This is a genomic window from Actinomadura sp. NBRC 104412, assembly GCF_030269515.1.
Classification (GTDB): domain Bacteria; phylum Actinomycetota; class Actinomycetes; order Streptosporangiales; family Streptosporangiaceae; genus Spirillospora.
Map to the genome: position 1 here is coordinate 1 of NZ_BSTM01000023.1, position 56,547 is coordinate 56,547.

At 71.0% G+C, this 56,547-nt stretch carries 50 protein-coding genes (1 of these 50 only partly in view); 24 read left to right on the forward strand and 26 right to left on the reverse strand.

From position 1 onward, the window contains the following. Nucleotides 1–777 precede the first annotated feature (777 nt). Both QSK21_RS25155 and QSK21_RS25160 read right to left on the reverse strand, forming a co-directional pair. Nucleotides 778–1,800 (reverse strand): mechanosensitive ion channel family protein, encoded by a 1,023-nt coding sequence (locus QSK21_RS25155; protein ID WP_285699404.1) that lies wholly within the window; start codon nucleotides 1,798–1,800, stop codon nucleotides 778–780. Between the two features lie 524 nt (nucleotides 1,801–2,324). Continuing rightward, nucleotides 2,325–2,732 (reverse strand): hypothetical protein, encoded by a 408-nt coding sequence (locus QSK21_RS25160; RefSeq protein ID WP_285699405.1) that lies wholly within the window; start codon nucleotides 2,730–2,732, stop codon nucleotides 2,325–2,327. 589 nt (nucleotides 2,733–3,321) lie between these two features. Here QSK21_RS25160 and QSK21_RS25165 point away from each other — a divergent pair. Next, nucleotides 3,322–4,959 (forward strand): NsdA family TPR-like regulatory protein, encoded by a 1,638-nt coding sequence (locus tag QSK21_RS25165; RefSeq protein WP_285699407.1) that lies wholly within the window; start codon nucleotides 3,322–3,324, stop codon nucleotides 4,957–4,959. 5 nt (nucleotides 4,960–4,964) lie between these two features. Continuing rightward, nucleotides 4,965–5,600 carry a GNAT family N-acetyltransferase gene (locus tag QSK21_RS25170; RefSeq protein WP_285699409.1) on the forward strand — a complete coding sequence of 212 codons (636 nt, stop codon included), beginning with the start codon at nucleotides 4,965–4,967 and terminating at the stop codon, nucleotides 5,598–5,600. On the opposite strand, the gene QSK21_RS25175 is transcribed toward QSK21_RS25170, so the two are convergent. Both QSK21_RS25175 and QSK21_RS25180 read right to left on the reverse strand, forming a co-directional pair. After that, a complete protein-coding gene (locus tag QSK21_RS25175; protein ID WP_285699411.1) occupies nucleotides 5,597–6,391 on the reverse strand; it encodes a class I SAM-dependent methyltransferase in 795 nt (264 codons plus the stop codon). The two genes, QSK21_RS25170 and QSK21_RS25175, sit on opposite strands and share 4 nt — an antisense overlap. Beyond that, nucleotides 6,388–8,481: a prolyl oligopeptidase family serine peptidase gene (locus QSK21_RS25180; protein ID WP_285699412.1), complete on the reverse strand. Its 2,094-nt coding sequence runs from the start codon at nucleotides 8,479–8,481 to the stop codon at nucleotides 6,388–6,390. The genes QSK21_RS25175 and QSK21_RS25180 overlap by 4 nt, the downstream gene beginning before the upstream one ends. Before the next feature lie 156 nt (nucleotides 8,482–8,637). Between QSK21_RS25180 and QSK21_RS25185 the strand changes: the two genes are divergently transcribed. Together QSK21_RS25185 and QSK21_RS25190 are read left to right on the forward strand one after the other, a co-directional pair. Next, nucleotides 8,638–9,048 (forward strand): hypothetical protein, encoded by a 411-nt coding sequence (locus QSK21_RS25185; protein WP_285699414.1) that lies wholly within the window; start codon nucleotides 8,638–8,640, stop codon nucleotides 9,046–9,048. A 265-nt stretch (nucleotides 9,049–9,313) separates the two neighbouring features. Continuing rightward, complete coding sequence (locus QSK21_RS25190) at nucleotides 9,314–9,814, forward strand: HNH endonuclease (protein WP_285699416.1); 501 nt, start codon at nucleotides 9,314–9,316, stop codon at nucleotides 9,812–9,814. Between the two features lie 547 nt (nucleotides 9,815–10,361). On the opposite strand, the gene QSK21_RS25195 is transcribed toward QSK21_RS25190, so the two are convergent. From QSK21_RS25195 to QSK21_RS25205, 3 genes are all read right to left on the reverse strand, one after another. Then, complete coding sequence (locus tag QSK21_RS25195; RefSeq protein ID WP_285699418.1) at nucleotides 10,362–10,577, reverse strand: FmdB family zinc ribbon protein; 216 nt, start codon at nucleotides 10,575–10,577, stop codon at nucleotides 10,362–10,364. Nucleotides 10,578–10,967: 390 nt separating this feature from the next. Next, on the reverse strand, nucleotides 10,968–12,815 hold the full coding sequence (gene ilvD, locus QSK21_RS25200; protein ID WP_285699420.1) for a dihydroxy-acid dehydratase: 1,848 nt from the start codon (nucleotides 12,813–12,815) through the stop codon (nucleotides 10,968–10,970). A gap of 359 nt (nucleotides 12,816–13,174) precedes the next feature. Beyond that, complete coding sequence (locus QSK21_RS25205) at nucleotides 13,175–14,032, reverse strand: nuclease-related domain-containing protein (RefSeq protein WP_285699422.1); 858 nt, start codon at nucleotides 14,030–14,032, stop codon at nucleotides 13,175–13,177. Nucleotides 14,033–14,266: 234 nt separating this feature from the next. Here QSK21_RS25205 and QSK21_RS25210 point away from each other — a divergent pair, with 234 nt between their 5' ends. After that, nucleotides 14,267–15,691 (forward strand): amidase, encoded by a 1,425-nt coding sequence (locus tag QSK21_RS25210; protein ID WP_285699423.1) that lies wholly within the window; start codon nucleotides 14,267–14,269, stop codon nucleotides 15,689–15,691. A 108-nt stretch (nucleotides 15,692–15,799) separates the two neighbouring features. Continuing rightward, the gene (malQ, locus tag QSK21_RS25215) at nucleotides 15,800–17,938 is read left to right on the forward strand and encodes a 4-alpha-glucanotransferase (protein ID WP_285699424.1); all 2,139 of its coding nucleotides are present in this window, start codon (nucleotides 15,800–15,802) and stop codon (nucleotides 17,936–17,938) included. On the opposite strand, the gene QSK21_RS25220 is transcribed toward malQ, so the two are convergent. Both QSK21_RS25220 and pepN read right to left on the reverse strand, forming a co-directional pair. Next, complete coding sequence (locus QSK21_RS25220; RefSeq protein WP_285699425.1) at nucleotides 17,930–18,931, reverse strand: hypothetical protein; 1,002 nt, start codon at nucleotides 18,929–18,931, stop codon at nucleotides 17,930–17,932. The two genes, malQ and QSK21_RS25220, sit on opposite strands and share 9 nt — an antisense overlap. Nucleotides 18,932–19,012: 81 nt before the next feature. Next, nucleotides 19,013–21,571, reverse strand: a complete 2,559-nt coding sequence (pepN, locus tag QSK21_RS25225) for an aminopeptidase N (RefSeq protein WP_285699426.1) — start codon at nucleotides 21,569–21,571, stop codon at nucleotides 19,013–19,015. A gap of 180 nt (nucleotides 21,572–21,751) precedes the next feature. Here pepN and QSK21_RS25230 point away from each other — a divergent pair, with 180 nt between their 5' ends. The 7 genes from QSK21_RS25230 to QSK21_RS25260 all read left to right on the forward strand — a co-directional run bounded on the left by QSK21_RS25230 (nucleotide 21,752) and on the right by QSK21_RS25260 (nucleotide 26,725). Further along, the gene (locus tag QSK21_RS25230; protein WP_285699428.1) at nucleotides 21,752–22,369 is read left to right on the forward strand and encodes a mycothiol-dependent nitroreductase Rv2466c family protein; all 618 of its coding nucleotides are present in this window, start codon (nucleotides 21,752–21,754) and stop codon (nucleotides 22,367–22,369) included. 177 nt (nucleotides 22,370–22,546) lie between these two features. Continuing rightward, nucleotides 22,547–23,269: an energy-coupling factor ABC transporter permease gene (locus tag QSK21_RS25235; RefSeq protein ID WP_285699430.1), complete on the forward strand. Its 723-nt coding sequence runs from the start codon at nucleotides 22,547–22,549 to the stop codon at nucleotides 23,267–23,269. After that, nucleotides 23,266–23,610, forward strand: a complete 345-nt coding sequence (locus QSK21_RS25240; protein ID WP_285699432.1) for a PDGLE domain-containing protein — start codon at nucleotides 23,266–23,268, stop codon at nucleotides 23,608–23,610. Before QSK21_RS25235 ends, QSK21_RS25240 begins: the two co-directional genes overlap by 4 nt. Beyond that, on the forward strand, nucleotides 23,611–24,378 hold the full coding sequence (gene cbiQ, locus QSK21_RS25245) for a cobalt ECF transporter T component CbiQ (protein ID WP_285699433.1): 768 nt from the start codon (nucleotides 23,611–23,613) through the stop codon (nucleotides 24,376–24,378). Further along, nucleotides 24,375–25,130, forward strand: coding sequence for an energy-coupling factor ABC transporter ATP-binding protein (locus QSK21_RS25250; protein ID WP_285699434.1), 756 nt, complete (start codon nucleotides 24,375–24,377; stop codon nucleotides 25,128–25,130). The genes cbiQ and QSK21_RS25250 overlap by 4 nt, the downstream gene beginning before the upstream one ends. Before the next feature lie 140 nt (nucleotides 25,131–25,270). Then, nucleotides 25,271–26,224 (forward strand): ATP-binding protein, encoded by a 954-nt coding sequence (locus tag QSK21_RS25255; protein WP_285699435.1) that lies wholly within the window; start codon nucleotides 25,271–25,273, stop codon nucleotides 26,222–26,224. Between the two features lie 33 nt (nucleotides 26,225–26,257). Continuing rightward, entirely contained in the window at nucleotides 26,258–26,725 is a 468-nt protein-coding gene (locus tag QSK21_RS25260) for a ribose-5-phosphate isomerase (protein ID WP_285699436.1), read from the forward strand. Between the two features lie 20 nt (nucleotides 26,726–26,745). On the opposite strand, the gene QSK21_RS25265 is transcribed toward QSK21_RS25260, so the two are convergent. After that, a complete protein-coding gene (locus QSK21_RS25265; protein WP_285699438.1) occupies nucleotides 26,746–26,961 on the reverse strand; it encodes a hypothetical protein in 216 nt (71 codons plus the stop codon). Between the two features lie 185 nt (nucleotides 26,962–27,146). Here QSK21_RS25265 and QSK21_RS25270 point away from each other — a divergent pair, with 185 nt between their 5' ends. Then, nucleotides 27,147–28,262 (forward strand): PP2C family protein-serine/threonine phosphatase, encoded by a 1,116-nt coding sequence (locus QSK21_RS25270; protein WP_285699440.1) that lies wholly within the window; start codon nucleotides 27,147–27,149, stop codon nucleotides 28,260–28,262. Nucleotides 28,263–28,289: 27 nt separating this feature from the next. On the opposite strand, the gene QSK21_RS25275 is transcribed toward QSK21_RS25270, so the two are convergent. Then, nucleotides 28,290–29,480, reverse strand: a complete 1,191-nt coding sequence (locus QSK21_RS25275) for a serine/threonine-protein kinase (RefSeq protein WP_285699442.1) — start codon at nucleotides 29,478–29,480, stop codon at nucleotides 28,290–28,292. Between the two features lie 606 nt (nucleotides 29,481–30,086). On the opposite strand from QSK21_RS25275, the gene QSK21_RS25280 reads away from it, so the two are divergent. Both QSK21_RS25280 and QSK21_RS25285 read left to right on the forward strand, forming a co-directional pair. Then, a complete protein-coding gene (locus QSK21_RS25280) occupies nucleotides 30,087–31,070 on the forward strand; it encodes a sensor histidine kinase (RefSeq protein ID WP_285699444.1) in 984 nt (327 codons plus the stop codon). A 63-nt stretch (nucleotides 31,071–31,133) separates the two neighbouring features. Beyond that, the gene (locus QSK21_RS25285; RefSeq protein ID WP_285699446.1) at nucleotides 31,134–32,621 is read left to right on the forward strand and encodes a carboxyl transferase domain-containing protein; all 1,488 of its coding nucleotides are present in this window, start codon (nucleotides 31,134–31,136) and stop codon (nucleotides 32,619–32,621) included. Here QSK21_RS25285 and QSK21_RS25290 read toward each other — a convergent pair. From QSK21_RS25290 to QSK21_RS25300, 3 genes are read right to left on the reverse strand one after another with little or no spacing between them, the layout of a single operon-like run. Beyond that, a complete protein-coding gene (locus QSK21_RS25290) occupies nucleotides 32,593–33,282 on the reverse strand; it encodes a gamma-glutamyl-gamma-aminobutyrate hydrolase family protein (RefSeq protein ID WP_285699448.1) in 690 nt (229 codons plus the stop codon). The two genes, QSK21_RS25285 and QSK21_RS25290, sit on opposite strands and share 29 nt — an antisense overlap. Then, nucleotides 33,279–34,706: an aldehyde dehydrogenase family protein gene (locus QSK21_RS25295; RefSeq protein ID WP_285699449.1), complete on the reverse strand. Its 1,428-nt coding sequence runs from the start codon at nucleotides 34,704–34,706 to the stop codon at nucleotides 33,279–33,281. Before QSK21_RS25295 ends, QSK21_RS25290 begins: the two co-directional genes overlap by 4 nt. A gap of 4 nt (nucleotides 34,707–34,710) precedes the next feature. Beyond that, complete coding sequence (locus QSK21_RS25300; RefSeq protein ID WP_285699450.1) at nucleotides 34,711–36,255, reverse strand: PucR family transcriptional regulator; 1,545 nt, start codon at nucleotides 36,253–36,255, stop codon at nucleotides 34,711–34,713. Nucleotides 36,256–36,368: 113 nt separating this feature from the next. Between QSK21_RS25300 and gabT the strand changes: the two genes are divergently transcribed. Beyond that, on the forward strand, nucleotides 36,369–37,733 hold the full coding sequence (gabT, locus tag QSK21_RS25305) for a 4-aminobutyrate--2-oxoglutarate transaminase (RefSeq protein ID WP_285699451.1): 1,365 nt from the start codon (nucleotides 36,369–36,371) through the stop codon (nucleotides 37,731–37,733). A 5-nt stretch (nucleotides 37,734–37,738) separates the two neighbouring features. On the opposite strand, the gene QSK21_RS25310 is transcribed toward gabT, so the two are convergent. After that, entirely contained in the window at nucleotides 37,739–38,734 is a 996-nt protein-coding gene (locus QSK21_RS25310; RefSeq protein WP_285699452.1) for an LLM class flavin-dependent oxidoreductase, read from the reverse strand. A gap of 81 nt (nucleotides 38,735–38,815) precedes the next feature. After that, nucleotides 38,816–39,163, reverse strand: coding sequence for a hypothetical protein (locus tag QSK21_RS25315; protein WP_285699453.1), 348 nt, complete (start codon nucleotides 39,161–39,163; stop codon nucleotides 38,816–38,818). A gap of 197 nt (nucleotides 39,164–39,360) precedes the next feature. Between QSK21_RS25315 and QSK21_RS25320 the strand changes: the two genes are divergently transcribed. Beyond that, nucleotides 39,361–40,161 carry an IPT/TIG domain-containing protein gene (locus QSK21_RS25320; RefSeq protein ID WP_285699454.1) on the forward strand — a complete coding sequence of 267 codons (801 nt, stop codon included), beginning with the start codon at nucleotides 39,361–39,363 and terminating at the stop codon, nucleotides 40,159–40,161. Between the two features lie 32 nt (nucleotides 40,162–40,193). Here QSK21_RS25320 and QSK21_RS25325 read toward each other — a convergent pair whose 3' ends face one another. Further along, nucleotides 40,194–41,648 carry a carbon-nitrogen hydrolase family protein gene (locus tag QSK21_RS25325; protein WP_285699455.1) on the reverse strand — a complete coding sequence of 485 codons (1,455 nt, stop codon included), beginning with the start codon at nucleotides 41,646–41,648 and terminating at the stop codon, nucleotides 40,194–40,196. Between the two features lie 275 nt (nucleotides 41,649–41,923). Between QSK21_RS25325 and QSK21_RS25330 the strand changes: the two genes are divergently transcribed. Continuing rightward, entirely contained in the window at nucleotides 41,924–42,697 is a 774-nt protein-coding gene (locus QSK21_RS25330) for a helix-turn-helix domain-containing protein (RefSeq protein ID WP_285699456.1), read from the forward strand. A 4-nt stretch (nucleotides 42,698–42,701) separates the two neighbouring features. On the opposite strand, the gene QSK21_RS25335 is transcribed toward QSK21_RS25330, so the two are convergent. Continuing rightward, nucleotides 42,702–44,561: a tetratricopeptide repeat protein gene (locus tag QSK21_RS25335; RefSeq protein WP_285699457.1), complete on the reverse strand. Its 1,860-nt coding sequence runs from the start codon at nucleotides 44,559–44,561 to the stop codon at nucleotides 42,702–42,704. Nucleotides 44,562–44,850: 289 nt separating this feature from the next. Continuing rightward, nucleotides 44,851–45,273, reverse strand: a complete 423-nt coding sequence (locus tag QSK21_RS25340) for a histone-like nucleoid-structuring protein Lsr2 (RefSeq protein WP_285699458.1) — start codon at nucleotides 45,271–45,273, stop codon at nucleotides 44,851–44,853. Nucleotides 45,274–45,438: 165 nt separating this feature from the next. Between QSK21_RS25340 and QSK21_RS25345 the strand changes: the two genes are divergently transcribed. After that, nucleotides 45,439–46,989, forward strand: a complete 1,551-nt coding sequence (locus QSK21_RS25345) for an FAD-dependent monooxygenase (protein ID WP_285699459.1) — start codon at nucleotides 45,439–45,441, stop codon at nucleotides 46,987–46,989. A 10-nt stretch (nucleotides 46,990–46,999) separates the two neighbouring features. Here the strand turns inward: QSK21_RS25345 and QSK21_RS25350 are convergent, their stop codons facing one another. Both QSK21_RS25350 and QSK21_RS25355 read right to left on the reverse strand, forming a co-directional pair. Next, nucleotides 47,000–47,503 (reverse strand): nitroreductase family protein, encoded by a 504-nt coding sequence (locus tag QSK21_RS25350; protein ID WP_285699461.1) that lies wholly within the window; start codon nucleotides 47,501–47,503, stop codon nucleotides 47,000–47,002. A 47-nt stretch (nucleotides 47,504–47,550) separates the two neighbouring features. After that, nucleotides 47,551–47,970, reverse strand: a complete 420-nt coding sequence (locus QSK21_RS25355) for a CBS domain-containing protein (RefSeq protein ID WP_285699462.1) — start codon at nucleotides 47,968–47,970, stop codon at nucleotides 47,551–47,553. 151 nt (nucleotides 47,971–48,121) lie between these two features. On the opposite strand from QSK21_RS25355, the gene QSK21_RS25360 reads away from it, so the two are divergent. Then, nucleotides 48,122–48,574 carry an ROK family protein gene (locus QSK21_RS25360; RefSeq protein WP_285699463.1) on the forward strand — a complete coding sequence of 151 codons (453 nt, stop codon included), beginning with the start codon at nucleotides 48,122–48,124 and terminating at the stop codon, nucleotides 48,572–48,574. 79 nt (nucleotides 48,575–48,653) lie between these two features. Then, nucleotides 48,654–49,223, forward strand: coding sequence for a hemerythrin domain-containing protein (locus tag QSK21_RS25365; protein WP_285699464.1), 570 nt, complete (start codon nucleotides 48,654–48,656; stop codon nucleotides 49,221–49,223). Nucleotides 49,224–49,251: 28 nt separating this feature from the next. Here the strand turns inward: QSK21_RS25365 and QSK21_RS25370 are convergent, their stop codons facing one another. The 3 genes from QSK21_RS25370 to QSK21_RS25380 form a co-directional block, all read right to left on the reverse strand. Continuing rightward, nucleotides 49,252–49,575, reverse strand: a complete 324-nt coding sequence (locus QSK21_RS25370) for a DUF3040 domain-containing protein (protein WP_285699466.1) — start codon at nucleotides 49,573–49,575, stop codon at nucleotides 49,252–49,254. Between the two features lie 135 nt (nucleotides 49,576–49,710). Then, nucleotides 49,711–50,817: a PP2C family protein-serine/threonine phosphatase gene (locus QSK21_RS25375; protein ID WP_285699467.1), complete on the reverse strand. Its 1,107-nt coding sequence runs from the start codon at nucleotides 50,815–50,817 to the stop codon at nucleotides 49,711–49,713. Between the two features lie 70 nt (nucleotides 50,818–50,887). Beyond that, nucleotides 50,888–51,547, reverse strand: coding sequence for a flavoprotein (locus QSK21_RS25380; RefSeq protein WP_352231319.1), 660 nt, complete (start codon nucleotides 51,545–51,547; stop codon nucleotides 50,888–50,890). A 1,441-nt stretch (nucleotides 51,548–52,988) separates the two neighbouring features. Here QSK21_RS25380 and QSK21_RS25385 point away from each other — a divergent pair. After that, a complete protein-coding gene (locus tag QSK21_RS25385) occupies nucleotides 52,989–53,567 on the forward strand; it encodes a DUF8453 domain-containing protein (RefSeq protein ID WP_285699468.1) in 579 nt (192 codons plus the stop codon). A gap of 106 nt (nucleotides 53,568–53,673) precedes the next feature. Here the strand turns inward: QSK21_RS25385 and QSK21_RS25390 are convergent, their stop codons facing one another. Beyond that, the gene (locus tag QSK21_RS25390; protein WP_285699469.1) at nucleotides 53,674–54,192 is read right to left on the reverse strand and encodes a GNAT family N-acetyltransferase; all 519 of its coding nucleotides are present in this window, start codon (nucleotides 54,190–54,192) and stop codon (nucleotides 53,674–53,676) included. Continuing rightward, nucleotides 54,189–55,583, reverse strand: a complete 1,395-nt coding sequence (locus tag QSK21_RS25395; protein WP_285699470.1) for an NsdA family TPR-like regulatory protein — start codon at nucleotides 55,581–55,583, stop codon at nucleotides 54,189–54,191. Before QSK21_RS25395 ends, QSK21_RS25390 begins: the two co-directional genes overlap by 4 nt. 713 nt (nucleotides 55,584–56,296) lie before the next feature. On the opposite strand from QSK21_RS25395, the gene QSK21_RS25400 reads away from it, so the two are divergent. Continuing rightward, nucleotides 56,297–56,547: the beginning of a DUF397 domain-containing protein gene (locus tag QSK21_RS25400; RefSeq protein WP_285699592.1), read on the forward strand. It continues 433 nt past the right edge of the window; the window shows 251 of its 684 coding nt (coding positions 1–251); the start codon lies at nucleotides 56,297–56,299; its stop codon lies beyond the right edge, outside the window.

The following is a 56,547-nucleotide window of genomic DNA, read 5'->3' on the forward strand; positions in this document are numbered from 1 at the left end:
GCTACCGGCTCAAAGACCGCGACCTCGGCCGCGTCCCCGCGGCCAAGACCGACAACTAAAGATCAACAATCGGGTGGGTCACGGTTCACCCGGAACAACCGGGTCACGATTGGGCCGGGATTGACAACGCCGCAGGCCCCGCCAATAATCACACTCGCACCCACCTCAGCCCCGCAACCCCAGCCCCGAACGGTCGCTCAAGCGTGCGATCGCGTCCGAAGGCAGATTCGAGCGAAGCGAGAATCTGTTCGCGTAGCGAGCCGCCAAGGCGAGTCGGAGCGATGCCAGCGATCGCCGCAGGTGCGACAAGCGACGAGCCGTCAAGGCGAGGAGCGCAGCCCGCACCTGCAAAGAAACACCTCTCGCACCCACCCCAGCCCGTCACCCCAGAGCCCCGCACGGCGGCCAGGCGTTGCGATCGCGTCCGGAGGCAGGTTTCGAGCTTGCGAGGAACCTGATCGCGTAGCGAGCCTCCAGGGCGAGTCGGAGCGATGCCAGCGATCGCCGCAGGTGCGACAAGCGACGAGCCGTCAAGGCGAGGAGCGCAGCTCGCACCTGCAAGTAAACACTGCGCACTCACCTCAGCCCCGCAACCCCAGCCCCGCACGGCGGCCAGGCGTTGCGATCGCGTCCGGAGGCAGGTTCCGAGCTTGCGAGGAACCTGATCGCGTAGCGAGCCCCTGGGCGAGTCGGAGCGATGCAGCGATCGCCGCAGGCGCGACAAGCGACGAGCCGCCAGGCGAGGAGCGCAGCTCGCGGCTGCAAGTAAACACAGCCTCAGCTTCCCGTGGTGGCTACGGTGATGCCGGCTTCGTCGAAGGATTTCTTGACGCGTTCGCGGAGTTCGCGGGAGACGTCGGCTTGTCTGCCGGGGGCGGTCTTGAGGACGACGCGGACGATCAGGGCGTCTCCTGTGAGGGCTTGGACGCCCCACACGGAGGGGTCTTCGAGGATGAGGTTCTGCCATTCTCCGGCGGCGGCCATCTCGTCGGCGGTCTTCTGGAGGATCTCCTTGACCTTTTCGACGTCTTCGTGGATGTCGACGGGGACGTCCAGTACCGCGCGGCCCCAGTTCTGGGATTCGTTGCCGACGTGTTTGATCTCGCCGTTGGGCACGTACCAGACGACGCCGTTGACGTCGCGCATGCGGGTGACGCGGAGGGTGACGGCCTCGACCGTGCCTTTGGCGGTGCCGACGTCGATGACGTCGCCGACGCCGAACTGGTCTTCGAGGAGCATGAACAGGCCGGCGAGGAAGTCCTTGACGATGTTCTGCGCGCCGAAGCCGACGGCCATGCCGATCACCGTGGCGCTGGCGAGGACGGGTGCGAGGTTGAGCCCGAGCTGGCCGAGGATGCTGAAGAACGCCATCCCCATGATCACGATGGAGGCGATGCTGCGCAGCACGGAGCCCATGGTCCTGGCCCGTTGGGCGCGGCGCTGGTTGAGCAGGACGGGGCTGCCGTCGAAGACGGTGCGGCTGCGTTCGCGGACGCGCTCGGACATGGTGCTCTCGGCCATCCGCAGCGTGATCCGGCTGATCATGCGGTGCGCCGCGGCCCGGGCGATCATGGCGATCGCCAGGATCACGATGATCCAGAAGACGGCGGTCAGCGGCCGGTCGAGCCAGTTCCGGAAGAAGCCGGTGAACTCGGCGTTGTGTGAGACGTTCCACACGACCCGGCAGGCCACGCTGGGCTCCCGGGAGCGGCACGCGATCTCTGGCGTGCTGTCCTGCACCCAGGGCAGACCGTTGCCGCCCGCCACGGCGGGCACGACGGACGCGAGGCTGAGTGACATGTGGAAGCCCTCCCCGGCCGGCTGGATGGTCGCGCCGGCTCGTCGTCGAGGTCCGGCGGTACGAGCCGATCGTAGGGGACGGTGCCGAGCGGTTCGTTGCCGGAACGAGCCGGGCCGCCTGGCCGGGGAGGGCTGGTTTTCCTGTCCGCGGGGTCAGCGGAGGGTGTGAGGGGCCGCGGACCCCGCGGACGAGGCGTCACCGGGGCGAGCCCGTGGGCTCTCCTTGTGACCGTGGGGAACGTCGCGGGCGTACGTCAAGCGGGATGGCCTGCCCGTGTCCCGGACCCCGAGCAACCGGCCTCCGGCGGCTCGCCTGGCCTCGGCCTGGATGGGAAGGGGCCGGGACGGGACGAGGTGAGCCGGGGCCGCCCGGGCACACGGGCAGGACATCTCGGGCCGGCTCCCCGGTTCCGCCGGCCGGGAGTGCGGCCCGGCCGGCGGGTTCGGGGTGCCGGCGAACGTGTCCCGCGGGGCCGTCGGCTGCCGCGCCGTTCCGGCCGCGACCCCACGGGACACGTCCGGTTTCAGGGAGGGTGCGGGCCGCTCGCCGACCGCTCCGGCGAGCGGGCCCGCGGCCCCTCGGGTCCGGGACGCGGCCCGTCAGGGCCGCCCATCCCGGCCTCCAGAGGTCGGGTGCCCAGGAGGTCGCCGTGCGCCTCCAGGGGTTGCAGGACGCGGGCCAGTTTCACGGCGGCGCCGCCGGGGTCGTCCACCCGGTGCAGTCGCTCGCCCCAGGACCACCAGTAGTAGTGGACGTGGGTCTCGGGGGCGGGGGCGCAGGTGACGTCCTCGGCGAGGCTGGCCGCCTCTGGGTTGACCACCCGGAGGAACGCGGGCCCCGAGCGCGTCCGCACGACCCGGGCGACCAGTCCCCAGGTGTCGAGCTCGTGCTCGAGTTCTTCCAGGTAGCCGGTACGCCTGTCGGTGACCACCCGTGCACCCCTTCCGTCCGTCGCGCCGCGGCGGGCCGTGCCGCGCGGCGGTGCCGCCGTTCCCTGGCCGGACCGCGGCGGTCGCCGCGGCCGTCCTGGCCGTCGTGTGACGGCCGTGGCCGCCATCGCGGTGGCCGCTCCGGGGGGTCCGCCCGACCGATCTGGCCGTCCGGCGAGATCGAACTTTACGGATCCGCTCCGTTACACGCGGCGAGAATTGCAACTCTCACACGATGGGTCAAGAGGGCCTCTCCGGCGACGGGATACGTTTCTCACGTTCGGGGAGGAGAATCGCTCCACTCTGGAGGAGGAATCTCTACCCGAGGAGCACAGGGTGCTCCCGGAGGCCCCGTGATTCCGGCGAATCGCTTGGCTGGCCACGCGCACGGAGTTACGCTCTGTGCGCATCACGTAATCTGGTCGTGGCCATCCGTAATACCGGTCACCGTGACCGAAGGCGGGGGGCTCCCCCTCCGTTTCCGGACCCCACGGTGAGGGAGGCCGGAAAAAGATGTCGGACACCCCCCGGAAAGAAACGGACATAGCGCGCCAAATACGTGCACGCGGTCTGGCGGAAGGGCGCGGTCCGGTGGAGATCGCGGAAGAAATTCACGATCAATGCGGGCCGCTGTTCGGCACCAGCCGCGTCAAGGCGCACCGGCTTTCCCACGGCGTGGCGCTGTCCGACATCGTCGCGCAGGTGAAGGCCCTGTACAAGGTCGACGGCAAGCCCCAGCCCCGGCTCGGCGAGACGCTGCTGTCGGCGTACGAGAGCGGCTACAAGCGGCCGGGCCCGGAGTACCTGCACTACCTCTGTGTCGTCTACCGGGTGGAGCCCGGCGAGCTCGGCTACCAGAACTCGTGCATCTGTGGCCAGAGCCACCGGACGCGCGCGTCCGACCTGGCGGGGTCCGCCGCGCGGCGCCCGGGCGACCTGGTTCCACGGGCACCCGGATACGTGTCCGAGCCCGCGCCGGACCGCCTGCCGGGACGGCCGGCCATGCCGGTGCACGACCCTCCGCTCGTGGGGATGGTCGTGTCCGGCCCCGGCGACCGGCCCTTGTTTTCCGTCAACAGACCTGGGGGTGCCGACCGCGCCGGGTCCCCCTCCATCGATGTGGGAGAGGAGGACGTCGTGCTCCGCAGAACCCTTCTTCAACTTCTGGCCGGGGCGGGTGTGGCGCTCGACGGCCAGTTCCTTGGGGCCGTGGACAACCTGCGACGCAAGATGGACGACACGCTGGTGCGGGCCACCGTTTCGCCGACCATGCTCGACCAGTGGGAGGAGACCACGCTCGGCTACGGCCGGCAGTACCAGGCGACGCCGTCGCTCCGGATGCTGTGCGACGTGCTGCTGGACTTCAGCGAGGTCCGCCGGATGTGCGACCGCAGGCAGCCGGTGGAGCTACAGGAACGGCTGTGCCGGCTGGCCGCGCAGTTGTCCGGGCTGTCCGGGCTGATCATGATCAATCTGGGGGATCACCGGCTGGCCCGCTCGTTCTTCCGCACCGCGCGTACCGCCGCGGACGAGACCGGCGACCGCCACCTACGGGCCTGGGTGACGGTACGCGAGTCGCTGGTGCCCATGTACTACGGCGACCCGCGCGAGGCGCTGCACCTGGCGCGTAAGGCACAGGACCTGGCCGGTCGCAGCCCTGGCGTCGCGGCCGCCATGGCGCCCGCAGTGGAGGCGCGCGCGCTCGGCATGCTGGCGCTGCGCGGCCGTTCCGACGCCGCCCCCAGCGCCCGCCGCGCTTTGGTACGCGGGCGGGCGGTGTTCGAGCAACTGTCCGCCGAGCAGGCCGGAGACCTGGCGTTCGGGTTCACCGACCGGCAGATGGCCTTCTACGAGGGCGACACCTTCACCAACCTGGGTGACCACAAGCACGGCGACGAGGTGCTGAGCCGCGCCCTGACCCTCTACTCGCCGACCGACCGGGTGGACCGCACCCTGGTCAGGCTGGACCGGGCGACCTGCCAGTTGCACGCGGGCAACCCCGAGGGGGCGTTGCAGGCGGGCCGGGACGCGATCCTCGATCTGCCGCCCGAGCATCGTTCCGACATCCTCGTCCATCGCGCCCGGCAGATCGGTGCGGCCGTCAACGCCAAAGTCGGCCAGATTCCGGAGCTGGCGGAGTTCTATGAGGCGCTGTCCGGTCCCTGGGTGAAGAGCCCCACCAGCGGTCCGGCGTCCGCCCCCGCGGTCGATCCCTCCGAGCAAGTCTGACCGCCATGGAACCGCGTGACGGCGTCCCCACGAACGACGGCGCCGCTGATGGCATGGGCGGTAGGCGTTCCACGGCCGTGGTCCGGCTGCGGGTGGAGCCGCCCGTGTGGACGTACGGTGCCCTGTGGCTGCGCCGCTACCGCGCCGACGACCACGCCACCGTCCTGGAGCTGCATCGCGAGGGCCTGGCCCAGGTGGGGCTGCGTCCCGGCGACGGCGTCTACTACGACCACGACTTCTTCCGGATGGAGGACATCTACCTCCGCAACGACGGCGAGTTCATCGTCGGCGAGCTGGACGGGCGGATCGTCGCCATGGGCGGCCTGCGCCGCGCCGACCTGGTCCCGGCGGGCCGCGACCGCGCCCTGGGCGGCTACGTTCTGGGCGGGCCCGCGCTCGACGCGGTGGAGATGGTCCGCCTGCGCGTCCACCCGGACGTGCAACGCCGCGGCTACGGGTCCGCCGTGGTCAGGGCACTGGAACAGCGTGCCGCCGAGTTCGGCTACCGCGTGCTGCGCGCCGACACCACCGAGTTGCAGCAGTCGGCCCTGCGCCTGTACCGCCGCTTCGGCTGGACGGAGGTGCGCAGGGAGCAGATCGGGGGGATCGTGAACGTCTACCTGGAGAAGCCCCTCGTCTAGGCGTCCGGCTTGCGGGCCCCGACGAGCTGCATGGCCGGGTACCTGCGCTGCCTGATCTGTGTGAGGCCGCGGCCGTCCAGGAAGCGGGTGACCTCGCGATCGCCGAACAGCCGCAGGCCGACAAGACGGTGCAGGGCGCCGCCGGCCGTGCGGTTGAGCGGGACGGACGGGCGACGGCTGGTGAGGATCGCGATCCGCCCGCCGGGCCGCAGCACCCGGATCATCGAGTCGAGGGCGCCCCAGGGGTCGTCGAACAGGTAGAGGGCGCCGAAGCAGGACACCGCGTCGAACGTCCCGTCCCGGAACGGCAGGTCGGTCGCGTCGCCGCGGACGAACCCGACCTGCGGCATCGAGGTGTCGGCGGCGGCGCGCGCGAGCATCCCGGCGGCGACGTCCAGGCCCACCACCAGCCCGCCCTTCTCGTCCACGCCGGACGCCAGCGCGCGGGTGACGTTGCCCGGACCGCACGCCACGTCCAGCACGGCCGCGTCCGGGGGCGGCGACCGGTCCAGGGCGAGCCAGGAACGGGCCAGCGCGTGCTCCTCGCCGGTGTCCGGGCCGACCGGCCAGCCCTTCATGAGGTTGAAGCCGATGGGCCGCCAGATCCGCTCGTAGATCCGCGGGAGGAACGCCGACTCCATCAACCGTTGCGCCGGGGTGCCGGTGGCGGGCCTTTCGGGCGGGAGAAGGTCGAGGTACGGGGACGACCCGTCCTGCTCGGGAGGGGGCTCGGCGAGGAGGCGCAGGATCCTCTCCTGCGCCGTGTCGCCGAGCCGCGGCGCGGGCCTCACAGGTCAAGCCCCGTCTGGGACGCCAGGAACGACAGCGTGTCGGTCATCAACCCCACCGAACGGCTCACCGAACGGGCGTCGTGACCGACCTCCGACTCGTTGCGCAGCAGGATCGGCGCGTCCCCCGACGTCGCGTGCTGCAACATGGCGCACATCTTGCGGGCGTGCATCGGGTCCACCCTCGTGTCACTGTCGAAGATCGTGAACAGTGTCGCCGGGTAGGGGACGCCCTTGCGGACGTGATGGTACGGCGAGTAGGAGAGCAGCCAGCCGAGTTCCTCCGGGTCGTCGGCCGTCCCGTACTCGTCGTTCCAGGTGCGGCCGAGGCCGAACCGCTCGTACCGGACCATGTCCAGCAGCGGCGCCGAGCACACCACCGCTCTGTACAGGTCGGGACGCTGGGTGAGCGCCGCGCCGACCAGCAGCCCGCCGTTGGAGCCGCCCGAGATGGCCAGCCGGTCGGACGTGGTCACCCCGTCGGCGATGAGCTTCTCCGCGGCGGCGTGGAAATCGTCGAAGACGTTCTGCTTGCGGTCGCGCATGCCCGCGCGATGCCACTCCTCGCCCTCCTCCGAACCCCCGCGCAGGTTGGCGATGGCGTAGACGCCGCCCGCCTCCACCCAGGCCAGGATGCTCGCCGAGTACGCGGGGGTGAGCGAGATGTTGAAACCCCCGTACCCGTACAAGATCGTCGGCCTCGGCCCCTCCGCTGCCGCCCCGGGGCGGGAGATGACCAGCATCCGCACCTGCGTCCCGTCCAGCGACGCGTAGGTGACCTGCCGCGACTCGATCTCCGGCAGCTCCACCGTGCCCGGAGCGGACGCCCACACGTCCACCTCACCGGTGCGCGCGTCGTACCGCAGCACCCCCGTGGGCGTGACGTTGTCGGTGTAGGCGAACCACGCCTCGTGGCCGCCCTCGGGCCGCTCGACGATGCCGCCGATCGTTCCGAGCCCCGGCATCGGCACCGTCCCCGTCCGCTCGCCGGTGGCCAGATCGTGCACGGTGATCTCGTTGACCGCGTGCCGCCGCCACGCGGCCAGCAGCACGGGGCGTTGCAGCTCCGGACCGTCCAGGATCGCGTAGTCGGTCAGGACCGCCGTGTCGTCCTGCGGGATCAGCTCCCGCCAGTTCTCGTACGCGGGATCGGCGGGGTCGGTCACGCACAGCCGGGAACGCGGCGCGTCCCGGTCGGTGAAGACGTACGCGCGGCCGTCCCTCCCGACATGCAGGCCGGTCTCGGCGTCCACCCCCTCCTGGACGGGACGCAGCGCCGGACGTTCCAGCCCACCCGGAGCGGTCAGGTCGGCGATCCACAGGTCGTTGCGCGGCGCCGTCCCCTCGGACGCCGAGATGGTCAGCCAGCGGCCGTCCCGGCTGACCCCCGCACCGTAGTAGGTGGTCTTGTCCCGGCCCTCGCCGAAGATCAGGACGTCGTCGGTCTCCGGGTCGGTGCCCACCCGGTGGAGGTAGACGCGGCGATGGTACTGCTCCTCGCCGTCCGGCACCGCCTCCGGCGGCAGCCGCCGCACGTAGTAGAACGCCTCCCCGCCCGGCAGCCACGCCACCGACCCGTACCGGCACCGGTCGATCGGGCCCTCCACCCGCTCGCCGGTCGCCACGTCCAGCACGTACAGGACGGACTCCTCGTCCCCGCCCTTGGAGATCTTGTACGCCAGCAGCCGCCCCTCCTTGTCCGGCTGCCACAGATCGAGGGTGGTGGTGCCGTCCGGGTCCAGCTCCATCGGGTCGATCAGGACGCGTTCCGCGCCGTCGCCCGGCTCCACCGTGTAGAGCACCGGATGCTCCTGGCCGGCGGTGCGCCGCGTGAAGAAGCGCCGCCCGCCGCGCCACACCGGCGAGCCGACGCTGCCCGCGCCGAGCAACTCCGTCAGCCGTTCCCGGAGCCCGTCACGGCCGGGCAGCCCGTCGACGACTGAATGGAACAGCTCGTCCTGCGCGGCCAGCCACTCCTCGGTGGCGGCGTCCCCACGGTCCTCCAGCCACCGGTACGGGTCGGCGACCCGATGTCCGTGGATGTCCTCGACGATGTCCTGGCGCTGCGCGGGCGGGTACAACGGTCGGCTCATGACCCGCACCTTATGCGGCCGGGGCGCTCCATGCGGATCCGTCCGGGAATGCCGGGAAGAGGGCGCGCCGACATCCGTCCCGACCACGTGTCGGACGGTGAATGCGCAGGTCATCTCCGGTAGAAGAGAAACCGATCGTCATCGGGGGTTGATCAAATGAAGGTTCGTGCCGCCGGGCGCCGTCCGCCCGCCCACCTGGCCGCCGCGGCCGTCGCCCTGCCACTGCTGGCCGCCGCGGCAGCCCGCGTGGAGTTCGCCTACACCTCTCCGCGCGTCACCGCGTCAGGGGAACGCACCACCTGGGGCTGGACGATCCGCAACAGCGGAAACCACACCGCCAACAGGGTCGTCCTCACCCACGAACTCGCCCCCAAGCTGCGGATCGCCTCCCTCACCTCGCCCTGCGTCATCGTCCAAGGCGGTGCGATCCGGTGCGAGTACGGGACGCTGCGACCCGGCGAACGCAGGACCGGCGCGCTCACCGCCATCGTCCCGCGCCACCTCCACGGCAAGGTCCAGATCAAGGGCCACGCCACCTGGTGGCAGGCCTGGCCGCACACCCACTGAGACCGCGTAAAATCCATCACGGCGAGAGACAAAGCACTTACCATCCGTGGTACAAGCAGCGCGTGGCGTTCGATCTGAAGAGCTTGTGGGGATTAATGGGGTAGCGGTCGGCCTTCTCACGCGCCACACTGATTTGGGGTCCGTTCACCCCTGGGGAGGTCCTCATGGCGGGTTCACAGGTGCCGGAGACAATACTCGGGCCTCGGTGTGAGGCGCGCACGAGCGCGTCCGCCGAGGCGACACAGAACCCGATGGAGGGCCTCCGATGAGACAGGTCCTCCTTCTCAACGCGACCTACGAACCACTCACCACGCTCCCACTCCGGCGGGCCGTCTGCCTCGTCCTCAGAGAGAAGGCCGAGGTCGTCCACACCGACACCTCCGGCGCCGTCCTCCACTCGGCCACCATGTCCATCGAGGTCCCCTCGGTGATCAGGCTCCGCCGCTACGTCCGGATCCCCTTCCGCACCCGAGTCCCCCTCACCCGCGCCGCCCTCATGCGCCGCGACAACTTCCGCTGCGCCTACTGCGGCCACCGCGCCGAGACCATCGACCACGTCCAGCCCCGAAGCCGCGGAGGCAAACACGTCTGGGAGAACTGCGTCGCGTCCTGCATGACCTGCAACCACCGCAAGGCCGACCGGCTCCTCGAAGAAATCGGCTGGACCCTCAAAGTCACCCCAGGCGTCCCCCGGGGCGCCCACTGGCGCCTGATAGGAATCATCCACGACGGCGACCCCCAATGGGCCCCCTACGTAGCGGCGTAGTGCTTATTGGCAAGCACGAGCTGCGCTCGTCGCTGGCGCTCCTCGCTTGTCGTGCTTGCGGCGATCGCTGCATCGCTTCGACTCGCCCAGGGGCTCGCTCCGCGATCAGATTCTCGCTTCGCTCGAATCTGCCTTCGGTCGCGATCGCAGCGCGTGTTTATTGGCGGTGCCTGCGGCGTCGGGCGCTGGGCGCCCTCCTTCTCCGGCACCGCGTGCGATCGCTGCATCGCTTCGACTCGCCCAGGGGCTCGCTTCGCGATCAGGTTCCTCGCAGGCTCGGAACCTGCCTTCGGTCGCGATCGCAACGCCTGGGCGCCGTTCGGGGCTGGGGTGACGAGTTGAGGTCGGCTGTCATGTTTGGCAGGGGCGAGCTGCTGAGGACAAGGTCTGATCGCCCAGCATGATGCTCAGGACGTGCAGCCAGTGGCAGCCCCCATGTGAGCGGGTATCGGGTCCACGGCCGTCGGTCAGGAGCTCGAACGCCTACAGGCGAACGGCAAGGTAGAGCGCCTGAACCACACCCTGCCCGACGGATGCGTGCTGTGGGTCAGGAGCAGCAGCCTCCACCGCAACAACCGCCGCCGGCGGCTGGGGGCGCGGGAGCGCCGCCGCGGGACGTTCCGGTGACGGCGACCGTGGAGAGCAGCTTGACGGTGTCGTCATGGCCGCCGGGGCAGGCGACGGGCGAGGACGCCTCGCTCATCGGACGCGACACCTCGAACGTCGATCCGCACGCGCGGCAGCGGTAGTCATAACGTGGCACGTCTCAAGGATACGAGGCCGCGGCACCACCCCACCAGGCGGCAGCCGGAGAGCGAAACCCCTCCCTTCACCCATGCCCAGGCGTCCGAAGGCAGGGGCGAGCACCAGCGAGACCCTGATCGCAAAGCGAGCCGTCAAGGCGAGGAGCGCAGCTCGCGCCTGCAATAAACACCTCTCGCACCCACCTCAGCCAACACCCCAGCCCCGAACGGTCGCTCAAGCGTTGCGATCGCGTCCGAAGGCAGATTCGAGCGGAGCGAGAATCTGATCGCGGAGCGAGCCCCTGGGCGAGTCGGAGCGATGCAGCGATCGCACGCGGTGCCGGAGAAGGAGGGCGCCCAGCGCCCGACGCCGCAGGCACCGCCAATAAACACAGCGCAGCTCGTGCTTGCTAGAGTAGATCGATGTTTCTGGCGGCGCCTGTTGAGGCTGAGGTGGTCATGGCGGCGTAGGCGCGGAGGGCGGCGGAGACGGGGCGGTTGCGGTTGCGGGGGCGGTAGGTGCCCAGGTCGGCGAGGAGCTTGTCGCGGCGGGCGGTGAGTTCCTCGTGGGGGACGTCCAGTTCGAGGGTGCGGCGGGGGATGTCGATGATGACCTGGTCGCCGTCCTGGACGAGGGCGATGGCGCCGCCGGCGGCGGCTTCGGGGGAGGCGTGGCCGATGGACAGGCCGGAGGTGCCGCCGGAGAAGCGGCCGTCGGTGATGAGGGCGCATGCCTTGCCGAGGCCGCGGCCCTTGAGGAAGCTGGTCGGGTAGAGCATCTCCTGCATGCCGGGGCCGCCCTTGGGGCCCTCGTAGCGGATGACGACGACGTCGCCGGGCTTGACCTTGTCGCCGAGGATGCCTTCGACGGCGTCCTCCTGGGATTCGAAGACGACGGCGGGGCCGGTGAAGGTCCACAGTTCCTCTTCGACGCCCGCGGTCTTCACGATGGCGCCTTCGGGGGCGATGTTGCCGTAGAGGACGGCGAGGCCGCCGTCGGCGGTGTAGGCGTGCTGGACGTCGCGGATGCAGCCGGTCTCGCGGTCGAGGTCGAGGGTGTCCCAGCGGGCGTTCTGGCCGGACGCCTGGGTGGTGCGGACGCCGCCGGGGGCCGCGTGGTACATCTCGACGGCTTCGGGACGGACGTCGGGGGAGCGCACGTCCCAGGCGGACAGGAACTCCGGCAGGGACGCGGAGTGGACGGTGTGGACGGAACGGTTGAGGAGCCCGGCCCGGTCGAGCTCGCCCATGAGGGCGGGGATGCCGCCGGCGCGGTGGCAGTCCTCGACATGGTACTTGGGGGTGGCGGGGGCGAGCTTGCAGATGCAGGGGACGCGGCGGGACAGCTCGTCGATCTCCTTGAGGCCGAAGCCGACGCCGCCTTCGTGCGCGGCGGCCAGGAGGTGGAGGATCGTGTTGGTGGAGCCGCCCATGGCGATGTCGACGGCCATGGCGTTCTCGAACGCGTCCCGGGTGGCGATGCTCAGCGGCAGGACGGAGTCGTCGTCCTGGTCGTAGTAGCGCTTGGCGAGCTCGACGACGGTGCGGCCCGCGTCGGCGTAGAGCTTCTTGCGGGCGGTGTGGGTGGCCAGGACGGTGCCGTTGCCGGGCAGGGCCAGCCCGATCGCCTCGGTGAGGCAGTTCATGGAGTTGGCGGTGAACATGCCCGAGCAGGACCCGCAGGTCGGGCAGGCCGCCTCCTCCAGCTTGTCGAGGGTCTCGTCGGAGACGGAGGTGTCCGCGGAGGCGATCATCGGGTCGATCAGGTCGAGCTTGTGGCCGTTCTGGACGCCTTCGACGGGCTTGCCGGCCTCCATGGGGCCGCCGGAGACGAACACGGTGGGGATGTTGAGCCGCAACGCGGCGATCAGCATCCCCGGGGTGATCTTGTCGCAGTTCGAGACGCAGATCAGCGCGTCCGCGCAGTGGGCGTTGACCATGTACTCGACGGCGTCGGCGATCAGCTCGCGGGACGGCAGCGAGTAGAGCATCCCGCCGTGTCCCATGGCGATGCCGTCGTCCACGGCGATGGTGTTGAACTCGCGGGGGACGCCTCCGGCCTCGCGCACGGCGGCGGCGACCATGTCGCCGACCTCGCGCAGGTGGACGTGGCCGGGGACGAACTGGGTGAAGCTGTTGGCCACCGCCACGATCGGCTTGCCGAAGTCCTCCCGCTGGACGCCGCTGGCGCGCATGAGGGCGCGTGCGCCCACCATGTTCCTGCCGTGGGTGACCGTACGTGACCTGAGCGGGGGCATCTGTGACCTCTCCAACCTGTGGCGTGCTCTGGAACGATCGTACGTCCGCCGGCGAGGTCGGCCGGACGGCGCCATACGATGATCTTCGTCGCGGCGGCGGATCGCGGCGCCGCGGCCGGCTCTGCAGAGGTCGTGTGGGGCCGGCTCGTACGGGCCGATGGTATCAACGGCCTTTGTGCAAGGCGGCGGTGATCGGCCAGAGGGCGGCGTCCGGCGCGAAGAGAGGAGGGCGCCTCGCGCTCGATGCCGTTAAGGGGTCGCCGGCCGGCGAGCACGAGGTGCCCCTCCTCACCGGTCTGCGGGCCCGGTCGTTCGGGGCTCTGCGTTGAGCCGTGGACGGCCTCGGGCCGTCCCCGGGCTTACTGCTTGCTGTCGAGGCCGGCTTCGGCCTCGGTCGGGTACTTGGGGGGCAGGGCCTGCTGGGCGGCCTGGTAGATGCGCTGGACGTCGGACTCGGTGAGGATCTTCGGGCGGCGGCGCAGATAGCCGCGGGCACGGGGGCCCGCGTAGACGTCCACGTCGCGCACCCGCATCACCTTCCAGGGGATGCTGGGGCCGTAGATGGCCACCGACGGCTGGACGGGCACCTCGAAGCCGACCCGGTTGGCGATGATCTTGCTGGCCTGCTCGGCCTCCCAGCGCGCCTCGTCCAGGCGGTCCTTCTTGTTGAAGGGGCCGTGGAAGAGTTTGCGGTGGGAGAGGGTGCGCACCGGGAGGCGCTTGTCCCATTTCTCCGAGTCGATGGCGTACACGCCGCTGGGGCCGATCACCAGGTGGTCGATGCGGCCGTCGCTGACGCCCTCGCCGTCGCGCGGGACGGCGCGCGCGTGCAGGACGCGGTAGCCGCCCTTCTCCAGCGAGCGCAGCTGCTTCTCGGTGCGCCGCTCCGCGGCCGAGGACTTCTGCCACGCGGGGACGCTGGAGTCCTTGCGGGAACGGCGGACGACGTCGGCGATGACGGCCAGCGCCGCCACCGTGATGCCGATGCGCATGCTGAAGATGAGGCTGAGCACGATGAACAGGACCAGCGCCACCGCCGCCCGTTCCAGCCACCGGCGCACCCGCGGCTCCTTCAGCAGTTCGGTGAGCGAGTCCCTGGCGGGAGGGCGTCCCTCAGGGCCTCCCCTCGCCTCCCTGGCCTGGTCGTGGGATGTGTGCTGCGTCTGCTGGGGCTGGCCGCGCGCCTCCCGTGCGTCGCCCCGCTCCATGATTGCCATGAGTTGACGCTCCGTCATCCTTTCGTACCGCAAGCATGATCCTCCGTGCGCAGAGTAATCATTTCCGCGTCCGCGGACTAGCGGTGTCGGGTTAATACTTTTGTCGCCGCTTCCAAGGGGTTAGTTGTTGCCATGGCCGGGTACGGGCGTCCGCTGCCTTGTCGGCCGAGTCGGGCGACTTGCCGCCCCTGTCATCTTTGATGCCGGGGCATCCGGCGTCTAGCGTTCGGCTCTGTGACTCATACCCACGATCTGGGCGCCATGCGGCTCGCCGCCGCCATTCGCGCCAGGGAACTGTCCCCCGTCGAGGTCACCGAGCATTACTTGGATCGGATCGAGCGGCTCGACTCCAGGCTCGGCGCCTATGTGACCAGCACGCCCGAGCGGGCGAGGGAGGAGGCCAGGCGCGCGGAGAAGCGGGTTCTGGAGGCGCCGGACCCGGCCAAGCTGCCGCCGCTGCTGGGCGTCCCGGTGCCGGTCAAGGACCTGAACATGGTCGACGGGGTCCGGATGACCCTGGGATCGAGGGCCTACGAGGGCTTCACCGGGTTCGCGGACGACAGTGTCGTCACCCTCCTGAGGGAAGCGGGTTCTGTCCTTCTGGGTAAGACCTCGACCCCCGAATTCGGCTTGCCCTGTTATACGGAAAGCGCCGTCGCGCCACCGGCCCGTACTCCCTGGGACACCTCGCGTTCGGCGGGCGGGTCGAGCGGTGGTGCGGCCGCGGCGGTGGCCGGCGGGCTCGCCCCGGTCGCGCAGGGTAGCGACGGCGGCGGCTCGATCCGGATTCCGAGCAGCGTGTGCGGGCTGTTCGGGATCAAGCCGACGCGGGGCCGGGTCTCGCAGGGTCCGATCGTTCCCGACCTGTTCGGTCTGTCGACCAACGGGCCGATCGCCCGGTCGGTGCGGGACGCGGCGCTGCTGCTGGACGTGATGGCCCGTCCGATGCCCGGAGACCTCTACATGGCGCCGCCCACGGAGGGGACCTACCTGGAGGCGGCCGAGCGTCCGCCGGGCCGTCTGCGGATCGCTCGGAGCCGCGAACCGGTGGTGCCCGGGGCCGAGGTCCACCCCGACTGCGTCGCGGCGTACGAGGAGGCGTCGGCGCTGCTTGAGGAGCTGGGCCACGAGGTGGTGGAACTGCCTCCGGTCGTGGACGCCGCGCTCGTCCCCATCTTCGAGACGCTGTGGGGGGTGATGGCGACGCTGACGCCGGTCGATCCCTCGCAGGAGGAGCTTCTGCAGCCGCTCACCCGGTGGTTGCGCGCCAAGGGGGACGCGACGAGCGGGCCGGAGCTGTTCCGTGCGCACGCGATGTTGCAGTCCGCGTTGCGCAGCGCATTCCCGGTGATGGACGAGTTCGACGCGATCCTGCACCCGACCCTCGCCCAGCCGCCCGTGCCCATCGGGTACTTCCACGAGCAGGAGCCCGCGGAGAACTTCGAGCGGCAGAAGCACTTCACGCCGTTCTGCGCGGTCTATAACGTGTCCGGGCAGCCCGCGGTGAACGTGCCCTTGCACTGGAACGCCGACGGTCTTCCCATCGGCGTGATGCTCGCGGGGCGCCTGGGGGGCGAGGCGACGCTCATCTCGCTGTCCGCGCAGCTCGAAGAGGCCCGTCCCTGGATCGACCGCAAGCCTCCGATCTGGGACGAGTGACCCGGCGGGGGCGCGCAACTCAGAGACGGTCGGCGGCGTACGTGGGAAAGGTTCTCGTACACGGGTATTGCGTATTAGGGGGCACGGACTAAGGGGCATGGTCAGAGCGTGGCTGATGCGGAACTGAACAGGCTGGCCCAAGAGCATCGGGTGGCGACGCGCTACACCGATTGGCGGGGCCAGGAGACCGAGGTGTCCGACGACACCCTCAGGGCGGTGCTCACCGCGCTGGGGGCGGACGTCTCCACTCCTGCGGCGGTGCGCGAGACCTTGGCCAGGGTGGAGGAGGAGAAGCGCAGCCGCCTGCTGCCTCCGATCCTGTTCCAGCGGGCGGGACGCAGGGAGGCCCTCCAGATCCCATGGGGTGCGCGGGGGCCGGACGAGGTGTGGCTGGACATGGCCAACCGCGGGTCGGTCCAGCTCCATGCCACGAGCGTCCGTACACGCGACGGTCTGCTGAAGCAGTACCACCTGCCGCCTGGGACGCCGCATGGCTGGCATCGCGTACGTGTCAGGGTCCGCAGCCTGTGGCGGGAGGAGAGCGCGCCCTTGCTGCTCACTCCCGCGCGCCTTGAGGTTCCGTCCAGGGCGTGGGGGTTCACGACACAGTTGTACTCGGTCCGGTCCAAGGAGTCGTGGGGGATCGGCGACCTGCACGACCTGGCGGACCTGGCGTCGTGGAGCGGCCGTGACCTGGGCGCGGGGTTCATCCTGGTCAACCCGCTTCACGCCACCGAACCCGTCACCCCCATAGGGCCGTCCCCGTATTCGCCGATGAGCCGCCGCTTCGCCAGCCCCCTGTACCTGAGGGTCGAGGACGTCCCCGAGTACGCGGCCCTGCCCGCGAGGGACCGCGAGCGCATCTCCGTCCTCGCCACCAAGGCCAAGCCGCGTGACGGGACCGGCCGCGAAGGAGGTGCCCTCCTCGACAGGGATGCCGCGTGGGAGGCCAAGCGGGAGGCCCTTGAGGTCCTTTTCGCCGTGCCGCGCAGCGCCGAACGGCAGCGCGCCTACGAGTGGTACCGCCATCGCGAGGGAGCCCCCTTGACGGCCTTCGCCACGTGGAGCGCGCTGAGCGAGGAGCACGGCGCGGACTGGCGGCGCTGGCCCCACGAGCTGCGGGACGCCGAGAACCCGGCCGTCGCGCATGCCGCCAAGCGCCTCGAAGACCGCGTCGAGTTCCACGCCTGGCTCCAATGGCAGCTCGACGAGCAGCTCGCGCAGGCCCAGGCGGCGGCGCGTGAGTCGGGAATGCCCATCGGCATCATGCACGACCTGGCGGTCGGTGTTCATCCGGGCAGCGCCGACGCCTGGATGTACCGGCCCATGTTCGCGCCGGGGATGAGCGTGGGCGCGCCCCCGGACGAGTTCAACCAGAAGGGGCAGAACTGGGGCCAGCCACCCTGGCACCCGGGCCGCCTGGCCGATGCCGCCTACCTTCCCTTCAGGGGGATGCTGGCCGCGGCGTTGCGCCATGGGGGCGGCCTGCGTCTCGACCACGCCATGCAGATCTCACGCCTCTGGTGGGTGCCCGAGGGCGCGTCCGCGGATGAGGGCACCTACGTGTACTACGACCGCGAGGCGATGCTCTCCACGCTCGTCTGGGAGGCGGCCCAGGCGGGGGCCGTCGTGGTGGGCGAAGACCTGGGCACGGTCGAACCCGGGGTACGGGACGACCTCGCCGAACGGGGCGTGCTGGGGACGTCGCTGCTCTGGTTCGAGCGGGACGCCGAGGGCCGTCCGAAGAAGCCGGAGGACTGGCGGGAGTCGTCCCTGGCCACGGTCGGCACCCACGACATGCCGCCCATCGCGGGCTTCCTGCACGGCGACCACATCGAGTTGCGCGAACGCCTGGGCCTGCTGACCCGTCCCGTGGAGGAGGAGACGGCCGACCACGCCAGGCAGCTAGCGGACTGGCTGCACCTCCTGCACGAGGAGGAACTGCTGGACACCACGCCCGAGGACATCCTGGACGCGCTCAAGGAAGGCTCCATCGACCACGACGCGGAGGTCACGGCCGCGCTGCACGCCTTCCTCGCCTACACACCGTGCCGCCTGGTCGGGGTCTCCCTGGCCGACGCCGTGGGGGAGCGGCGCACCCAGAACCAGCCGGGTACCACCGACGAGTACCCCAACTGGCGCATTCCGCTGGGCGACTCCGAGGGCGATCCCGTCTACCTGGAGGAGCTTCCGGGCGCCCCCATGTTGGAGACCACTCTGGCTCCGTTCCAGCCGCCCTCAGGTTAGGGAGAGCGCGGCGGTCAGCCTGGACGACACGTCCTCCAAGAGGTCGTCCGGGGTGATGTCGGCGGCGGCTATGGCGGAGAACACCGCCGGTAGGCCGGGGAGCGGGAACGGGTCGGCGTCGGCGTCCGCCAGGGCGGCCTTGCCCAGGCGGTGGCGCCGCAGGGACGACCGGGAACGCGACCAGGCCGTCTGGACCTCCTCGGGTGACGGCACCCCGAAGCCATGCCCGACGGGCGCCGCGTGCCGCAGCTTGACCAGGGCGCCGTCGGTGAACTCGGCCGCCAGCTTGCAGCGCTCCTCCAGATCGGCGCGTACGTGGCCGTCCAGGCGGTTCATGACCGAGCAGGGGGTGCGGCAGCGCGCGGCGCAGTCGCCCAGGGCCTTGGACACCTGGCTGTGCTGCCGGTCCAGGTAGGCACGCCAGCCCGGGGGCGGCTCGTTGGCGACGCGGAGGCTGCGTTCACAGGCGGAGCGTTCGGGACGGGTGTGGTCGCACCTGCGCTCGGCACCGGGTTCGATGGGCACACCGAACCGGCTGCCCGGCCCGGAGACCGACTCCCCCAGCCGGGCCGGGTCGCCCGCATGGCCCAGGACGGGCTCCCAGGCCAGCATCGGCAGGTACTCGCCGGCGATGTGCAGGGCGGCGACGAGGGCGGCCATCTCCCGCCTGCGCCAGCGGATCTCCACGACCTCCAGCAGCAGCGCGTACGCGGGCCGCAGGCTGGCCAGGGCCCCGCGTGGCCGTTCACGCGGGGCCTGGGGCATCCGGCTTGCGCGCGCCCGGTCCAGGAGGTCCTTGGGGACTTCCCCCGCCTCCTCGGGCATGCCGAAGTCCTCGGCGTCCAAGTCCAGGACGCGCTGCCCGAACGCGCACAACGCCTCGACCCGGGTCGACTCACCGTCCACCCGGAAGCCGGAGGCGACCAGAGCCGCGATGTCACCGAAGGCGTGTCTGCGCGCAAGCGCCGTCAGTACTTCCCGCGCCGTCTCCACGCCTCCACCCTGCCACGGGCCTGTTCCCGCGGCTCCTCCATCGCCCCTTTCCTCAAGCGCCCTTACAGCGCCCCTTTTCTCCTAGCTCGCGGCCTCGGCGTCCTTGCGGCGGGCCCTCAGGGCACGGGCCACGCCGTCGCGTCCCTCCGACAGCAGGCGGGTCAAGGCGGCAGGGGGGTCGTTCTCGGCGATGTAGGACTCGGTGCGGTCGATCGTGGACTGCTCCACGACCAGGAAGGGGTAGGCCACCTCGGCGAACGTCTGGGACATGTCGCTGCTCCACTCCTTCCAGATGCGGCCGACCTCGCCGAAGTACCGGTCCGCGTACGGGACGAGCAGCTCGGCCTGGTCGGGCTCCACGAACCCGCCCAGCGTCGCCCGGAACACCGCGTTGGGCAGCTCACCGCCGATGATGCGGTTCCATGCCGCGGCCTTGGCCTCGGCGGTCGGGATCGCCGCGCGGCAGCCTGCCGCTTGCCGCTCTCCGGCCGCGGTGGGGTCCCGCTCGGCCTCGGCGGCGATCTCCGCCTCGCCCGCGCGTCCCATCGCCACCAGGCGGCGCAGCAGCGCCCAGCGCAGGTCGGTGTCGACCTTGAGCCCCTCCATGACCTTCGAGCCGTCCAGCAGCCCGGCCAGCAGGTCCAGGTGGTCGTCGGTCACCGCCACCGAGGCGAGCGCCTGGATGTAGGCGAGCTGGAAGTCCGAGCCCGGCTCGGCCTCCTCGGCCAGTTCGAGCAGCGCGTCGGCCATGAGCCGCAGGCCCTCGGGCCGCCAGGCCGGGTCGGCGTACTGCTGGACGGCGGTACGGGCCTGACGCAGCAGCGTCTGCACCACCGAGATGTCGGTGACGCCCCGGATGCCGCTGACGACCAGCTTGACGTAGTCGCGGGTGGCCATCTCCGCGTCCCTGGTCATGTCCCAGGCCGCCGACCAGCACAGCGCCCGCGGCAGCCCCTCCCTGATGTCGCCGATCCCCTGGATGAGGGTCCGCTGGGACGTGTCGTCCAGCCGGATCTTGGCGTAGGTGAGGTCGTCGTCGTTGACCAGCACCAGGTCGGGACGCTCGCGCCCCACCAGGGCGGGCACCTCGGTGCGGGCGCCGACGATGTCCAGCTCGACCCGGTCCCGCCGGACGATCCCCTCCTCGGTGCGGTCGTACAGGCCGATCGCGATGCGGTGCGAGCGCAGCGTCGGGTACTCGGCCTTGGCCTCTTGCAGGACGGCGAACGAGGTGAAGGCGCCGTCGGCGTCCACCTCGTAGGAGGGGCGCAGCGTGTTCACGCCCGCCGTCTCCAGCCATTCCTTGGACCACGACTCCAGGTCGCGTCCCGAGGTCTCCTCCAGCGCGTCCAGCAGGTCGGTCAGGACGGTGTTGCCCCAGGCGTGCCGCTGGAAGTACCGCCGCACCCCCTCGAGGAAGTTGTCACGGCCGACATAGGCCACCAGTTGCTTGAGCACGCTGGCGCCCTTGGCGTAGGTGATCCCGTCGAAGTTGACCTCCACCGCCCGGATGTCGGGGATGTCGGCCGAGATGGGGTGGGTGGAGGGCAACTGGTCCTGCCGGTACGCCCACGCCTTCATCAGGTTCGCGAAGGTGGTCCACGACCCGCTCCACTTGGTGACCTCGGCCTGGCACAGCACGCTCATGTACGTGGCGAACGACTCGTTCAGCCACAGGTCGTCCCACCAGCGCATGGTGACCAGGTCGCCGAACCACATGTGCGCCATCTCGTGCAGGATCGTCTCCGCGCGCCGCTCGTAGGCGGCGTCGGTGACCCGCGACCGGAAGACGTAGTCCTCCAGGAACGTGACGGCCCCGGCGTTCTCCATCGCGCCCGCGTTGAACTCGGGCACGAACAACTGGTCGTACTTGGCGAACGGGTAGGGGCGGTCGAAGACGTCCTCGAAGAACGCGAAGCCCTTCCGGGTCACCTCCACGATGGCGTCCGCGTCCAGGTGCTCGGCCAGCGACGCGCGGCAGTACACGCCGAGGGGGATCGTGGTGCCGTCCGCGCGCCGGTACTCGTCGGTCACCTTGTGGTACGGACCCGCGATCAGGGCCGTGATGTAGGTGGAGACCTTCGGCGTGGGCGGGAAGTGCCAGATGACGGCGGGGCCGCCGGCCTCCGCCTCGTCGCGGCCGTCAGGGGCCTCGTTGGTGACGACCTGCCAATCTGCGGGCGCCTTGACGGTGAACGCAAAAGTGGCCTTGAGGTCCGGCTGGTCGAAGCAGGCGTACATCCGGTGCGCGTCGGCCGTCTCGAACTGCGTGTAGAGGTATACGTTCTGGTCGACCGGATCCACGAACCGGTGCAGGCCTTCACCCGACCGCGAGTAGGCGCAGTCCGCGACGACGCGCAGCTCGTTGGACTCGGCCAGCGACGGCAGAGGGAACCGGCCCTTCTCGGCGTCATAACCGGAGGGGTCCAGCGCGGTCCCGTTGAGGGTGACCTCCCGCACCACGGCCCCGTGCAGGTCGACGAAGGTCGACGCGCCGGGCTCGGCGCAGCCGAACCTGATCACGGTGGTGGAGCCGAACCGCTCGTCGCCCGTGGTGAGGTCCAGGTCGACGGCGTACTCGCTGACCGTGAGCAGCCTGGCCCGTTCCCGCGCCTCGTCGCGCGTGAGGTTGCCTGCCACATGTACTCCTTGGCTGTCCCGAAAGGTGTCGTTCCATGTCTACCAAGGGGGCTCCTCGTTGGGGCGAGGCGGCACGGCCGGTGTGGGCGAAACGGTGAACCGGACCGGAATCGGCGGGAATGGTGATGCGGATCCCTGGGTTGCCCGTGAGTGACATTGACCGGTCTAAGGAGGACCCCCTTGTCTTCAGACACGCCGCGCACCCCCGTGGATTTCTGGTTCGACCCCGCGTGCCCCTGGGCGTGGATCACGTCCCGCTGGGTGCACGAGGTCGCCGCACTGCGCCCGATCGAGCCGCGCTGGCATGTGATGAGCCTGGCCGTCCTGAACGAGAACAAGGACATCCCCGAGCAGTACCGGGAATGGCTGAAGAAGGCGTGGGGGCCGGTCCGGGTGTGCATCGCCGCCGAGCAGAAGTACGGCTCGGAGGTCCTGGAGCGGCTCTACACCGAGCTGGGCAACCGCTTCCACAACGAGAAGCAGCCCAAGGAGAAGGCGACGTTCGCCGCAGCCCTGGAGGCCGCGGGCCTGGACCCGGAGCTGGCCGAGGCCGCCGATTCCACCAACTACGACGAGGCCCTGCGCGCGTCCCACAAGGTCGGGATCGACAAGGTCGGCCAGGAGGTCGGCACCCCGGTGATCGAGGTGGAGGGCAGCGCCTTCTTCGGCCCCGTCGTCACCCCGATCCCGCGCGGCGAGGCCGCCGTGAAGCTGTGGGACGGGGTCCTGGCGGTGGCGAGCACCGACGGGTTCTTCGAGCTGAAGCGCACCAGGACGAGGGACCCCATCTTCGACTGACCCGTCCGGCCCGGCCTCCGGGGACGGTCCCCTGCCGTCCGGCCGCTACCGGCCGCTTCCGGCCAGAGACCCCGCTCTCGGCTGCGAGAGTGCGGCTATTGCGACTGACTTGCAGTTGCTACCGATATGCCCGCACACTGGTCCCGTCGAGTCGAATCGGCGGGATGGGAGGGCAACGTGCACGTGCCGGATGGATTCATCGACGCACCGGTGTCGCTCGCGGCAGGGGCCGTGGCGGTCGCGGGCGTCGCGGTCTCGCTGCGCGGCGCTCGCAGGGAGCTGGACGACCGCACCGCTCCGCTGGCCGGGCTGACGGCCGCCTTCGTGTTCGCCGCGCAGATGCTGAACTTCCCGGTCGCCTCCGGGACGAGCGGGCATCTGCTCGGCGGGACGCTGGCGGCGATCCTGGTCGGCCCGTACGCGGGCGTGCTGTGCGTCTCGGTCGTGCTGCTCCTGCAAGCGCTGTTGTTCGCCGACGGAGGGCTCACCGCCCTGGGGGTCAACATCACGCTGATGGCCCTGGTCACCGTCCCCGTCGGGTACGGCCTGTTCCGGTTGCTGCTGCGCGTCCTGCCCAAGACCCGTCCCGCCGCGAGCGGAGCGGCGTTCGCGGCGGCGGCGGTGTCGGTGCCCGCCTCCGCCCTGGCCTTCACGCTGATCTACGCGCTCGGCGGCACGACCGACATCCCGATCGGGACGGTCGCCGGCGCCATGGTCGGCGTCCATCTGCTGATCGGGATCGGCGAGGCGCTGATCACGTCGTTCGCGGTGTCCAGCGTGCTGGCCGTCCGCCCGGACCTGGTGTACGGGGCGCGCGACCTGATCAAGCCGGTGACGCTGCGCACCGCCGCCGGCACGCCCGCCGCCGTTCCCTCCGAGCCCCTGGAAAACCAGTCATGACCACCAAGCGCTTCTTCCTCGCCGCCCTGCTGGTGACGGTCGTCCTGGCCGGGTTCGTCAGCTACTACGCCAGCTCGAAGCCCGACGGCCTGGAGAAGGTCGCGCAGGAAAAGGGCATCAACGCCCGGGAGAAGGACCATGCCCTCAAGGACTCGCCCCTGGGCGACTACGGCGTGAAGGGCGTGGACAACGAGCGCCTGTCGGGCGGGCTGTCCGGCGTGATCGGTGTCGCCGCGGTGCTGGCGCTGGGCGGCGGGCTGTTCTGGGTCCTGCGCCGCCGCGGGCCCGCCCAGGACGAGGCCCTGGACACCATGGGTTCCTCTCCTGCGAAGGGCGGCTAGGTGGGGCATCGCCATGTGCACCGGCTCTACGTCCCTGGGGCCTCGCCGGTGCACCGGCTCCCGCCGCAATGCAAGCTGGTGGCGCTACTGGCGTTCGTGCTGGTCGTCGTGGCCACCCCGCGCGAGCGGATCTGGGCGTTCGCGGTGTACGCGGTGCTGCTGGCCGTCGTCGCCGCCATGGCGCGGGTCTCGTACGGGGTGGTGCTGCGCCGCACCCTGATCGAGGTGCCGTTCGTGGCGTTCGCGCTGCTGATGCCGTTCGTCGCGACCGGTGACAAGGTCACCGTGCTCGGCGGCCTGGAGCTGAGCCGGCACGGCCTGTGGGGCGCCTGGAACATCCTGGCCAAGGGCACCCTCGGCGTGATGGCGTCCGTCCTGCTGGCGGCGACCACGGAGCCGCGGATGCTGCTGCTGGGCATCGAGCGGCTGCGCATGCCACAGCTCATCACGCAGATCGCCGGGTTCATGCTCCGGTACGGCGACGTCGTGGTGGGGGAGCTGCGCCGGATGAAGCTGGCCCGCGCGGCGCGCGGTTTCGAGGCCCGCGACCTGCGGCACGCGGGGGTCCTGGCCCGGTCGCTGGGCGCGCTGTTCCTGCGGTCGTACGAACGAGGCGAGCGGGTGCACCTGGCGATGGTGAGCCGCGGCTATGACGGCCGCATGCCCGTCCTGTACGAGGTCAGCGCGACCGCAGCGCAGTGGGGGATGGCCTCTGCGCTGCCCCTGAGTGCCGGGCTGGTGGCCCTTGCCGCTTGGATGACCCCATGACCCCTTCCCTGGAGGTAAGCGGCCTCGCGTACGCCTATCCCGATGGCACCCAGGCCCTGTACGGCGTGGACGTCACCATCGCCAGGGGAGAGCGGGTGGCGTTGCTGGGACCCAACGGTGCGGGCAAGACGACCCTGGTCCTGCATCTCAACGGCATCCTGCACGGCGGCCTGGGCGAGGTGCGCGTCGGCGGCCTCCGGGTCGATCCCAAGGACAAGAAGTCGCTGCGGGAGATCCGCCGCCGGGTCGGGATCGTGTTCCAGGACCCCGACGACCAGCTGTTCATGCCGACCGTCCGCGAGGACGTCGCGTTCGGCCCGGCCAACCTGGGCCTGCGCGGCCCCGAACTGGACCGCCGGGTGGAGGACGCGCTGCGCCGGGTCGGCATGCTGGAGGCCGCCGACCGCCCGCCGCAGCACCTCAGCTTCGGGCAGCGGCGCCGGGTGGCCGTGGCGACCGTCCTGGCGATGGAGCCGGAGATCCTGGTCCTGGACGAGCCGTCGTCCAACCTGGACCCGGCCAGCCGCCGCGAGCTGGCCGAGATCCTGCTGTCGCTGGACGTGACGGTGCTGATGGTCACCCACGACCTCCCGTACGCCGCGCAGCTCTGCCCGCGCTCGCTGATCCTGTCCGACGGCGTGATCGCGGCCGACGCCCCCACGCCGGACCTGCTGGCCGACGCCGAGCTGCTGGCCGCCCATCGCCTGGAACTGCCCTTCGGGTTCGACCCGTCCGCCGCGGCCCGGCTCTGAGCCCCGCACGCCCGCCCGGGGGCCGGGTGTGCGTGCGTTCCCGTGTGTACCTGTGCGTTTCCGCTTGCGCCGGAGGCGGCGGTCGGGGAGAGTTGACTACTGGAAATGGCAACGGTTTTCATATCCGAAACGGGGCATTTGTGAAGGTTGCATTCGTCGGCAAGGGCGGCAGCGGCAAGACCACGCTGTCGTCGCTGTTCGTCAGGCACCTGGCGGCGCGGGGCCTTCCGGTGGTGGCCATCGACGCCGATATCAACCAGCACCTGGGCGCGGCGCTCGGGCTGGACGACGAGACGGCCGCGGCCGTGCCCGCGCTGGGCGACCGGCTGCCGGAGATCAAGGAGTACCTGCGCGGTGACAACCCGCGGATCTCCTCCGCGTCCGCGATGGTCAAGACGACCCCGCCCGGCGCCGGGTCGCGGCTGCTACGGGTCCGCGGCGACGACCCGGTGCACGCGCTGGGCGTGGACGTCGGCGGCGTGCGGCTGCTGGCCACCGGCCCGTTCAACGACGACGACCTGGGCGTGGCCTGCTATCACTCCAAGACCGGCGCCGTCGAGCTCTATCTCAACCACCTCGTCGACGGCCCCGGCGAGTACGTCGTCGTCGACATGACCGCGGGCGCCGACACCTTCGCGTCCGGGCTGTTCACCCGCTTCGACCTGATGTTCCTTGTCGCCGAGCCCACCAGGAAGGGCGTCGGGGTGTACCGCCAGTACACCGAGTACGCCCGCGACTACGAGGTCGCCATCGCGGTCGTCGGCAACAAGGTGCAGGGCGAGGCCGACGTGGCCTACCTGCGCGAGCACGTCGGCGACGACCTGCTGACCTGGCTCGGCCAGTCGGCGGCCGTCAGGGCGCTGGAGCAGGGGCGCGACGACGCCGAGTTGGAGGCGTCCAACAGGGCGGCGCTGGACACGATGCTCGCGGCCGTCGACGCCCGCGAACCCGAGCGCGACTGGGACCGCTACCGCCGCCAGGCCGTGGAGTTCCACATCAAGAACGCCCGGAGCTGGGCCAACCGCGCGGTGGGCGAGGATCTGGAGGCCCAGGTCGACCACGGTTTCCGCTTCCCCGTTCCGGTCCCAGGGTGAGCCGCCGCGGGTGAGCCTGCAAGGATGTCCCCCATGCGCGTGTTTCTCGGATGCGACCATGCCGGCTACGAGCTGAAGGAGCACCTGGTCGGCTGGCTGAAGGCGAACGGCCACGAACCGGTGGACTGCGGGGCGCTGGAGTACGACGCCGCCGACGACTACCCGCCGTTCGTGCTGCGCGCCGCCGAGCGCACCGCCGGGGAACCGGGCACGCTGGGCATCGTGATCGGCGGATCGGGGAACGGCGAGGCGATCGCGGCCAACAAGGTCAAGGGGATCCGGGCCGCCCTGGTCTGGAACGCCGACACCGCGAGGCTCGCCCGCGAGCACAACGACGCCAACGTCATCAGCCTCGGCGCCCGCCAGCACGACCTCGACACCGCGACGGAGTTCGTCCGGCTGTTCCTGGAGACGCCGTACTCGAAGGAGCCGCGCCACACCCGCCGGATCGACATGCTGAGCGAGTACGAGCGCACGGGCAGGATCCCAGGCTCGTCCTGAGGAGCGGCTGGGCGCCCGGGTCAGCGGGGCTCGGCCTGGGGCGGTTTGCGTCCGCCGCGCTTGTCGAGCCGGCGCCGCTCGTTCTTGGCCGCCTTGCCCCGCTTGCCGGTCTCGGAGTGGTCGGTGGACGCCGCGGGCCGGGGCGTGGCGGCCTCGGCGCCGTCCTGGCGGGGCCGCGAGACGTCCCGCGCCCGCATGGCCGCGTCCACCGTGATCCGCATACCAGGCTGTCCCATGGCCCGCCTTTCGTTCCGGCCTGCACGCCTTCGGGGTGTATGTCCATTGGACACCACCGGCCGGGAGCAGGGACAACCCGGGACGCGCGTCACCGGCGAACAGGACGGCCGCCTTCGTCCGCGCGGGGCGGGAGGTCGCACGTATGCGCGCGGTTGGTGTGGATGCTCGATACAGTGCCGGAGTCATGCTGCAACGTCTGGTCCACCTGCTCCCTCCGGGGGTCCGCGCGTTCCTGCGCCGGATCCCCGTCCTGGTGCGGATCTATCAGTGGCTCAGGCGTGGCAACCTGGCCCGTGACCGGTACGTGTTCGCGGCGCTCGCGCTGCTGACCCTGGCGATCGGGCTGATCTCGCCCGTCTCGCGGGCCTGGGCGCCGCCGAGCGCGCTCGTGCTGACCGTTCTGGGCGGCGGCCTGCTGCTGAAGGTCCGCAGCCTGGGCATCCTGCTCGGGCTGGTCGCGGTCATGATCGCCTACAACGACTGGAAGGACACCAGGGAGGTCGGTCCGGGCCTGATCGCCACCATGGCGGTCGCCGCGGTCCTCGCCCTGACCCTGGCCCGTACCCGGCAGAAGCTGGGCGTCCAGGGGTTGCGGGGCGACTCGATGCTGCTGGAGCTGCGCGACCGGCTGCGCCGCCAGGGCGAGCTGCCCGCCCTTCCGGACGGCTGGGACTCCCAGGTGGTCCTGCTCCAGGCGGGCGGCTCCTCGTTCGGGGGCGACTTCGTCGTTTCCGCCTCCGATGATGAGAAACTGGAGGTCGCGCTGGTGGACGTGTCCGGTAAGGGCACGGATGCCGGAACGCGCGCCCTGATGCTGTCCGGGGCGTTCGGTGGGCTGCTTGGATCGCTCCAGCCCGATCGGTTCCTGCCCGCCTGCAACACCTATCTGCAGCGCCAGAGCTGGGACGAGGGCTTCGTCACCGCCGTCCACCTCGTCCTGGACCTCAAGACCGGCGAGTACACGATCGAGTCGGCGGGCCACCCTCCGGCCGTCCAGTTCGACGCGGGCACCGGCACCTGGCGGGTCGGCTCGGCCAAGGGGGTCGTGCTCGGCGTGGTGCCCGACCTGCGCTGCGTCCCCGAGCACGGCAGGCTCGGCCCGGGGGACGCGCTGCTGCTGTACACGGACGGCCTGGTGGAGTCCCCGGGCCAGGACCTGGACGCCGGGATCGACCGGCTGCTGGGCGAGGCCGAACGGCTCGTCCCCGAGGGCTTCCGCAGCGGCGCGAAGGAACTGGTCAAGACGATGGCCGCGACCCGCGACGACGACTGCGCCCTCGTCCTGATCTGGCGCTCCTGACCCGCCCCGCCCGGCCGTCGCGGTGGCTCAGTGACCGTGGCCGGGGACGGAGGCGGGCGCGGTCGTGACGGGTCCCGTCCTGGCGGGCGCTGAGGGCGGCGGAGGCGAGGCGGGAGAGCCGCCGCCACCTCCGGTCAGGCTCGCGACGAGACCGCCCAGCAGGAGGACCACAGCGGCAGCGGCGGCCCCTGCCAGGACGCGGGCACGGGTGGTCGAGCGCGCCCCGACATGCCGGAGCACGGTGAAGGCCACGGTGTCCGGCCCTTCGTCGTCCCCGCCCGGACGCCCGGCGGCCGGGGCGGACCTGGAAATGATCTTCGCGGTGCCGTCGTGGACGGAGGGCAGCCCGCCCTGCTGGACCAGGGCGAGCAGCAGATCGGACGCCGGAGGGCGGTCCTTGGGGCGTTTGGCCAGCGCCGACCGTACGGGGAGGAGCAGGGGGACGGGCAGCCCGTCCAGATCCGGCTCGTCGCGCATCACACGGAGCGCGACCGCGGCCGGGTCGCCGTCCCCGAACGGCATCCGGCCGGTCGCCGCGTACGCGATCAGGCAGCCCCAGGTGAAGATGTCGGACGCCGGGGTGGCCTGCTCCCCGCCGAGCACTTCGGGGGCCATCCATCCCGGGGTGCCGAGGACGGTGCCGGCCGAGGTGAGGGCGCCGGGCGCGGCCGGGGCGTCCTGGGAGCGGGCGATGCCGAAGTCGATCACGCGGCATCCGGAGAGGGTGAGCATCACGTTGGCGGGCTTGAGATCGCGGTGGACCAGCCCGGCGGCATGGATCGCGGCCAGCGCCGACATCACGCTCACCGCCACGCCGTACGCCTCGGCTCCCGGCAGCGGCCCGCCGGTGGCGATCCGGCGTTGGAGCGAGACGCCGCCGACGTACTCGCTGACGATGTAGGGGAGGCCGTCCTCCTCCCCGTGCGCCAGGACCCGGGCCGTGCAGAAAGAGGCGACCCGGCCCGCCAGCACCGCCTCGTCCCGGAACCGTTCACGGAACGCGGCGTCGGCGGCCAGGTGCGGGTGGATGGTCTTCACCGCCACCCGGCCGTCGGAGCCGGGGGCGTGCCCGAGATAGACCGTCCCCATGCCGCCCGAGCCGATCCGGCCGAGCAGGGTGTAGCCGCCCACCAGCCGGGGGTCGCCCGCTTCCAGCGGCCGCACGTCGTCGAGGGGGCGGACGTCACCGGCCGGGGCTCCGCTGAGGTGCCCTTCCATGAAGTACTCCTCGCCCCCTTCCAGGGCCTTCGGTCCAGCCTGTCCCCCCCCGATGATCGTGCACAGTATGGTGCCCTATGAACACGGATCGTATGAAACGTGTTCGTCACGTCGATGTAGCCCCGATGGCACGCGGGCACGGCACAGTAATAACCAGTTCGGCAACCGCCCGGCTCCCGTCGGATCCTCCTCGGCGCGCGGGTGTCCGGGGTGGTTGGCGGCACCGAAGGCGATGTCCGCGCGGTCGGTACCCCAGGGGTGGGAGGCGCCGTTCCGCGCGGGCATCGATCCTTTTCTGCCGCTGCGCCCCCTCTACCCAGTTCGCCCCGCTCGATTCGCCCTGGGGCGAGCGTGACCCGCGCCGCCGGTACGGTGACGCGAAGCCGCTTTCACCGTGACTTCGTTCGTGGTGGATCCCATCATCCGGCAGATCAGGGTTTCGTCCGGCAATGGGAGGGTTACAACCCGTCCTAGCGGAGGTATCAGAGTCCCCGCCGCCAACCCCCAGGACCGGTGAACACCGCGCGAGCACGCCGGCGTGGCAACGATGGGAGGGCGACCGGGATGATGAGTCCGATCGTGCGGTGGACTCCGTCACGGTGGTCGATGCGGGCGCGTCTCACGGCCGTCGCCACCGCGGTCGCGGGCGCGCTGCTGGTCCTGGGCGCCCTGGGCATCCACGCGGCGGCGGCCCTGGACGGCGGCGGCATGGCGCTCGACCTGGCACTGGGAATCGGGTTCGCGGTCGCGCTCGGGGCGGTGGCCCGGATCCTCTGGGGCACGGTCGGCGGCGCGCTGCGTCCCGTCCAGGTGATGAGCCGGGAACTGAAGGAGATCGCCGACAAACCCGGCGAATGCCGCGTCAGCGTCCCGCCGAGCCATGACGAGGTCGCCGAGCTGGCCAGATCCGTGAACGTGACGCTGGAGCACCTGGAACGGATGGCCGAACGCAGGCACGCCTTCGTCGCCGACGCGTCCCACGAGCTCCGCAGCCCCTTGACCGGCCTGCGGACCCGGCTGGAAACGGCCTTGGCGCACCCCGAGGACGAGGACTGGCCCACGGTGGCCCGCGCCGCCCTGGAGAGCGCCGACCGGCTTCAGCGCATCGTCCGGGACCTGCTGGTCCTCGCCAAGCTGGAGGCCGGTGCGCAGGCCGAGCGGGAGAAGATCGACCTGGGGGAGCTGGTCGAGACCGAGACCGCGCGGCGCGCCGGGCGCGTGCCGATCGATGTGCAGGTCGACGACTCCGTGGTGGTCGGCGCCACCCCCTCCCACCTGGTCCGCTTGCTCACCAACCTGCTCGACAACGCCGAACGGCACGCCGAGAGCAAGGTCTGGGTCGCGGTCGGCAGCGACGGCCGGGACGCCCTCCTCATGGTCGCCGACGATGGCCCCGGCATCCCGCCCGAAGAACGCGAGCGCGTCTTCCAGCGCTTCCTGCGGCTCCCCGAAGGCCGCCGCGCCGACGGCGACGGGACGGGCCTGGGCCTCCCCATCTCCCGCGAGATCGCCCAGGCACACGGCGGCAACCTGGTGGTGGGCGACGGTCCCGGCGGTGCCCGCCTCATCTGCCGCCTCCCGCTGTATTGATCTGTGAGCGCGGGGCGGGCACAGGTGAGGTTGCGGGCGCATGCTTGGTCCAGGGAGGTTCGTATGGTGGGGCCGGGTGGGCGTGTCGGGGCTCGTGAGTTGCTGCGGCGGGTGCTGGACGAGCATCGGCCGTGGGACGTGGAGCCCCGTCCTGTGGCGGAACCGGGGTCGGCGTACGCGCGGGAGCTCGCGGCGGCGCGCGAGCGCAGCGGGTGCGACGAGGCCGTGCTCACCGGTGAGGGGCTTCTGCGGGGACGGCGGATCGCCTACGTCGTGTCGGAGTTCGGCTTCCTGGCCGGGTCGATCGGGGTGGCGACCGCGGACCGCATCGTCGCGGCGATGGAGCGCGCCACCGCCGAGGGGCTGCCCCTGGTCGCGGCGCCGTCCTCCGGCGGCACCCGGATGCAGGAGGGGACGGTCGCGTTCGTCCAGATGGCCCGTATCACCGCCGCCGTGGCCCGCCACCGCGCCGCCGGGCTGCCCTACCTGGTCTACCTGCGCCATCCCACGACGGGCGGCGTGTTCGCGTCCTGGGGCTCGCTGGGGCATGTGACGGCCGCCGAGCCGGGCGCGCTGATCGGCTTCCTGGGCCCGCGCGTGTACGAGGGGCTGTACGGCAAGCCCTTCCCCGAGGGCGTCCAGGTGGCGGAGAACCTGTTCGCGAAGGGCCTGATCGACGCCGTGGTGGGCATCGACGACCTCCCCGAGATCGCCGCCAATGCCCTGGAGATCCTGGCCTCCCGTCCCTGCCCCGCCTCGCCGCCTCCCGTGAGCTCCCGGCGAGTCCGTACGCCGTCATGGCGCGAAGTCCCGTTCGGACTCGGTGAGGACGCTCAGGAGGTGTTCGGGCGGGCTCGGAGGGACGGGCGGCCAGGGGTACGGGAGCTGCTCAGGTTCGGGGCGGACGCGGTCACGCCCATGTCGGGGACGGGCCAGGGTGAGGCCGACCCCGGCCTGCTCCTGGCCCTCGCGCGGTTCGGGGGCGTCCCCTGTGTCGTGGTCGGCCAGGACCGGCGCAGCCAGCGTCGCGGGCACCTGCTGGGACCGGCGGGGTTGCGCGTGGCGCGGCGCGGGATGGGGTTGGCGGGCGAGCTGGGGCTGCCGCTGGTCACCGTGGTGGACACGCCGGGGGCGGACCTGTCGGCCGAGGCCGAGGAGGGCGGGCTGGCCGGGGAGATCGCACGGTGCATGGCGGATCTGATCGCCTTGCCGGTTCCGGCGGTGTGCCTGCTGATGGGCGAGGGGGCGGGCGGGGCGGCGCTGGCGCTGCTGCCGGCGGACCGGGTGCTGGCCGCACGGCATTCCTGGCTGGCCCCGCTGCCGCCCGAGGGCGCCTCCGTGATCATGTATCGGACGGCGGGGCGGGCCGCCGAGGCGGCCGCGGCGCAGCGGATCGGCGCGTCCGAGCTGCTGAGCGACGGGCTGGTGGACGAGCTGGTCGAGGAGCGCCCGGACGCGGCGGACGAGCCGGAGGCGTTCTGCCGCCGGGCCGCCGCCGCGATCGGGGACGCCCTGTCGGCGCTTACCGGCAGGCCCGGACGAGGGCCGTGAAGATCTCCTGCTGGGCGGGGTCGGTGGCGGCGGTGTCCTCCGGATGCCACTGGACGCCCAGGAACCAGCCGGGACCGGGCTCCGCGTACTCCACGCCCTCGATCGTCCCGTCGGCGGCGCGGGCGGTGACCATGAGGCCGTCGGCCAGGACGTCGATGTCCTGGTGGTGGTAGCAGGACGCGGCGGCGGAGGTGCCGTCGACCGTCTTGGCCAGAAGCGTGCCGGGCTCGACCGCGACGGGGTGGACGACGTGGCGGTGGGCGCTGTCCATGTGCTGGCGAAGCGTCCCGCCGCGCACCACGTTGACGACCTGCAGCCCGCGGCACACGGCCAGCGTCGGCAGCCCGGACGCCAGCGCGTGCTCGGCCACGGCCAGGTCGAAGGCGTCCTGCTCCTCGTCGACGTCGTACAGCGCCTCGTGCGCCTCCGCCGCGCCGTAGTGGCGCGGGTGCAGGTCGCCGCCGCCGGGCAGCAGGACGCCGTCGCAGCGCGCCAGCCGTGCGGGCACCTCGGCGGGGTCGGCGGGGTGCATGATGAACGGCTCGCCACCGCCCCGCCACACGGCCTCGACGAGCGCCCGCGCGGCGACCTCGGCCCGGTACCGCAGCGCCGACGCCGACTCCGAGAAGCGCGCGGGCAGCGCGATCAACGGCCTGGTCACAGGGGGAGGCCCGTGAGGACCATGATCTTCTCTTCGGTGTAGTCGGTCATCGCGTAGAGCAGGCCCTCGCGGCCGACGCCGGACTCCTTGACACCGCCGTAGGGCATCTGGTCGGCGCGGTAGGACGGCACGTCGCCGATCACCACGCCGCCGACCTCCAGCTCGCGGTGGGCGCGGAAGGCCAGGTCGAGGTCGCGGGTGAACACTCCGGCCTGAAGCCCGAACGAGGACGCGTTGACCTTGTCGAACGCCTCGTCCACCCCGTCCACCGGCTCGACCAGCATGACCGGGCCGAAGACCTCCTGATTCCGCACCTTGGCGTCCGCGGGCACGTCGGCCAGCACGGTGGGGGCGTAGGCGGCGCCGTCGCGGGTGCCGCCGGTCAGCACCTTGGCGCCCGCCTCGACGGCCTCGTTCACCCAGGACTCGACGCGCTCGGCGGCGTCCTGGCTGACCAGCGGGCCGACCTGGGTCTTGTCGTCCCAGGGGTCGCCGGTGACCAGGCCGTTGACCGCCTCGACCAGCTTGGGCAGGAACGTCTCGTACACGGAGCGGTCGACGTACACGCGCTGCACGGCGATGCAGCTCTGCCCCGCCTGGTAGTTGGAGAACAGCCCGATCCTGGACGCCGCCCAGTCCAGGTCGGCGTCCGGCAGGACGACCGCCGCGCCGTTGCCGCCCAGCTCCAGCGTGACGTGCTTGCGCGGCACCTGGTCGCGGATGGACCAGCCGACCGGGACCGACCCGGTGAACGAGACGATCGGGAGCCGCGGGTCCTCGACCAGCCCGCCGGCCCGGTCGTTGGGGACGGTCAGGACGGAGAACATGCCCTCGGGCAGGTCGGTCTCGGCCAGCAGCTCGCCGAGCAGCAGCGCCGACAGCGGGGTGGCGGGCGCGGGCTTGAGCACGATCGGCGTGCCCACCGCGATCGCCGGGGCGATCTTGTGGGCGGCCAGGTTGAGCGGGAAGTTGAACGGCGAGATGCCCAGCACGGGGCCGCGGGGCACGCGGGCGATGTAGGCCATCCGGCCGACCGCGCCGGGGTCGGTGTCGAGCCGCTGGGTCGTGCCGCTCCAGCGGCGGGCCTCCTCGGCGGCGAACCGGAAGGTGGCGACGGCGCGGGTCACCTCGCCGCGCGCCCACAGCAGCGGCTTGCCGTTCTCGCCGGTGATCAGCCGGGCGATCTCCTCGGAGCGCTCGGCCAGCCGCCTGGACACGTGCGTCAGCGCGTCCGCGCGCACGTGCAGCGGCAGCGCGGCGGCTTCGCGGCGCACCGCGTGGGCGGCGGCGACCGCCTCTTCGACCTGTTCCGGGGTCGGTACGGCGGCGGTCCCGACGACACGGCCGTCGTACGGGTGGGTAACGGTCAGTTCCTCGTCACCGGTCGCGGGCCGACCGGCCAGCCAGAAGGGGGTCGCGTTCATACCCTCACGCTATCTCCGGTGGAGCGTTCCGCGACCCTCCAGCATGTCCAATCGCGGTGTGCGGACTGTCCGTCACGGCGAGCGCGATCCACAGCTCGGCCCGGACCGCCGGATCGTCCAGGTCGCGGCCCAGCAGCCGGGCGGCCTTGCGCATCCGCGTCCGCAGCGTGTGCCGGTGCACGCCGAGAGCGCGCGCGGCCGCCTCGCCCTGCCCGTTGGCCGCCAGGTACGCGCGCAGCGAATCGATCAGCGACGGGTCCTCCGAGCGCAGCGGCGCGAGCATCGACTCGGCGAAGCCCTGCGCCAGGCCGGGGTCGAGCAGGCCCAGCAGGCCCTGCCCCGGCAGGTCGGCATGGCAGAGGACACCGTGCGGGCTGTCGCGCCCGGCCCGGACGCGCCACGCCGCGACCAGCGCCCGTTCCGCCTGGACGAGGGCATGAGGGAGGCCCTGATCCGGTGAGCCGAGCTCGTCCACCGGGTCGCTGACGCCGACCGGGCCGCTCGCACGGGCCAGCCCGGTGACCTGCCCGGCCAGCCGGTCCGGGACGATCACCGCGCAGCGCCCGTCGTCCAGGAGCACCGCGAGACAGCGTTCGCCCGCCGGGTCCAGCTCCAGCGCGTCCAGCACCGCCTCGCCGCCCGCGCAGGCCAGCACCCGGACCGGCGGTTCGGGCAGCACGCCGTCGGCCGCCACGTCCGGGGGCAGCCCGAGCAGCAGGCCGCCGAGCGCGGCGCGCAGCCGCCGCCGCGTCCCCGGGCTCTCGGTCTGGAGGGTGAGCAGCGAGACGGCCGCGCCCACGATCGCGTGCGCGGACGGCGGCAGCGGATCCTCGGTGCCGACCGCCAGGAAGCCGTGCGGCCTGCCGCCCAGCCCCACGACCTGGACGACGACATGCCCCTCCTCGCCGGACAGCGCGACGCTGGCGGGCGCCTCACCCTGCCGCGGACGGGACGAGCGGGTCCGCCTGAGCCGTTCCAGCTCCCCGGCCAGGCCGGGGGCGCGGCGGCGGGCACGGGCCGGCTCGGCATGCCTGACCTCGCCGGACGCGTCCAGCAACAGCGCCCAGCCGCCCAGCTCCCGTGCCAGCCGGGCGATCAGCGGGCCCGGCCCCTTGAGGGCGGCCCGGGTCAGCTCCCGCTGCGCCTGGGACGACCGGGTGACGTCCCCGTACCATTCGGCGGCCAGCAGCCGCGAGACCGCCATGCCGATCGCGATGAACGGGGTGGGGCGCGGCACCTCCAGCAGCGCCAGGCCCTGCTCGCGGGCCTGGTCCAGCAGCTCGCGCGGCACGTCCTCATGGATGACGCCGACGGCGAAGCCGAGCCCGGCCACGCCCCGGTCCACCAGCCGCGCCACGTACCGGGCCGCGCCCTCGGCCGTCACCCGCATCCCCGTGGTCAGCACCAGCTCGCCGCCCTCCAGGAACGGCGTGGGGTCCTCCAGCTCGCTGACCGCGACCCACCGCACCGTGACGCCGCGCCGCAGCTCGGTCAGCGGGCGCAGGCCGAGTTGGGGCAGCGCGGCCACCTGGCGCAGGGTGGGCGGCACCTCGCGACTCCTTCCACGATCGGCGTCCGGATCGCCGGACCGTCCAGGCCGGCGGGCCCGATTCGCCGGGACGTACGGTTCAGCGTACGGCCGCGCCGTCCTATGTTCGCGCCATGAGCAGCCAGATCTTCGACGGGCCCGCCGGCCTGGACCGCCTGCCCCAGGAACGCCGTGTCGTCACCGAGATCCCCGGTCCCCGCTCGCGCGCGCTCCAGGAGCGACGCGCCGCGGCCGTGGCCCCGGGGGTGAGCAGCGTGCTGCCGGTGTACGTGGTGGACGCGGGCGGCGGCGTGGTGGTCGACGCCGACGGCAACTCGCTGATCGACTTCGGCTCCGGGATCGCCGTCACCAACGTCGGCAACGCCAACCCGCGCGTCGCCGAACGGGTCGCCGCGCAGGCCGGGCGGTTCACCCACACCTGCTTCATGGTGGCCCCGTACGAGTCGTACGTCGCGGTCTGCGAGGCCCTCAACCGGCTCACCCCCGGCGACCACGAGAAGCGCACCTTCCTGGTGAACAGCGGCGCCGAGGCGGTGGAGAACGCCGTCAAGGTCGCCCGCTACGCCACCGGACGGCAGGCGGTGGTGGTGTTCGACCACGGCTACCACGGCCGGACGCTGCTCACGATGACGCTGACCGCCAAGAACATGCCGTACAAGCACGGGTTCGGCCCGTACGCGCCCGAGGTGTACCGGATGCCGATGGCCTACCCGTTCCGGTGGCCCGGCGGCCCGGAGAACTGCGCATCCGAAGCGGCGGAACAGGCCATCGACCAGATCACGAAGCAGATCGGCGCGGGCAACGTGGCGGCGGTGGTGATCGAGCCGATCCAGGGCGAGGGCGGCTTCGTCGTCCCGCCGGACGGGTTCCTGACCGCGATCGCCGGGTTCTGCCGGGACAACGGGATCCTGTTCGTGGCCGACGAGGTGCAGACCGGGTTCGCCCGCACCGGTGACCTGTTCGCGTGCGAGCACGAGGGCGTCGTCCCCGACATCATCACCACCGCCAAGGGCATCGCGGGCGGGATGCCGCTGGCGGCCGTGACCGGGCGGGCCGACATCCTCGACACCGTCCACCCGGGCGGGCTCGGCGGCACCTACGGCGGCAACCCGGTCTCCTGCGAGGCGGCGCTGGCCGTCCTGGACGAGATCGAGAACGGCAAGCTGGTGGAGCGGGCCCGGGGCATCGGCGAGATCATGCTGCCCCGCCTGCGCGCCCTCGCCGGACGCCACGACGCGATCGGCGACGTGCGCGGGCGCGGCGCGATGACCGCGATCGAGCTGGTGCGTCCCGGCACGAAGGAACCGGACCCCGGGCTCACGTCCCGGGTCGCGCGCCGCTGCCACGAGTCCGGGCTGCTCGTGCTGACGGCGGGCACCTACGGCAACGTGCTGCGGTTCCTGCCCCCGCTGGTGATCCCCGAGCACCTGCTGCTGGAAGGGCTGGACGTCCTGGACGAGGCGTTCGCCGCCCTCTGAGGGCTTTACGGCGCCGTCTCGGGCTTGAGGCCGTAGAGGTCGGCGAGGATCTCGTAGGAGCGCAGCCGGTCCTCGTGCTCGTACACCGAGGTCACGACCATCACCTCGTCGGCCTTGGTGCGTTCCAGCAGCGCGTCGAGCTGCCCGCGGACGGTCTCGGGCCCGCCCATCACCTGCCCCGACAGCCGGGCCTGGATGATCTCCCGGTCGAACGGCGTGTACGGGTAGGCGGCGGTCTCCTCGGGGCTGGGCAGCGGCCCCGGGCGTCCCTGCCGCAGCCGCAGGAACGACAGCGCCTGCGGCGCGGCGAGCTCGCGGGCCCGCTCGTCGTCCTCGGCCGCCGTCACCGACACCGCGATCATCGCGTACGGGTGGTCGAGATCGGCGGACGGCCGGAACGACTCGCGGTACAGGTGCAGCGCCGGAAGCGTGTTCTCGGAGCTGAAGTGGTGGGCGAACGCGAACGGCAGGCCCAGCAGTCCCGACAGCCGCGCGCTGTACCCGCTGGAGCCCAGCAGCCACACGGGCGGCTCGTTGCCGGCGGCCGGGGTCACCGTGCTGTCCTTGCCGAAGTAGCCGCGCAGCTCGTGCACCTGCTCGGGGAAGTCGTCCACCGACAGCGCCTCGGGCGAGCGGCGCAGGGCCAGGGCGGTGCGCTGGTCGGTGCCGGGGGCGCGGCCCAGGCCGAGGTCGATGCGGCCCGAGTAGAGGGCCTCCAGCGTCCCGAACTGCTCGGCCACCACCATCGGCGCGTGGTTGGGCAGCATGATCCCGCCCGAGCCGACCCGCAGCCGGGACGTCGCCGCCGCGACCTGGCCGATCAGCACGGCGGTGGCGGAGCTGGCGATGCCGGGCATCGCGTGGTGCTCGGCCAGCCAGTAGCGGTGGAATCCGAGGGACTCGGTGTGGCGGGCCAGGTCGAGGGTGTTGCGCAGAGCCTGCGCCGAGGAACCACCGCTGACCACGGGGGACAGGTCGAGCACGGAGAACGGGACGGTCATGATCCGTCCAACTCCGCGGCGTCCCGTCCTCTTCCCGCTCTACGACACGTTCTACGGCGGGACCATGTTCTACGGCGGGGACTACAGCAAGCTGAGGGCCAGCGTCACGCCCGTCACGACCGCGGCGCAGACCAGCGGCATCCAGGTGACGGACGCCCACGACCACACGACCAGCCTGCGCGCGCGCTCGGGATCCTGAGGCCAGATCTCCTCGGCCTTGGTGTAGAGGACCGCGCCGACGAACAGCAGCGGGAAGAACGCCACCATCGTCCAGAGCCCGGCGAGAAAGGCCAGGAAGCGGCCGCCGCTGTTGTACGTGCCGTCCGGGCCGATGCCGGCGGCCAGGCGCGGGCCGGGAGCGGTGTAGGGGGTGGAGTGGGGACCGGGGATGGGGGTGGGAGCCGAGGCGGCGTCGGTCATGACGGTCACCGATCCAGGAGACGGCGTGTGAACGAACGTTCGCTCAAGTGACCAGGATCATACGCCTGCGCGCCGCCGCCCTCCAGGGCGGACCGTCCGCCGCCCGTCCGCGGCCGTCTGGCGCCCGTCTAGAGGGGGCTCGCAACGTCCCTCCCGGCACGCTTAGATAACCCTGCGACATCGGGAGCCGGTGGAGGGGGCGCGCGTTGGGGGAGAACGAGTCGACGGTCGGGAACCGGTATGCCGGGGTCCGGGACATCGTCCTCATCGCGGGGTTCCTCGTTCTGCTGGCCGCCGCGCTGGTGGTCGTGCTGGTCCAGGCGTGGCCGCCCGGCCCCCGCGTGTCGGCGGACGGCCGCTACGCCTTCACCCCGGACACCGTCACCGTCCGCCTCTTCGGCTGGTCGCCCCGCCTGTCGCGGGAGGCGTGCCTGTTCATCGTCGTCATGGCGGCGGGCGCGCTCGGCGCGGTGGTGCACGCGCTCCGCTCGCTCTACTGGTACGTCGGCAACCGTACGCTCCGCCGGAGCTGGCTGATGATGTACGGCTTCCTGCCGCTCGTCGGCGCGCTGCTCGGCCTGATGGTCTACCTGGTGCTGCGCGGCGGCCTGACCTCGCCGACCGGCGGCTCCTCGGACGTCAACCCCTACGGCGTCACGGCCATCGCCGCGCTGGTGGGGCTGTTCTCCCGGGAGACCGCCGAGAAGCTGAGCGCCGTCTTCGCGACCCTTCTCGCCCACCCGCGGGCGGGCCGCGACCAGGCGCTTCCCCCGCAGGTCCATTCGGTGGAACCGGCGTCCGGCCGGGTCGGCAGCCTGGTCGTCATCCGCGGCATCGGCCTGGGCTCGGCCTCCACCGTCCGCTTCGGTCAGGCGGACGCGCCCGTCACGGACGTGAGCGACACCCGCCTTCAGACCACCGTCCCGCCGGGCGCGGTCACCGGCCGCCTCACCGTGACGACCCCCTCGGGCTCCGCGACGAGCGCCACGGAGTTCACCGTCGACTGAGGGGGGCGGGCCTGCGACCGGGGCGTGGGGCGTCAACCCGTCCAGTGGCTGTGCCACACGTCGTAGGGGGCTCCGGGCAGGAGGGTGGGAAGGGCCTCGGTGTCGTCCAGCACGGCCAACCGGTCACCGGTCTTGGCCTTGGCGAACTGGACGGTGCCCGAGTAGGAGGTGCGTTCCAGCCCTTCCGGACCCGCCACCAGGGCCGTGTAGCGCGGCCCCGGAAGCTCGTCGTCGGGGATGACGGTGCCGACCACGAGACTGTTGGCGACGGTGACCCAGCTCCCCAGGGTGGCGATCTGGCGCTCGGCGCCCTGCTGCTCCCAGCGGTAGCGGAGGATCGGCTTGGAGAAGATCGGCACCAGCAGGTGCGACACGCCGCAGGCGAGCAGCTCGCGTTCCCAGCCGATGGAGCGGGTCAGGTCCTCGCAGATGAGGATGGCGAGGCGGCCCAGGGCCATGTCCAGGACGGAGACCCTGGTCCCGGGCTGGATGTGCTCCTCGGCGGTGCCGCTCGTCGGCGCTCCGGGCAGCCGCCACAGCCGCATCTGGTCCTGGTCGAGGGTGAAGCCGGAGAGCTTGTCCTGGACGAGCAGTTCCTCGCCGGTCCAGCGGTCGATGAGGACGGCGCGGTTGGGCGGGGGGTCACCAGGGCCGAGCGGGCCGCTGCCCAGCATGATGTAACGCAGCGGGTGCTGGTCGCGGTCGCGGCCGGCGGTGTCGTAGGCGACCTCCTTCCAGTGCTCCAGCAGGCCGTCCGACAGGGCGATCTCGGGCATCACCGCGATCCGCGCGCCCGCCTCGTCCAGCCGCCTGACGATCGTCCGGATCCGCTTGCGCACCGCGTCGGAGTCGACGGGATGGAGCCGGTAGAGGGTCATGTCGTAGCGGCGCTCGAACCCGATCTCGACGTCGTCGAAGGTCTCCAGCACGGGCGCGCAGCCGACGGTGACCGGCTCGTCGCGGTTGAAGTGCGCGTCGTTGACGGCGGGCAGCACGCTGTGGTCGATCCGCTCCCATTCGGCGGGCGGGACCCGGTGCACGCCGAAGAACTCGGCCTTCGTCCGCCGTCCGAGCGGGCGGCCGGGGAAGGCGCAGCGGGGCAGCAGCGCCCCGTCGCGCTCGTCGGAGTTGAGCCGCCCCTCGGTGAGGTACTGGATCAGCACGCCGCTGAGCGCGGGCGCGTCGTGGTACGGCGAGTAGGGGCTGGCGTAGGCGAGCGCGGCGTCCAGCCCCAGCAGGATCGCGAACCGCCCGCGGTCGCCGTCCGCCTCGATGATCTCCTCGGTGAGGTCGGGGTCGAGCCGGCCGAGCGCCAGGACGGTCTCGCAGATCTCGTCGGCCCGGCGCCGTACCGCCGGGTCGCGGTGCCAGTCGGTCGCCTGCCAGCCCTGGAATCGATGGTCGGGAAGCGCGTCGTAGAGCCGGATGAAGAGATCAGCAGGATCGGCGGGGTGGGCCGGGGCAGGCGCCGCCCACTGATCCGTCATAAGCGCCCCCAGGGGGTTGACAAGGGTGGTCACGTGAGGTCGATCGATGCTAACTCCGGCGAGCGGCTTCGATCAGTTGCATCCGATACAGAAAGTGGCGCCCGGGTTCGCGAGAGTGGATACCGGAACGGTCACGCCCTCCTCGCGCCGCGGGCAGGTCCCCCTCGACCGTGGTGCGGCTCATGGTGACATTCCGGAGATTCCTCACTTGACATTCACTTGGCGTCGACGCACCCTGGAAGGGTCCGTCCTCCCCGAGACCCGTGAGGTGACCCGTGAATCCGAGGGCGCGCGCGAAGGGTCCGTTCCCGCAGATCGGACATGACCGCAGGTCGGAGGCCCGGCGGCTGATCGGCTCCATGGAGCACGGCAAGGGGGTCGGCGACGGCCACTTCAGCGCCCTGGGCATGCTCATCACCGACGCGTCGCTCTGTGCGGACGAACCGGCGCTGGTCGAGGTGCAGGACGGCCTCCAGTGGCTGGTCCGCACCCACTATCTGGACGTCCCGGCGTTGGACGGCGACCAGCGCGAGCAGCGCGGCCGGATCCTCGGCCTGATCGACACCGTGCAGTGGGCACTGCGGCGGCTGCCGTCAGGGCTCCAGCTCAGCCTGCACCCGAACGGTCACGCGGCTCGCTTCCTGGTGGCGGTGGCGCGGCGGCAGGGCATGTCCAACAAGGAGCTCGCCGCCGAGCTCGGCACCGACGAGACCGAGATCAGCCGGGTGGGGCGCAAGCTGCTGGCGGCGGGCGTGGTGTGGCGCCGCAAGGAGTGGCGCCACAACGCCTGGGACATCACCCCCCGCGGGCGCCAGTACGCGGAGACCGCGGGCCTGCTCCAGGAGGACGAGGCGGCGGTCCGCGTTCCCGCCGAGCATCCCGCCCCACGCGAGGGCGCGCGTGCCGAGGCGGACGCCCACGGGCTCCCCGGCGAGGCCCCGGAGCCGCGCGACCGTTCCGGACGGGCACGCCCCGAATTCCAGGGCCGCGAGGAGGGCGGGCGCGCTCAGGGGAGGTCGCGGCGTTCCGAGGGACGCGGCCAGGGCTGATCTCTCAGGGGCCGGCGATGGCGGCTTCGACCTCCGGATAGTCGACGACGTCCTGGCCGGCCATGGTGAGCAACCGGTCGCGGACCCGCGCCTCCTGCGGCATCCGCAGCAGCCGGAAGATCCGCAAGGCGCTCGTCCAGGACGCGCGGGCGGCCTCGCGTTCACCTGCCCACAGCTGGATCCTCGCGAGGGCGTCGAGGGTCTCGGCCTCGCCGGGCCAGTCCCCGATCGCCCGGAAGATCTCCAGCGCGGGACGGTAGTGCGCGACGGCCCGGTCGGGCCGGCGCAACCGCTGGTAGGCGTGGCCGAGGCCGTATCCGGCCCACCCTTCGGCGCGCCGGTCGGCCTGTCGCGCCAGTCTCAGCGACCGCTGGAACTGCTCAAGTGATTCGGCATAGCGGCGGCCACCGGCGTAGGAGAAGCCCAGGCCGCCCAGCGCCCATGCCTGGGCGCCGCGGTCACCCACTTCCGTGGCGATGTGGAGGGTCTCGCGGTGCAGCAGGGTCGCCTCTTCGTAGCGTTGCAACCTGCGCACGGCCAGGCCGAGGCCGTGCAACGCCCATGCCTCGCCCATCCGGTCACCGATGCGCCGGAAGAGAGGCCGCGCCCGCAGCAGATGGTCGGCGGACTCGTGGAACAGCCACCTGTCCTGGCAGGCGTAGCCGAGGGCGGTCAGGGCGCGGGCTTCGCCTTCCTCCTCGGCGGCGTCGCGTGCCGAATCCAGCGCGGTGCGCAGCATGTCGACCCAGTCGACCCAGGGGCCGCGCAGGCTGAACAGCTCCCACAGGGCCAGCGGCAGGCGCCAGCCGATGTCGTGATTGCCTGTGGCGGCCGCGTGACGGGCGGCGGCCATCAGGTTGACGCGTTCGGCCTCGCACCACTGGTGCGCGTCCCACATGGACGCGAACGGATGCGCTTGCGCCTGCCGGCCGTGCAGGGAGAGCGAGATGGTGCGGCGCTGCGTGCTCAGAGCGTCCCGTGCGTCGTCGGCGGTGTGCAGGTACCAGGACAGGGCACGGCGGACGGCGCTGTCGGCGTCGTCCTCGCCGCCTTCGGTCACGGCCAGTTCTGTGGCGTACTCGCGCGGCGGCCCGGTGAGGCGGTAGCGGCCGGCCGGGGTCTCCACGAGCAGGTGCGCGCGGGCGAGGGTGTCGAGAAGGCGGCGGGTCTGGGCGGTGGTGGCACCGGACAGGGCGGTGGCGGCGGGCACCGAGATGTCCGGGCCTGGGTGCAGCGCCAGCAGGCGGAACATGCGTGCGGCCGGGGGCGCCAGCGCGGGACAGGACGATCCCAGGACGGTACGGGGCTCGTCCGGCAGCCGCAGCCATCCCCAGGCCATCGTCTCCTTCACCCGCACCGGCACTTTGTCGAACGCGCCGAACTCGCCGGCCTCCTGGTGGTGGACGACCTCGCCGTAGAACCATTGGGAGACGATCAGCGCCAGGTCGGCCTGCGAGGTGCGCAGCGCCTCCTTCAGCGGCTTCGACTCCAGCAGCCGGAACGTCTGGTTGATCGACGTCCCGGCCACGCCATGGGCGTCGAACTGCACCTCCCCGGCGTTCAGCGCGACCCGCAGCCGAATCCTGGCGCTGGGCGGGGCCTGGCGGTTGTGCTCGGCGAGCGCGGCGGACAGCGCTGACATGAACGGCCCGGCCAGCAGTCCCTTCGGGATCTCCGGCGGCACCAGGATCAGCACCCCGTCGCCCCGGTCCTCGCGGTGGCAGCGCTCCCAGCGCAGCGCCGACCGGCCGAACGCCGTCTCCAGGGCCTTCCGCAGGGCGGCCCGCACCGCGACCTGGACGGGGTTGGTCCGATCGGGACGGCAGAACTCCTCCACGTCCGCGCACAGGATCGTCCGGTGCACCGCCAGCATCGTCCTACGCGTCGTTGCGTCGTCCACCGTCACCCCGCGAATTCCCGTGCATTGGGCGGTGCAGATGCTCGGTCGAATGCACGTGCACGCAGAGATGGTAACGCCATTCCCCGTTTGCGTGCGTGACTTCGCGCACAAGGCCGCCGCCGCACGGACTTCCACGGAAGGGAGTGCGGGGGGACGGTGCGAGGCGCGCGGGTTTCGGACGGCCAGAGGACGGCCAGAAGTGGAAACGGACGGCACGCCCCGCGTGCCGTCCGTTTCCAGGTTGCGGGTCGCCCTAAGCGTCGTCGTCGGGCTGGTCCGCCGGAGGCGCCGGGGTGTCGGACGCCTGGGTGTCGGGCGCGGTGTCGGGCGCGGCGTCGGGGTGGGCTTGGATGAACGCCGCGTAGACCTCGTCGGCGATCACGCCCCGCGCCGAGACCTCGACGTCGTTCTCCCGCGCCCACGCGCGCACGTCGGAGTTGGTGTAACCCTTGACCTTCGCCGCGCTCGCGGCCTTGCGCCCCCGCCCGGCGGCCTTGACCTCACGGGCCCTGTCCACGAACTGCTCGACCGTGGCGAGCGCGTCCCGCAGCCGCTTGTCGTTGGCCTCGCTGAGATCGATCGTGAACGTCCGTCCCAGGACCTCGAAGTCACGCTTGGCGACATCGCTGTCCTCGGTCCCGTCGATGTCGTCGACGAGGATGACCTTCTCCGCCATGTGGTCCTTTCTGCTAGGCCGGCTACCCAGACGCTAGCGGACGGCGGGGACAACACCGGACGCCCCGCACCGGCGTGGCGCTACCGTCCGTGACGACCGCCGCGCGGAAGGGGCGGATGCGCGCCGCGCTTCCGGTGGCGGGCGGCCAGGGTGACGATGGTGCCCATGGGAAGCGGAACCGTCGCGGTGCTCGGCAACGGGCCCGTCGGGCAGACCGCCGCGCTGCTGCTCGCCCGCTGGGGCGTGCGCGTGGTCGTGGTGGACGGCCGTCCCGGGCGCGACCGCATCGGGTCCAAGTCGATCTGCCAGCAGCGCGACGTCCTGGACGTGTGGGACAGCGTGGGCGCGGGCCGTGCCATCGCGGCCGAGGGCGTCACCTGGACGACCGCGCGCACGTTCTGCCGTGACCGCGAGCTGTTCGCCTGCGCGCTGCCCGACCCGGGGGTGTCGGCGTTCCCGCCGTTCGTCAACATCTCGCAGTCCCGTACCGAGGAGATCCTGGACGAGCGGATCGCCGCGCAACCGCTGATCGACGTGCGCTGGGACCATGAGGTCACCGGCATCGACCAGGACGACGCGGGCGTGACGGTCACCTGCCGGACCGGCGGGGGGCCGCGCGAGATCCGCGCCGACTACGCCGTGGCCGCCACGGGCGCGCATGGCGGCGTGCGGCGGATGCTGGGCGTGGCGTTCGACGGGCGCTCGTTCGACGACCTGTTCCTGATCTGCGACATCCGCGCCGACCTGCCGGGATGGGCGAACGAGCGGCGGTTCTACTTCGACCCGTCCTGGAACCCGGGCCGCCAGGTGCTGATCCATCCGTGCCCGGGGCGGACGTTCCGGATCGACTGGCAGGTCCCGGCCGGCTACGACCTGGCGGCCGAGGAGGTCTCCGGCGGGCTGGACGCGCGGATCCGCGCCATCGTCGGCGACCGCCCGTACGAGGTCGTGTGGAAGTCGGTGTACCGCTTCAGCTCGCGCGTCGCGGACCGGATGCGCGTGGGCCGGGTCCTGCTCGCCGGCGACTGCGCGCACGTCTACTCGCCCTTCGGCGCCCGTGGCCTGAACTCCGGGGTCGGGGACGCGGAGAACGCCGCGTGGAAGCTGGCCTACGCGCTCCGCGGCGAGGCAGGTCCCGGACTGCTGGAGAGCTACCACGCCGAACGGCACGCCGCCGCGCTGGAGAACCTTGAGGTCACTTCCGCGACGATGGACTTCCTCGTCCCGCAGGACGACGCCGCCCGCCGTCACCGCGCGGACGTGCTGGCACGCGCGGCCACCGACGCCACAGCCCGTTCCCAGGTGGATTCGGGGCGGCTCGCCGAGCCCTTCTGGTACGTCGCGTCCCCGCTGACGACGCCCGATCCGGAACGTCCCTTCGCGGGACGCCCGCCGCGTGGCCACGTCCCGCCGCCCGGTCCCGGGGTCCTGCTTCCCGACGCGCCCGTGACGGCGCGCCGCGACCACATGCGTGCTTTGGCACGGGACGGGTTCCTCGCGTTGACGACCGAGGGTGTCACGTTGCGGGACGTGCCGGTGCCGGTGCTCGCCCTTGCGGAGATCGACCGGACGGGCGGTCTCGCCAAGGCCCTGGGCGCCCGTCCCGGGGAGATCTGGCTGGTGCGTCCCGACGCCTATGTCGCGGCCGTGCTGTACGACCCGGCGGACCTGTCTGCGGCGCTGCGCCGTGCCCTCGGCGAGGTCGTCACCGGCTGAAGACGTGCGCCTACCAGCGTTCGCGATGCACGACCTGGTCGAACGGCTTGCGGTCGGGCCGCTGGATCGGGCGCAGCGGCCGGTCCGCCGGCACCCCGAACGCGATCAGGAACGCGCAGACCTTGTCCTCGGGGAAGCCCAGCAGTTCACGGGCCAGTTCCTGGTCGGAGACGCTGGCGTGGCCGCTGCCGATGCCGAGGTCGGCCGCGGCCAGCATCATCGCCATCGTGGCCTGGCCCAGGTCGAACCGTGCCCTCTCCTGCGTGGCGGCGTCCGTGACCAGGGCGATGGTGGCGGCCGAGCGCGCCACGTGCCCCGCGCCTCCCCAGACGCGGGCCAGCTCCTCCAAGCGCCGCCGCTGCGCCACCAGCACGAAGTCCCACGGCTGCCAGTTCTGGGACGACGGCGCCCGGCGCCCCGCCTCCAGAATCCTGTCGAGCTGCTCCTTCGGCAGGGGCTCGTCCTGGTACGACCGGACGTTGCGCCGGGACGTGATGGCTTCCCAGGTTTCCACGCGGCTGGCCTTTCTTGGTGTCGGTGATCGGGTCGTGCGCCGTCCGCTCAGGTGTTGGGCGGCTTGGCGCTGATGTCCGCGAGCGCCGACCGGGAGTCCCGTTCGATCGCCAGGTCACCGAGGCTGATCGCGCCGACGGCACGGCCGTCCTGCACCACCGGCAGGCGGCGGATCGCGTGCTCGCGCAGCAGCCGCTCGGCCGTCTCGGCGTCGTCGCCCGGGGAGACCGTGACCGGGTCGGCGCTGCACACCTCGCGGACGGTCGTCGCGGCCATGTCGCGGCCCAGCGCCACCCCGCGCACCACGATGTCGCGATCGGTCAGGAGGCCGACCAGGCGGCCCTCTTCGGCGACCAGGACATCGCCGATCCCATGCTCGCGCATCTGCACCGCGGCATGGACGAGGGACGCCTCGGGCGGCACCGCCACCGGCGCGGGTGTCATCACCTCTCCCACGATCTGTGCCATGGTCGGCCCCCTTGATGTTCTGCGGCTTCGCGATCTCTCACGCCGCGCATACCCAGGGATCCGCCCCGTATCCGCGACGCCCGAGGGAAAGGGGACGGATCCAGCGATGGTGCGGATCCGTCCCCGTAGCGGGAGCCGGTTACCTGGCGACGTGGACGACGAAGCTGGTCGACGCCGTCCTTCCCTGGTAGCGGACCGTGGCGGTGACCGTCGCGATGCCTGGACGCTCGGGGCGCGTGCGCTCACCGCCGCAGTCGCGCACACCCGCGGCCCGGAGATCACGCTCGCGGACGTGCTGGAACTGGCCGAGTGCGGGGATCCCGGCTGCCTGCGCGTCCTGGTGGACGCGGGCCGCACGGTGGGACGCGCGCTGTCCGGCATCTGTCCCGTCCTCGACCCCAAACTGGTGATCATCGGCGGTCAGCTCGCGGCGGCCGGGGCGCCGCTGCTCGACGGCGTCCGCGAGATCCTGGCCCGGCGGCTGCCGCCCGCGGTCAGCCAGGGCGTCACCATCGTGGCCGGCAGCCTCGGCGACCGCGCCGAGGTTTTGGGCGCCGTCGCCCTCGCGACCCGCGGCACCTCCGCCCACCTCCTCGCAAGGTGATCCTCAACCTCGTCCGCGGTCGTACGTTTGCCGCGCGCGGAGCGGGCAGGGGTGGGGGAGACCGATGAGAGGAGAACCGATGCCTGACGTCTTCGATGTTCTCTCCCGGGACCATGCCGAGGTCAAGCGGGTCTGCACCGAACTCGAAGAGGGCCGCCCGCCGCCGTCCGGCGAGGACGGGCGGCGGCTCCGCAAGAACATGGTGGAGCAGCTCATCATCGAGGAGTCCAAGCACGAGGCGGTCGAGGAGGAGTACTTCTGGCCGACCGTGCGCGAGCTCGTCCCCGACGGCGACCGGCTGGCCGACCACGCGGTCGCGCAGGAGCAGGAGGCCAAGAAGACCCTCAACGACCTGAGGCACGCCGAGGCCGGCTCGGACCGGTTCGAGGAACTGCTGGCCTCGTTCATCGCCGAGGGCCGCGAGCACATCGCCTACGAGGAGGACCAGGTGTGGCCTGAGCTGCGCAAGGTCATCACGCAGGAGCGCGCTCAGGACCTCGGGCGCAAGCTCGAAGAGGGCAAGAAGCGGGCCCCGACCCGGCCGCATCCGAACACGCCGCCGACGCCGGGCGTGCTCAAGGGCGCGGGCGCCGCGGTCGCGATGGCCGACAGGGTCCTCGACAAGGTCACCGGCCGAGGCCGCGGCTGAGACGCCTCTTCCGGCGGTACGCGCACGGTCATTCGCCGGGCACGTACCGCCGGAAGTCCTCACAGCCGGCGGTGGGACACTGCGACCCGCCCTCATCCGCGGGCGGGTTCGCCGTCAGCGCGTGCGCACCCAGGACGAGGAGGGCGAGGAAGACCAGCGCGAGCACCATCGCCGTCGCCGTCCCGCCACCGCGCGCCGGCAGGCCGTGCGGAGCCAGCCGCGGGGAGACACGCGCGGGCGGGTCGGGCTCCTCAAGGCCCGTGGACAGCAGCGAGGCCAGGTCCGGATCGTCCACCGCCAGCCGTTGCTCCAGTTGCTGGAGCCTGCGTGCCTCATCCTGCGAGAGCTTCATGTTTCCCCCGTCATAGCGACGCGTCGGAACGCCGTTTCACTTCGGATGCGTTCCCTCTGGGCGCAGCCCATGCGCGGTTTGACGGAAAGCGTGCAGTTCGCGCGTTGCGCCGATGCCGTACGCGGCGCGTCAAGCCTACCCGGGGCCTTGCGGTGCCGATGTCGCCGGGATGCCTTCGGGCGACGGCGCATCGGAACGCCGTCTGAGGAGCAACATGGCGGCGTCATCCTGGAACGGTGACGCGGAGTGCGCGAGCAGATCCGCCTGGAGCCTGTCGAGCGCCTTCTCCGGGTCATCGTCCCGAAGCAGCCCGGCCCGTTCGACGAGCGGGTAGAAGGCCCCGCGGGCATCGCGCGCCTCGATCACCCCGTCGGTGTACAGCAGCAGTTGGTCCTCGGGCGCGAACGGCACCTCGGACAGCGGCGGCCGGATGTCGGCGAGCGGCGATATGCCCAGCGGCGGCGCGGGCTCGGAAGGCTCGACCAGCTCGACACAGCCGTCCGCGCGCAGCACCAGCGGCGCGGGATGACCGCAGTTGAGCAGGAGGATGCGGTCGGCCACCTGGAGTTCGGCCAGGACCGCGGTGACGAACTCCTCCTCGTTCAACCGACGCGACAACGTGCGTTCCAACCGCGTCGCCACGCCCGCCAGGTCGCGCTCGTCATAGGCCGCTTCGCGGAACGTGCCGAGGACGGCGGCGGCTGTCTCGACCGCGTCCAGTCCCTTGCCCTGCACGTCCCCCACGATCAGCCGCACGCCCCTGGGGGTGACCACGACCTCGTACAGGTCGCCACCGATACGGGCCCTGGCCGTGGCCGAGATGTACCGCACGGCCGCGTGAATGGAGCCGACGCGCGTCGGCACCGGACGCAGCAGCACCCGCTGCGCGGCCTCCGCGACCGTACGGATGTCGGCGAGCTCCCGGGCTCTGTCCTGCCTGATCTTCCCCGCGAAGATCCCGGCGGCGACGACACCGGCGATGGTGACGATGCTGAGGTAGGCCGTGCGGGTGCCCAGCAGGCCGTTGTAGGCCGCCAGGAGCCCGGCCAAGGTCACCGCGACCGCGCCGACGACGACCATCCGCCAGACCCCGCCGGTCAGGCTCGCGAACGCCGGCCCGAGCGACAGGATGGGCAGGAAGGCGTGCCCGGGACCGCCGACGTAGTCGATGGCCGCCACAAGGACCATCACTCCGTACGGCAGCACGCGCAGGAACCATCCGCCGACCCGCCTGGAAATCACCTCTCCCCCCCGTTCCCGCCCCTCAGGACGTACACGCTGACCTCCCCATCCCCAACGGCCGCAATCCAGGTCAGCCGGCCCGCTCAACCTCCCTCAACGCCAGTTCCCAGGGGAAACGGTCGTCCCCCTCACTCCGCGGCGGACGCTCCCCGTACCCCGTCACGAAACGCACGCCCTCACTGCGCAACGTCGACACACTCTCCTTGAACGCGTGACGCCCCGCCAGCGCACTGTTGACGAACGGCAGCACAACGATCGGCGTCCCCATCCCAGGAGCCTCCGCGAGCACCCCCAGCGCATAGGTGTCGCTGATGCCATGAGCCCACTTGTTGACCGTGTTGTACGTCGCCGGCGCCACGATGATGGCGTCCGACAAGGGCGCCCGAGGCTCCCCGGGCTTCCGGTACCGCCAACGCACCGGATTCCCCGTCTGCCGTTCCAACGCCTCGACATCAATAAAGTCCAACGCCGAAGGCGTGGCGATGACCTGCACGTCCCACCCACGCCCCTGCGCGAGCGACACCAGCTCCCCAACGCCCCCCGCAGGCCCGGCCGCACAAACAACAACCCCAAGAAGCCCCACCACCGACCCCCCATCCCAGGACACCGCACGACTCACCAACACCATGCCATCGAGAACACGCTCACAACGAGGCGTACGGCTGGCCTTCAACAACACCCGCAAGACGAAGCCACCCAAGTGGACGGCATCCACCCAGGCCGGACGCATCAATGGGACTCTGCCACTGCCTGCCCGAAAGATCGCCCCAGCCGCTCACGGCCGGCCACGAAGCGGGTGGCCGGTGGAGACGGGTAACGCCCAGGACACGGGGATCATGCCGGTGACCTGGGCCTTCGTGGTTGGAGCGGGCGACGGGAATCGAACCCGCGTAGCCAGTTTGGAAGATATCGGCCCATGATCACGCAACCGGCTTCCATCCAGCTCAGCGCTCCTAAGCCATGATCCGAAAGTGACCGTGACCCCCCGCTGGCGACCGACCGAACGGGCACGATCAGGGCACGCTCAGTCTCCTGCATCCGGCAGGGAACCTAAGCTGTTACGGGAGCGTCTCGGGGGAGACGGCAGCAGGGAGAGACGATGCGCAAACCTAGTCCAGAGCAGTGGAGGTCCATGCTCGTGGCTGGAGTTGCTGGGTGGCTCGCCGCCCTGTCTGCCGTAGCTGGCTACGTTGAAGACGATGAGTCGCGTGCTCTCCTTGTTGCCGTCCTGGCCCTATCCAGTGGTGTAACGGCAATCCCTCTCTCAAAAAACCCGCGAACGATGTCTTCTACCATAAAAAAATGACTCCCCGCGCGCGCGGGGATGGTCTAGTCGCTTCGAATAGCTGCGCGGACCCTGTGTCTGGGCTTCCCGTCTGCCGTCGTCCCGCGCTCCGCGCTACCAGGGCGGGGTCAGGGCGCCAAGGTGGAGCGCCCCACTGGACGAACGACCTTGGCGCCCTGGCCCTGGTCTGGTAGATCTCCGATCGGGACGGCGGCAGACGGGAAGCTCCCCTAACTCAACCCCTCGCCCTCCGGTAATCTTGCGGGTCGGCTTCCCGGAGTCGGAGGCCCCCGCCGGAGGCGAATTTTTTCCGGGAGTCTTCGGAAGCGGATAGTTCCTGAGCTGCACAGCTAGGACGTTACGTCCTACCTCTCGATGCCGAGAGACTCAAAGTAGGACGCTACGTCTGTGGTGATGTGAGAGGAGCTTCGGCAGTCTGCTTGCCATGACTTCTTTCCCTGGGCTGGCTCTCTTCGCCTTGCTGTGGGCGCTCGTCTTGCTAGTCGCGACCTTCGGGGTGGTGCTCCCGGCCGTGTGGTCCCGTAAACCATTACGGAGGCGAGCGGCGCTCGCAGTGCTGGACCGGCTCCTTACTCGTCGTCGTTAAGCACTCGGCGGCGGCGCGTACCCCGGCGCTGCCGTCAGCCGGGCGGCCGGCCTGGGCGGTGGCTTTCGCGCGCCCGCCTTCGGCCCGCCGGGGCGGGACCGGCCCCCAGGCCGCACGCCCGCCCCGGCGTCGCCGGGCGGGCGGTGCGGTGGCGCGAAGCGCCGCCGCCCTTGATCTTAGATGGCCGAATTCGGCAATGGAGTCAACTGCTCACAGAGTTCGACCAACTTAGCGTAGTCTCACTTGAACAGGTCGGTTCTAAGTCGGGACAGGTGACAAATGGATGCGACTGACTGGATAGCGACTATTGCGGCCGTGATAGCAGTTGTAGCCGCGATCGCAAGTTGGAGGCAAGTGGCTCACGCGAGAAATCAGGCTGAGGCGGCGAAGGGATCGCTTGCACTTCAAGAGAAGATGTGGAGGGACGCGACGCAACCCTACGTATATGTGGACATTCGACCAGATCCACGAAACGGCTCTATGCTACTGCTTATAATTGAGAACATTGGTAGATCGGTAGCGACCAATGTTCGCGTCGAGTTTAACCCTCCACTAGAGTCGGCCACCGAAAAGTTCAGGGACATAGGCGCTAAAAAGGCGCTTGCTGAAGGGATTCCCGCAATGCCCCCGGGTGCCCGCGTCTCTCATTTTTTCGGCCTGGGCTTCGAACTTGCTAGTTCAAATCTCCCAAAGTCCTATAGCGTTAAGATCACGGGAGATGGTCCGCTTGGAGCCCTGGATCCTCTGGAGTATAAGTTAGATCTAAATGCCCTCCTATTGGAGGGGCCAGTTCTAGCCGAGGGAACGTTATATGACCTAACAAGAGCCATCCGTAAATTGACGGACAAGATAAAATAGTCCACTATTCGATAAGCATTCTTATCCTGACTTTTCCAGTCTCTGTGAGCGTGTGGTCAATCTCCCACAGAATGAGTCTCGGCGGTGGCATGGTTTTGCCGGTGGTTTAGAGGTCTGTGAGCATGGCGTCCATGACGGGGCCTTCGCCGCCGATGGTGCCGATCTTGTACCAGCCCCAGCGTTCGTACATGGCTTGGGCGGGGGATCCGGGGATGGTGGCGAGTGTGGCGTAGTCCTCGCTGCGTGTGGTGAGCAGGGCGTCAAGGAGGGGGTGCGCCAAGCCCTGGCCTTGGTGGGCGTGGTGTATGTCCAGCTCGATGACGGCGAACTTGGTCGCTGTGAGGATGGGTTCAGGTGGGGGTGTGGCGTCGGCCCACCAGCCTCCGGCTGGGAAGCGAAAGCCGAAGCTGAAGCCGGCCAAGGCTCCGGCCACGTGGACGGTCACCAGGTTGAAGCCTGGGCTGTGGGCTTGGGCCTGTGTGCGGGCTGTGAACTGTTCGCGGCTGAAGAGGGGGTCGTCGCGGTGCGGGTCGTCCTTGCGTGCTGCTAGGTAGACCTCGGTCAGTTCGGGGAGCATTTCCAGTGTCTGCTCGCCGGTGTGGTGCGTGTACGTGGCGTCGGTCATGACCTGATCGCCTTGTGAGCTGGTGATGCGGCGAGTGCGAGTCGTTCGCGGTACTCGCTGATGATCGGATGGCCTTGCATTTCGGGTGGCACGGGTTGGAGGACCTGACTTGCCAAATTGGTGATCATTGTGGTGCGGTGGGCCGGTTGAAGTGCCTCGTAGGTCGCTTGGGCCTGCCGGACACCTTCGCTGATGTCGCCCGCTTGGACGTGCGCGAACGCTTGGAGGAGCTTGATCTGGGCTGGGCTCCTGCTGTCCTCTGCTGGGTAGAGCTGGATCGCTCTGCGGGCTGCGTTGTCGGCCTTGGCCACATCGCCGCTGTGGGCGTGAACCCATGCCTCGGTGTAGCGCAATCGGTCCTCGCCCCATCCGTTCACTGAATCAAGGTCCTCAGTGACGCTGGAGGGTAGTTGTTCAAGTATCCGCTCGCTTCGGGATAGCTCTCGGTTGGCGTTGTCGACCTTGCCCGCCAGGATGAGAGCCTGGGCGCGGGCTGTGCTGACGGACGCGAGTCCGGCGCACGGGTGGCCCTGGGAAAGTTCGAGGGCTTCACTGGCCTGTCTAATCAGAAGATGCGGGGACCGCTTCTCGTATAGTCCGTGAATGAGCCGTTCGCCACGTACCCACAACTGACTTTCAAGGTCGCCTGAGCTGTCACATGCTGCCTGAGCGGTTTGCCACCAGTGACGGGCTTCCCTGGCGCGACCCAGGTTGCTGAGCGTCTTCGCCATGAGGACGGAAAGGATTCCGCTGATCCGGCACCATTCCCGATAGACCGGCGAATCGCGGTCCTTGACGCCCCTGGTCAGCAGGCGGAGGGATACCATGTCTGCTGCCAGATCTTCAATGAGGTGTTCGGGCGGAGTTGATAGGTAGGAGTATCCGTACTCTAGAGAAGTCTCTGCCCAATGGTCGAGTTGTCGCCCGTCATTGTTCTCGAAGGTCTGCCCGATGCTTGTTCGGATGGCTTCGAGAGCATACGTGCCCGGCGAGACACTGATGCCGAGCGCGGCTAGGGCCTGCAAGAGCTGGCGGCGTTCCATGTCCTCCCCGATGTAGCTGTCTATACCAGGGAAACCCAGGATCGACCCCGTTGCCAAATCTCGGGGCTCGGTACGCGGTCCCGGGGGCATGCTGCTGGTGGGCTCGCCGGGAGATGTGCGAGGTGCGAGGCCAAGATCCATGCGGGCGGAGTCGGGCATGTTGAGGCCGTCGGCGATGCGTTCGAGGACGTCTAGCGTCTGCACTTGCCGGGCGTCGTTCATGTAGACGCTGACTGTGCCTTGTGCCATGCCGCAGGCGATGCCCATCTGGGTCTGGCTGGCTCCTGCGTACTGGTGGACCAGTTGGAAGACGGCGCCGATATTGCGACTGCGGAGAGCATCGATCATTTGCGGTCGTTGCCAGAGTGAAGCGGGGATGGCGATCGGGTCTGAGGCCCGTGGGGGCATCGTCTCTGCCTTCCAGCTCATCAGGTACGGCGCCGTGGGTCGAGCGTATCTCGGCGCGTGATATCGCCGTGTGATACCGGCGCGAGATGGGTCTGGATCTGCATCTAGCCGATCGTGGTCGCCATGACGCAGCAGCAGACAGTGGATGAGCCTCGCCGGGCCTGTGTGTCGTGTGGTGGGCGGGGTGGCAAGTTCGTTCTTCCTCGGCGTGGGCTGGTCGCGGTCCGGTCGGGGGGTGCTCGCGAGCCGCTTCCGGTTCAGGAGTTGGAGCCCTGTCCGTTGTGTGTGGGGACGGGGGTGCAGGCGGCGTGATGGTGCAGGGGCCGGGCGTCGGGTTCGGGGTGTCGTGGGTGCGGGCGGGCCGCGTCCTGGTCGGCGCCGCGGGTGGGAAGGGCGCCGGTGTTGTGGGGCCGGGTGGGTGAGGCCGGTGCCGGCGAATGCTCGGGTGTGGGTGCCTGATCACTGGCATGTGGGCACCTCGCGTGATGGGACCTGGCGGGTCTTGCCGGAGCGGCGGGACCGTGCGGGCGCGCGGGCGGTGGTGCGGGCGCTGCTGGTGCGGGACGGGGAACTGACCGGTGATCACCGGTATGAGGCCGGGGTACGCGCCATTGATCGGGGTTATGACAGTTACCTGGTTGGCCTGGTGGCGTATGTCGCGTTCGCCTGCATGTGCCCGCCGACTTCGACACGGAAAGGTGAGGAGAGTGGCAGTGCCGGGGTTGCCGGTGCCGTTGGAGTTCCGGAGGGCTTCGCGGTGCGAGACGCTGAATCAGACCGGGTGCGTGGAGGTGGCGAAGGGCCCGGGGTTTGTGGCCGTTCGTGATTCGACCGACCGTGGCGGTGTGGTGCTTGCGGTCTCGCCGGAGGCGTGGCGGCGGTTGGTGCGCCAGATGACGCATCG

What these genes read in the sequence shown, in the direction of transcription:
- QSK21_RS25240 (WP_285699432.1), top strand. Translation starts at nt 23,266, where the DNA reads ATGACCACCAAGCGCTTCTTCCTCGCCGCCCTGCTGGTGACGGTCGTC.
- QSK21_RS25340 (WP_285699458.1), bottom strand. Translation starts at nt 45,273, where the DNA reads ATGGCGGAGAAGGTCATCCTCGTCGACGACATCGACGGGACCGAGGAC.
- QSK21_RS25385 (WP_285699468.1), top strand. Translation starts at nt 52,989, where the DNA reads ATGGATGCGACTGACTGGATAGCGACTATTGCGGCCGTGATAGCAGTT.
- QSK21_RS25155 (WP_285699404.1), bottom strand. Translation starts at nt 1,800, where the DNA reads ATGTCACTCAGCCTCGCGTCCGTCGTGCCCGCCGTGGCGGGCGGCAAC.
- QSK21_RS25275 (WP_285699442.1), bottom strand. Translation starts at nt 29,480, where the DNA reads ATGGAAGGGCACCTCAGCGGAGCCCCGGCCGGTGACGTCCGCCCCCTC.
- QSK21_RS25185 (WP_285699414.1), top strand. Translation starts at nt 8,638, where the DNA reads ATGAAGGTTCGTGCCGCCGGGCGCCGTCCGCCCGCCCACCTGGCCGCC.
- QSK21_RS25285 (WP_285699446.1), top strand. Translation starts at nt 31,134, where the DNA reads ATGGTGGGGCCGGGTGGGCGTGTCGGGGCTCGTGAGTTGCTGCGGCGG.
- QSK21_RS25295 (WP_285699449.1), bottom strand. Translation starts at nt 34,706, where the DNA reads ATGAACGCGACCCCCTTCTGGCTGGCCGGTCGGCCCGCGACCGGTGAC.
- QSK21_RS25370 (WP_285699466.1), bottom strand. Translation starts at nt 49,575, where the DNA reads ATGAAGCTCTCGCAGGATGAGGCACGCAGGCTCCAGCAACTGGAGCAA.
- QSK21_RS25180 (WP_285699412.1), bottom strand. Translation starts at nt 8,481, where the DNA reads ATGAGCCGACCGTTGTACCCGCCCGCGCAGCGCCAGGACATCGTCGAG.
- QSK21_RS25310 (WP_285699452.1), bottom strand. Translation starts at nt 38,734, where the DNA reads ATGACCGTCCCGTTCTCCGTGCTCGACCTGTCCCCCGTGGTCAGCGGT.
- QSK21_RS25205 (WP_285699422.1), bottom strand. Translation starts at nt 14,032, where the DNA reads ATGGCAATCATGGAGCGGGGCGACGCACGGGAGGCGCGCGGCCAGCCC.
- QSK21_RS25365 (WP_285699464.1), top strand. Translation starts at nt 48,654, where the DNA reads ATGCCTGACGTCTTCGATGTTCTCTCCCGGGACCATGCCGAGGTCAAG.
- ilvD (WP_285699420.1), bottom strand. Translation starts at nt 12,815, where the DNA reads ATGCCCCCGCTCAGGTCACGTACGGTCACCCACGGCAGGAACATGGTG.
- QSK21_RS25250 (WP_285699434.1), top strand. Translation starts at nt 24,375, where the DNA reads ATGACCCCTTCCCTGGAGGTAAGCGGCCTCGCGTACGCCTATCCCGAT.
- QSK21_RS25395 (WP_285699470.1), bottom strand. Translation starts at nt 55,583, where the DNA reads ATGATCGATGCTCTCCGCAGTCGCAATATCGGCGCCGTCTTCCAACTG.
- QSK21_RS25280 (WP_285699444.1), top strand. Translation starts at nt 30,087, where the DNA reads ATGCGGGCGCGTCTCACGGCCGTCGCCACCGCGGTCGCGGGCGCGCTG.
- QSK21_RS25325 (WP_285699455.1), bottom strand. Translation starts at nt 41,648, where the DNA reads ATGACGGATCAGTGGGCGGCGCCTGCCCCGGCCCACCCCGCCGATCCT.
- QSK21_RS25380 (WP_352231319.1), bottom strand. Translation starts at nt 51,547, where the DNA reads ATGCGTCCGGCCTGGGTGGATGCCGTCCACTTGGGTGGCTTCGTCTTG.
- gabT (WP_285699451.1), top strand. Translation starts at nt 36,369, where the DNA reads ATGAGCAGCCAGATCTTCGACGGGCCCGCCGGCCTGGACCGCCTGCCC.
- QSK21_RS25355 (WP_285699462.1), bottom strand. Translation starts at nt 47,970, where the DNA reads ATGGCACAGATCGTGGGAGAGGTGATGACACCCGCGCCGGTGGCGGTG.
- QSK21_RS25270 (WP_285699440.1), top strand. Translation starts at nt 27,147, where the DNA reads ATGCTGCAACGTCTGGTCCACCTGCTCCCTCCGGGGGTCCGCGCGTTC.
- QSK21_RS25190 (WP_285699416.1), top strand. Translation starts at nt 9,314, where the DNA reads ATGAGACAGGTCCTCCTTCTCAACGCGACCTACGAACCACTCACCACG.
- QSK21_RS25265 (WP_285699438.1), bottom strand. Translation starts at nt 26,961, where the DNA reads ATGGGACAGCCTGGTATGCGGATCACGGTGGACGCGGCCATGCGGGCG.
- QSK21_RS25390 (WP_285699469.1), bottom strand. Translation starts at nt 54,192, where the DNA reads ATGACCGACGCCACGTACACGCACCACACCGGCGAGCAGACACTGGAA.
- QSK21_RS25260 (WP_285699436.1), top strand. Translation starts at nt 26,258, where the DNA reads ATGCGCGTGTTTCTCGGATGCGACCATGCCGGCTACGAGCTGAAGGAG.
- QSK21_RS25345 (WP_285699459.1), top strand. Translation starts at nt 45,439, where the DNA reads ATGGGAAGCGGAACCGTCGCGGTGCTCGGCAACGGGCCCGTCGGGCAG.
- QSK21_RS25170 (WP_285699409.1), top strand. Translation starts at nt 4,965, where the DNA reads ATGGAACCGCGTGACGGCGTCCCCACGAACGACGGCGCCGCTGATGGC.